Below are 57,671 nucleotides of genomic sequence, written 5' to 3'. Positions count from 1 at the left end.
CTATTCTTTATCAATTACAAAGTTCAGTGTTAGCGATAAAACCTAAAGGCTTTGTATCTCCGGTTTCGTAAGCATTAAAACGGTTATTTAAATGGTGGCTGTTGTTACTAATCTCCTTTACTAAAAATAGCTCTTATTAGTGCAGGAGATTAGATGAGTCAGTAGTTTAGATAATCGTTGAGTTAGTTGCTATTTTTTACTTTTGTAAACGCTAAGCGTAGCTGTTTTTCAATTTCAATAATGGTAAATAGTGCAACCCCAACAGCGACAATTATCAGACCATCCCAAAAAGGAATTGCCACAGTATCAAATACAGCTTGTAGTGGTTTTAAGTAAGTGATGGCAAATTGAGCCAGTGTAATGGCTAAAATTACTGACCACACAAATTTCGTGCCGCGAATCGCCTTCCAGGTTAACGATGTGCCATAAATATTACGGATGAAGAAAAGGTGAAAAATTTCCATAACAACCAGCGTATTTAACGCGATAGTGCGAGCCAGTTCAATTGAATAACCTTTTTCAATTGCATATTGATAAATACCGAATACACCGCATAAAAATAACAGCGAAACCAACACCACATGCCAAATTAATCCAGCGTTCAATAGCGGCTCATTGCGGCTTCTTGGCGGTCGCTGCATAGTATCTTCTTCTGTTGGTTCAAAGGCCAATACCACCCCGAGTGTGATTGCCGTAACTAAATTTATCCATAAAATTTGTATTGGGGTGACAGGCAATGTCATTCCCATTAATAAAGCCACAATGATTGTCATGGCTTCACCGGCATTAGTGGGTAACGTCCAGCTAATTACCTTTTTCAAATTATCGTAAACGGTCCGTCCTTCCGCAACAGCTGCGACAATGGAAGAAAAGTTGTCATCAGCTAATACTAGGTCAGCTGCTTCTTTAGCTGCTTCGCTGCCTTTTTGTCCCATCGCAATACCGGCATCCGCGCGCTTAAGGGCAGGGGCATCATTCACCCCATCCCCCGTCATGGCAACTGTCATTCCATGGGATTGTAGGGCCATAACGAGTCGTAGTTTGTGTTCAGGACTTGTACGCGCGAAAATATCATAATCGAGGACGATTTGGCGTAACTGAGTATCATCCAGTTGGTCTAAATCTGCACCAGTAAGGACCTTTTCAAGGTTGTGCAAACCGATTTGTTTGCCAATAGCCGCCGCAGTTTTAGTATGGTCGCCCGTTATCATTTTGACTTGTATACCTGCGCGGTGACATTCAGCTACCGCCTCAATTGCCTCTTGCCTAGGGGGATCGATCATGCCAACTAAACCTAATAAGGTTATACTGCCAGTTATATCCTGATGTTCCAGAACGGAATGCTCTGGCGGCATTGATTTTACCGCGAAAGCTAAAACCCGCTGACCTAAAGCAGCGATAGATTCTGATTGTTGATTCCAGTAGTTTTTATCAAGTGATTCTGTTGAACCATCCGCGCCTCGTTGATTTTCACACATCGCTAATATTTGTTCAGGCGCTCCTTTGATAAATGCAAAAGCGTGTTGTTCGTGATCATGGTTTAGGGTAGCCATAAATCGATGTTTAGCGTCAAACGGAATAGCGTCTGTGCGTGTCCATAGGGCTTTTTCTTGGCGAATATCTAAATCCATTTTCCCAGCGAATGCTAATAAAGCGCCTTCCATAGGATCACCTTCTACCGTCCAGTTATCCCCAACCTCGCGAAGCGCCGCATCGTTACACAGCGTTGATGCTCGAGCTATTTCTTCGAGCATAGAATGTTCATCCAGAGTGACTGTATTGTCGCCTAATTTTAGTGCGCCCTTAGGCTCGTAGCCGTTTCCGGTTAGGGTAAATAAGTGCTTGTGGGTAAGAACAGACGAAACCATCATTTCATTGCGGGTCAGAGTTCCAGTTTTATCGGTACAAATGACAGACACAGAACCCAATGTTTCAATCGCTGGTAGTCGTCGGACGATGGCATTTCGACGAGCCATAGCTTGTACGCCAATAGCAAGTGTAATCGTTAGTACCGCTGGTAAACCTTCAGGAATTGCCGCAACGGATAGGCCAACTACAGCCATAAACATTTCAGTAAAATCGTAGTTCGCTACAAAAGTACCAAATACAATTAATAAAGCTGCGATCACCAAAATGAACACCGTTAACCATTTTGCAAATATTCCCATTTGCGTAACTAGGGGAGTGGTTAGCGTTTCAACTTTATTCAATAACCCACTGATGCGTCCTATTTCAGTATCCGGCCCAGTAGCAACGACCACGCCTTTGCATTGTCCACTAGTAACTAATGTTCCTGAAAACGCCATACATGAACGATCGCCTAAGGATGAATTTACATCTACCAGTTGAATGTTTTTTTCTACAGGAACCGATTCACCGGTTAAAATGGCTTCTTGGATGTATGCGTTATGCGCGCTGAATAATCTCAAATCGGCAGGGACTTTATCTCCAGCCTCTAAAAGCACGATATCACCAGGCACTAAATTTTCGCCATCAATGGTAATTCGTTCACCGTCGCGAATAACATTCGCCTTAGGTGCTAGCATGTGACGAATAGCATTCATTGCTTGTTCGGCTTTGCCTTCTTGGATATAACCAATAATGGCATTAGCAATCACAACCGTTAATATTACGCCGCTATCTATCCAATGCTCAAGCAACGCAGTAATGATTGCAGAGCCGATTAATACATATATTAATATGTTGTGAAAGTGTGAAAAGAACCGTAGTAAAGGATTTCGCCCTGAAGTTTGCGGAAGTCGGTTAGGTCCATGATTTTTAAGCCTTTTGGCGGCATCACTTTGGGTTACGCCTAACTCGTTTGAGTTTAATTTAGCAATAGATTCTTGTGCAGAAATAGTATGCCACAACAACTGAGTCCCAGCGGTTTTTACTTTTTCCATTCTAACCGTCCTTTCCTATTACAAACATCCACACTCTAAGTACAAATCGCTTTTAGGCAATTTGCTTTTAAAATTAGATAGGTGATTTAATGGGGTTAATTTCAGAATGGGGAAGTATAAAGGTTCGAAAAATCAGTCGATATAGGTAATAGTACGTATTATTTTCGTGGTTTCGATCGGAACCTTAAATGTCGAAGTGAGTTGTCTATATAGTTAGGTTTTTTTGCGTTTTCGCTTTCTAACTTGATGCGCAATGAATCTTGGGAGTAAAACAAAATTTAGAAAAATAGAAATAACTAAAATCGTTGCACTGAGAACGATTGTTCCTACCGCAATTATTTCTAATATAAATGGAGGATGATTAAAACCGAACCTCAAAAATTTTGCTAGTGCATAACGGTTAGCCGTGATCAAATCATCAAGCCAAATACCAAGGTAAATTAACCCTAAGCCAGGTAGTAATAGCTACAGGGCGTTGGAGATTACTACCATATAGTTTAATCTAGCATTTACTCTTTGAGCAACGGTTTCCGCGTAAAGAGTCGAGGTATAACTCTTAATTACCAACATTGACCCTAAGCCGACAGTAAAGATCATACACAGTAACCATAAGTGCCGCGTCATCTCTGGTAGTCGATCAGGCTCCCTTGAACTGATTAAATCCGCAACGTACCAAATAGTAGCTAGATAAATCAGAAAAGCCAAAATAGCGAGTAAAAATATTGGAAAGATCCGTTTATTTTGCTTTTTTCAATAATTGCTGATGTTGTTTATTTTTTTCATCGAGACGTTTTAATGCATCCATGCATAAATCTCTGTCAGTTTGCTCATTGACCATATTGCGGTCGTGCAAGCTGAGGCTTTTGACAATCAAATGATGATATTTAGATAGTCAAAAACCCCCTGACCATTATTTTTTCACCCAATCACCATCATATTTGATGTAGTGGCCCTTAGCGGTTTTTTCGAAAGCTTTTTTAGCGGCTAATTTTTCAACTTGTGCTAAAGATATATTATTTTTATTTGCCAACTCAATGTATTTCGCTTTGCGTTTAACATTGATCTCACCAACTAATTCCATCACATCAGAGCGGTTTACTACCGCGCCTAAATAGCCGTTGTCTTGTTCGCCGACTAAACCGCTTTGTTTAGCATCATCTAACTCTAGAGCAAATACAGCGCTACAAAAGAGTAGGGTACTTAACATTGTTATACGTAAAAATTTCATCATAACTCCTTAAAATAATTCACTGTCATCACTGAAGATATCATCTAATTCTTTGTCAACTTTAACCCTAATTTCATGGTCAACTTTAACGTTAATATTAATTGTAATCGGTTCTTTGGTTTCAACTTGCACTGTGTGCGTACAAGCAATGATAAACATTGCAGGAACCAATATGAGCAGTTTTTTCACAGATTCTTATCCTTATTTGATAATCTTTGTTGAATGCGTTTTTCAATGGAATTTTGAACTGAGTTAGTTATTCGCATTGACTTAAATAACGTGAAAATGTTTTCTTTATGGCTGTAATTAAAGTTTATTTCTTGGTTTTTTTCAGGGTTAATTCCATTTATTCCGATTTTCAAATCTAACCAGCCATCATCCGACAGAGATACTTCACTTGAAAGCTTGCTAAATTCGACATTTTCTAAAAAGGCCAATTGATCTTGCTGTTGTTTGATGGCGTTAAAGGCTTCGTTATTGCTTATTTTTAACTTACCAGGCCCATCGTTTAATAATATACCTTTGTCAATTGTGCTGAATCCGGAGTCCCAATAAATGGGTAGATCTCCAGATACTTCACCGCTAACTTCGATACCTTCTTGATTTTGTAAATCTACCAGTTGCTTTAAATCAATATCATTAATATCCAGCATAAGTATTTGTTTTCGGTTGTCTAGCCAAAAGTCAGAAAGTGTCACTTGTCCGCCAATAATGTGGGCTTGGGCAAAATCTAACTTAGGCACACTATCGTGCATACTTAAACTTGCGTCAATCTGAGTCATGGGGACGCCTACATTAATCTCTTCTATGTTAATTTTGCCATTGTTAAGCTGAATTCCAGATGAATCAAGTATAAATGGAGCGTCAATTTGTGCATTTATTATCTGATAATCTTGGTATTCGGCGCTCAAATTATTCAGCATAGCCTTACCGTTGAAGTCACTTTCGTCATTTGCCTTTGTTAAACTCACCGCTAGTTTTCCGGTTAACAAATTCAGCTCTGGCGCTAACTGTTTCACAATGGAATTAAGATAGGTTACTGACTGTTCAGGCACTAAAACCGATATATTTTGCTCATCGTGAAATAGATTCCCTAATAAACCAGAAGGCAAAGTAAACTCATGGTTCCCAGCTAACTTGTAGGGTTGAATCTGGCCGTTAACTTGATGGTTAAAATCGATACTACTTATATTGACAGTATTTGCAGTAATGCCTTGTAATTTTGATTTCCCGTTGCCACTGATTTGTTGAAATTCAGCGAAACTAAGGCTGAGATCGTTACTAACCGTTTTCACCGCAAATTTATCATTTTGAATCCCTTGCAGCTTAGTTTTAAGATTAACGGTTAACAGAGCGATTGTGTCTTGCTCAATGTTAAAATCAGTGACCAGAGAACGAATAGTTAAAGCTTTATTTGTTAACTCGTTAGCCTGAATCTGACCATTACCACGTGTTTTCCAAGGGCCATCAGCGCTTTTTAATAAAGCGAAATCGAAGCGAGTATTAACGGATTTAATTGTGCCTAAATCGGTTGTTACATCGCTAATCTGAAAAAGGTTCTTAGTACCGCTAATTCGAGTTTCTTCAGCCTCTTTTAAAATACTCCCAGAGGCCGTGATATTTAGTTTTGCGTCAATAGATTGAGCACTATCAGCACTTAAAATAGCTGTTGCATTGGAATTTAGTGTCATCTGATAATTTAATTTCACATCGTTTTGACTACTTATTTGAATATCATTCAACTTAATTTTTACTGGATTTTCCACTGCATTAGACATGAGGTTAATTTCTGGCAGCGTAATACCCGATTGAGATACAGTATTAAGTGCAGGGATGTCTATTAACCAAGAATCTAGATTGACTGCAGTGGTAACCGCTGTCGCCGAACTACATTGACTCGTTGTTACTTGAGTGTGTAAAGAGCTGAGGTCTATTTGCAGTTGCAACGATGTCAAAATTAACTGGGTATCTATGACCCCATCAACTTGCAGTGGGATCGCACAATTATCAAATGTAATAACATTGCTGAGGTTAAACTCATGTTGGCTTTGAAGCATTGACCCTGAGTATTGAAAATGGCTTTGAATTGGCATTTCCATCAAACCTTGCCAATCTTTAATATAGCCTTGATAAGGCTGACTCATTATTTCAAGTTGCTGGCTTTGCGATAAAATTAACTTTCCAGACCAATTAAAATCGCCGCTAACATTGCCTTTAGCTATCACCAGATTTGCCTCTATGTCACCTCTAATGGCCAGTTCCGAGCGACTGGGTTGAAAAATGCGAATACTTAAAACGTGTTCAAAAAGATAAGAATCTATATTGATTTGGTCAATTTTAATCAGCGGCAAAAGCTCTGGCAGTGACCATAACTCATTGTTAGCTACTGTTTGCTCAAATGCGACAGGGCTTGCTTCAGGATCAGCGTCTGATGAGTAGGGGATTTGTTGATGGAGTACATCTATGCGTTCGATATTGACATTGGCTTGAGTAATAAAATTGCGTTTAGAAAACTCGCTTGAGGCAATAGTATATTCTGCGTTATTGATTTGAATCTCTATACCTTCGGCCTTGAGACATAATGTTTTGATGACTAATAAAGGATCCATACCAACGTCGAAGTCTAAACATTCTATGGAAACATCCTCTGTTAGCCAAAAGGAACTTACCCATTTTACCAACGAGTTTCTAGACACAAACGAAAACAGCAGCGCTAAAATAAGCACCAAACACAAAACGACGAAAGTTCGTATTACTTTACTGATGGTTGATTTCTTTTGTGTCACTTAGGTTATCTTCCTGATTTCTAATGCACTTTGTTAAGTCATTGTGTTAAATCATTATACTCAGTATTTAGATACGAATTTAAACTGAGTTTAGATAATTGAATATTAACATGGACATTACGCAACATAATTAATTCCTTAAGGTTTTTTTATATCTCCTAGATAGGCGCTTTGTAGGTAAGATATTCATTATTTATCGTCGAAGATGAGTTGCCCAAACAGGTGAACTTGATTTACGGTGTACTTCCTAAAACTTTCTAAATAGAGGTACCTAGTGGATAGGCCAACAAAGGATGAAATAAATCAATTACCGATATTTGTCGGCTTACCTGTAGATAAAGTAGAAGTTGTGACTACTGACAAACGAGCAAAACAAGTTTTACAAATACTAGAAGAGCATGTTGCACTTGGTTTTGATACTGAATCTAAACCTGTATTTGTTAAAGGGGAGGTTTCTGATGGCCCTCATTTAATTCAGTTATCCACGCTTAATAATTCATATTTATTTCAAACGCATTTTTTGGACGCGTTAACTGTAATTTTGCCTATTTTGCAAAATCCAGAGATTAAGAAAGTAGGGTTCGGCTTAACCGTTGATCGAAAGTTGTTGCGTAAAAAATTTGCTGTTGAATTGGTCAATACAGAAGAGTTGTCTAGTTCAGTGATGCAACATCTTAATCTAAAGGACAAGGTTGGGGCGAGATTAGCGGTTGCCATGGTACTGCATCAAAAACTCTCGAAATCTGCACAGAAAAGTAATTGGTCAAATATAACGTTAACAACAAAACAAATACTTTATGCATCCAACGATGCTTACGCGAGTTTATGTGTGTATAACAGGCTACAGCAGCATTAAATAAAAAATAGGGAAGGGTTATGGTTGTTGCATAACGCTAAATGAAAATCCACTAAAGTGCTGTTCTGAGGCGATACCTATGTGCTTTTTAAGACCTCAAGCACAGTATTCTTGAAAATATAACAGCAGCGGGATAACCGCGATACCGAAAGTGATAACCATACCAATAACGCCTGGTTTTAATAAATAGCTTTTAGCGGGTGCTTTAGGGTTATAAATTACATTTACGCTGCCATCTTCATTTTTTTTGATCTTATTTAACTGGGTTTTAAGGATGAATTTAGCATTGTGCGAGGCAATTATAATCCATGGAGACACTCGTTTTCCTTGATACACTTTACCTGAGACCTGATACGCATATAACGAGTTCACTTTATATTCTTGGTCGGATAAAAGAATTTGCGGTACTCCCGATTGTTCAACAGAGGCTGTTAATAAAGTACCTTTTGCTACAGGCCACTGTCGTATTAAAATTTGTTTGATAAAAGAATATAAGCACACTATCAACAGGTAGAAGACGACAAAAAAGAGTACACCTTGCTTTTCTCCTTCAGAGGCTAGCCCCCACATTTCTTTTGTATACTCAATCATCTGTTTAATTACCTCAATTGTTGTTTTATATCAGAAACAACAGTTTGATAGTTTCCAAAAATAGTAATACATGCGTCAGCGTTACATATTGAAGTGTAGATACGAAATGCCGAATTGCTGTCCTTTTTAGACAACTCCGATACTTTAAACTGGTTCAATCTATACGAGTTACTGTCTAAACTTAAATCCGCTACCAAGTTTGAAATAATGCTTTGATTAAAATCATTAGCAGTAACAATCACTTCACAAATGTCAGACTTAATATTATTTGCTGAACAATAATAAGATATTTGCGTTTGATTACTTCGTTTTATATTTCGGACACAATTGCTGGGCAATTCAATTTTCCGATCAAAAAAATAGCTATAACGGGTTTTGAATCAGACGCTTCAACACAAAACCCTAAAAGTACCAATAAGCTGAGGTACCGTTGTTTCATAAATACTTTTTCACTACAAAAAACTAAATTATTTAGCTATAGCTAACAATAACTAAATAATTTAGCTAAAGGTTAATAAATTCGCAAAATATAACCATGATTCACTTACCACATTGAGAAAAAGTATTTATTTGCAGCTATTTAAACCCATGTAACACTCTAAACAATCACTTCATTTTAGCTATTGCTAGGCTGTCAATTTTCAAATACCAATAAAATGACACTCAATTATTCTTTTAAAATACTAATGTTTGAAATGCTAATCACAAAGTACTGAGATCACAGAGATAAACTAGAATAGGTAATCGAGAAATTTTTAAACAAGGCTCGATTAACCACTAACTAGTAAGATTTACTAACTGGGCCTTGGTAGCGTTCAATAATTGAAACGTCAGTCGATGCTTGTAAGTTTCCGAGAAAGAAAAACACTTTCAATTATTAACCAAAGAGTAATTTCTAGCTGTTTGTAGAAACAAAAGCAAAACATTCAATCAGATCATATTTCAACGATCAGTGTTTAAAAGTATCTAGGGCTTTATAAGAAGTGAACCTATTAAATCATAGTATTCAATAATTGCCATTCAACAAGCCAACTCCAATCAAATTAAACGCAAGAGTTCCTACAAAAATAATTTAATTATTAAATTCAAAGAGGGGTGAAAAAATCTCATTTAGCCTCAATACGTCAATTCTAGTGGTGTCGGGCAGCGAGAGTAAGCACTTATTAATAAAACTATATTTAATTTAACATAATATACATTATACGAATATTAGTATTAATGTGGATGAGAGGGCTTCTCGGGCGTTTTTGATAAAATATGGGCTTATTTAACGAGTCTGTGTGCTTCTGCTTTTTGAATTTAACGTACCTAAGTTGTCAGAATTTACGTACGGTGCTTTTACGCTTATTTTTGTTTTGAGCAATGTATATTCAATTAGAAGATTTGTTTTAGAGGAATTTATTTTCTGTGGCCATTTAATCTTTGTTGGATCTTCACTTTAACTTAATAAGCACTCATCCGTTTCAATTGAGTGTTTAGAGGTTCGAACATACTCTTATAAGATTCAGAGTTTTAAGATTTTGGGAATTAAGATTTAGGGTTTACTCAGGAATGATTCAGGAAGTTATTACATGAAGCTTTTGAAATATGGTTAATGATCGTTTCTTAGAACGGTATAAAAAGTGGTCGGTATTTACCGACCACTAGTTTTTTTAGAAGTAACGAGAAATTAACTATTAAGGAATTGATCGACTTGTTTTTCCGCTTCTTCTTTGGATTTTCCATAGGACTGCTGGACCTTACCAACTAACTCTTTACGAGTACCTTCCATTTTATCAAGGTCATCATTGGTAATCTTTCCCCAGTTCTTCTGTACTTTACCTTTTAACTCTTTCCAGTTGCCTTTAATTTGATCATCATTCATAAAATTCTCCGTTTAGTGTTGAAGTTAAATAAGACGTTTGTTGACTGCACTAGGTATGGAGCAAAGACTGGACCATGTGGACGTGGCAACTCGTTTGGTATGCTCAAATTGGCTAAATGCATTGATTTAAAAGAATTATTTTCTTACCTATCTTTTTTATTGGTTCAAAATTGTGTTTTCTAGACTAATCTAATATCTGCATCTGTGAAAATATTACAGTGTCAGGGTTACAAAATTGCATGATTAGAAGAGTTTCAAGCTGGACACATTGTGTCTCAGTAGCATGGATAACTTATGGGCAAATTGAATGACAGATAAATGGACACTATTTGCAGAGATTTTAGGCGGCGTCGGACTTTTCTTGCTTGGCATGATAGTTATGACTGACGGTTTAAAAGATCTCGCAGGTAAATTAATTAGAGTTCGTTTAATGGAATACACTCGCAGCCCCTACTCTGGCGCACTTTGTGGCGCGTTGAGTACAGCCATTTTACAATCCTCTAGTGCAGTAACTGTGGCAACGGTCGGCTTTGTAAGAGCTGGTTTAATGACTTTTAGTCATTCGCTAGGCGTTATATTTGGCGCTAACATAGGAACAACCATTACCGGATGGTTGGTTTTATTGTTTGGGTTTAAACTTAAACTCGGTGTAATTGCGTTTCCGCTTATTTTTAGTGGCGCTCTTCTTCGTCTGTTTGCTAAAACGAACTTAGCCGCATTAGGGCTAACTATTGCGGGTTTTGGACTTATTTTTGTAGGAATAACTGAACTCCAACAAAGTATGTCTAGCCTGCGAGATTTTTTCTCATTCGAAGGTTTGTCGGTTTCCACCTTATTGCAAAAATTAACGGTTTTAGGTTTTGCTATCCTTTTTACCCTCGTTACCCAATCATCAAGCGCCGGTGTCGCCGCTGCATTAACTGCGCTTTATTCCGATTTAATTGATTTTGAAGTAGCAGCAACCCTGGTGATAGGAATGGACATTGGCACTACTGTAACCGCACTAATGGCAACAACGGGGGCATCTATAGCCGCTAAGCGTACTGGCTATTCTCATGTGATTAATAATCTATTTACAGGTGTAACCGCTTTAATGTTTGTTACGCCTTTTGTAGTGGCATGGGAATATCTTACGGCAGAGCCTATCGTTGAACATGCAGAAATAGCGCTAATTACTTTTCATTCGGCGTTTAACTTACTCGGGATCATTATTGTTTTACCCTTTAGCAACGTTTTTGCAAAAGTGATAGAACGCTTAATTCGATCTAATCAAAAAACAAATTCAGATCAGTTAGACGACAGCATTCTTAATCAACCTTCAATTGCACTAGATTTAGCGCTGGATTCGTTAAGAAAACAAATGATTTCGTTATTAAAAACCACGTCAGAAATATTGCAAAAAGACACTTCAATGGCCACTAAACTGGTTGAACTACAGACCGATATTGATGTTTCTCGTGAATTTATAGATTCCATCCCGGTTGAAAACAGCGCGCAACAAGAACGCCTATTAAATATGATCCACACTTTGGATCATATGCAAAGGTTACATGAACGATGCGAAGAATTACCCAGTCAAAGGTTTTCTAATTCCCTACCCACTGAACTCAATGATTGGTCTATTAAACTAAACGAGGCAATAACAACATTAGTCAGCGGAATTGAGCAAAACCAATGGTCAACACCAATGAAAAAAGTGACTGAAATATACAAAAAACTCAATTCTGAACATCGGGAATTTAGGCATAATATACTTACAAGAGTAACCAACGATGAGTTTAACATAGTAGATGCAACTAACATGCTGGATGCTTTTCGCTGGTTAGTCCATGTCGCCCAACACATTGAAAGGTGTGCAAACCACTTGTCAGAGTCAAGGGCTTTGACAAATGGTTAACTCCATTAGATTTATAATTTCTTTCTACGTCTACCTTCGGCATCTGCGGCTTTAATGCAATGCATGACTTTTCTATGGGTTACTTCATAAGGCTCATTATGGATAGTTTCACCCTCAGCACATGCTCGTTTAGCAACTTTCATTAGATCATCTTCCGTGGGATCAATCATTCCAATATCCTCAAGACAAATAGGTAAACCGATTGATTGACAAAAATCGAATACTAAATCAATGGTTTTACTGGGCCTATCAGTGAGAAACATCATTGCTTGAAGTCCAATTGCGACTTTTTCACCATGATAATAATTGTGAGTAGCTGCGATAGTCGTTAATCCGTTGTGGATTGCATGTGCTGCTGCCAAACCGCCACTTTCAAAGCCTAATCCACTTAATAACGTATTGGCCTCAACCACATGTTCAAGTGCGGGCGTTACTATGCTGCTTTCACAAGCGCGTTTTGCATATAGACCATATTCAATCAAGATTTCATGACATAACTTAGCTAAGGCATAAGCACTTAATGGCCCTACTCTGCCGGTCATGTTTGTGCCGCGTTTTACTCTGCAATCTTCAGCTTCAAACCAAGTGGCAAATGCATCTCCCATGCCTGCCACTAAAAATCTTACCGGAGCGTGGGTTATGACATTAGTGTCGACTAAAACCACCTCAGGGTTATGTGGCAGTACTTCATATCGATTAAATGAACCATCGGAATTGTATATTACGGATAACGCGCTACATGGTGCGTCAGTAGAGGCAATGGTTGGAATTAAGATGATCGGACAATTTTGTTTGTAGCCGACAACTTTAGCTGTATCAAGTGTTTTACCACCGCCAATACCAATAATCACATCACTGGTGTCACCGGAAAACCGTTCACATAGCTTGGTTATTTCTTGGTCGCAACATTCACCACCAAAAAGCTGTAGTTTAGAATCATTTAATTGACCCAAAGCCTCTTTAAACATTCCATTATTACTATCAGTAACAAATTTATCAGCTATGATAAAAGCTCTCTTGCCGTGTCTTGCTACTTCTTCAGGCAGAATGCTTAGTGCTTGGTCACCTTGAACATAACGACCTGGGAATATCGAAGTGGAAATCATCTGAAAGTCCTCGCTGTTGTTTGAAGATGTATATTAATTTAAAGCAATAGCCACGTTTTATGTTGATCTACATCAACAACATTTGCTTCTTAGGGATACAAACTAGTAATACCATTTATATCGCGATCATGAAGGAACTATAATCAGACTGATACATACAAAATATGTATGAGGTCAAAGAAATATTACGCCGAACGATGTAAACATTATGTCGCTCTAACTATCGGGTAAGGAACATGTATGGATTTTAAAGATTACTATCAAGTTTTAGGTGTCAAAGATGACGCTGATTTAAAAGAGATTAAAAAGGCCTATCGTAAACTTGCACTCAAACTTCATCCCGATATGAATGCTGCTCCAGACGCAGAAGAAAAGTTCAGAGAAGTGGCTGAAGCCTACGAAGTATTGAAAAATGAAAACAAACGAGCCGAGTATGATCAATTAAAACGTTACGGTGCTCAAGGAGGACAAGGGTTTGATGTCCCGCCCGATTGGCAGCCTAGTGGAAACTATGAACATTCACCCGGTTCTGGAAGTGCTGATTTTTCCGACTTTTTTAATTCAATTTTTGGTGGTGCAAATCGTCAACATCGACAATCACGTCAAACAGAGTCTGACTTATTTAAGGGCCAAGATGTTGAATTAGAAGTACCACTGTTTTTGGAAGAATCTGTTAAAGGCATAGTGAAAAGAGTGGAATATACGGTTCCTAATTTAACCGGTAATAGAGTCGAACAGCTGAAGAAGTCACTTGAAGTTAAGATTCCTGAAGGGACCTCTGATGGCGAGCGAATTAGAGTTAAAGGTCAAGGTGTACCAGGAAGTGAAAGCAAATTAAATGGCGATTTATATTTACATATTCGTTTAATACCCCACCCTTTATTTGATGTTCAGGGCCATAACCTGTTACTTACCTTACCCTTAGCTCCTTGGGAAGCTGCACTTGGTACTAAGCTCGAGGTGCCGACGTTGTACGGGAAAATTAGTCTTAATATTCCAGCTAATAGCCGCTCAGGACAAAAGTTACGTGTGAAAGGTAAAGGGCTTAAGCATAAACAGCAGCAAGGTGATCTTTTTGCCGTGATTAAAATAGATATTCCAAGCAAAACAACTCCTGAAACAGAAAAATTGTGGGCTCAATTAGCTGAAGCCGCTAATTTTGATCCTAGAGCAGATTGGAGCAATTAAGATGTCAGAAATTACACTTCACCTTTCAATTCATGAGTTATGTGAATACGACGAAATTACCCAAGACTCGATTTACGCAGTTGTAGAATACGGGATAGCCATACCAATTGAAGGAAATACTATTTCTGAATGGATTTTTGATTTAGACAGCGCTCACTGGATAAAAAAAGCCGTTCGACTTAATCAGCAATTTCAGATTGATTGGGTTGCTACTGCAATGGTCATTGAGTTAATGCGTCAAAAAGAACAATTAGAGAGAGAAAACGACCAACTAAAAACTAGAATAGAGCGTTTGCTTTAGTGTAAATATTTACGGTTTTAATAAGATAAAGGTCAACTATATTTGTAGTTGACCTTGTCTATTTCAATTAAATTGTATCCTCAAAAACGGCCAGTAAATAGAACAAAAAAGCGTTTTTCTGAAGGCGAATTTGCATCAAAGTCATTTAAATAATGCCACTTTTTAAGCACGTCTACTTGACACAAACGGCCCATTTTTATTTATAACTACTCGTTAAAAACAGCACGATAAAACACACTAACAATACGATTTTGAACAATTTGAATTCGAAAACCTATAATCCTTAAGGTCGAAGCAACTTCGCTTTGAATTGTTAGAAATTTCCATGGAAAGAATATTCAATCTATACTGCTGTTGGCCTGCAAGAGTTACGCATAACCTTGCGTAACTTCACATTATCATCAAAATCAAAATAAGACTGTCTAATTTAGTTAAAAAACACACTGTATAGCCTGATATTTGAACAATTTATTAGGCTTTTTTTAAGGTGTATTTTTTAATTCTCTAAGCCAAATATTTCTGAAACTGACTTTATTTCCGTGGTCTTGTAATTGAATTGGTGCGCAGCCATGAGCCTCATAACTTGGTGCTCCAATCCATTCTGTTTTACCTTTTATTTCGGTGTGGTTTTGTACAACAACTCCGTTATGTAAAACCGTAATAAAAGCAGGAGAAGTTAATCTATCCCCATTAAATTTTGGGGCCTTATAAATGATGTCATACACCTGCCATTGACCTGCAGGTCGCATTGCATTAACCAATGGTATACTTTGTTTATAGACGCTAGCTGCTTGTCCATTTACATAAGTTTGATTGTTGTATGAATCTAATATTTGAATTTCATATCTTTGCTGCAAAAAAACACCACTGTTGTGGCGTTGTTGTCCCTCAAGCCCCGCTACTTCTGTTGGCGTTTTCCACTCTAAATGCAATTGAATATCGCAAAATTCTTTTACAGTTTTAATGTCTCCTGCTCCAGGATTAACAGTCAAGCTGCCATTTTCAACTATCCATTTAGCATCTTCATTAGATAAAGATCGCCATCTAGACAAATCAGTCCCGTCAAATAATACAATTGCATCGGAAGGTGGACGATTCTCTGATGCCGAAATAACCTTAGGGACAGGCTTCCAAACCTCGGTTTTTTCAGCTTGTTGCCAAGGTTCAATAGGCGCTTCACCAGCAATACTTTGGCCCCCAGAAAGAGCAAAGCCTATCGCAAGCATTAGGGGGATTTTTGAAAAACAGGAAATGAATAAATATTCTGTTTTTGGGGTTATCTGGCCCATGCTCTATCTCCTTTTTTATAATCCAAATCGCCGTTATAAGATCCTGGGATCGCTACATGGCGTAAGACTTTTGTTGCTCCCAATTCAGAGCTAAAAAAACTAAACAAAACTAATTGTTTGAGCATCGTAAAATAGTGAATAGGAACGGATTTATTCGCTATTTGTTGTTTGTTTTGATGAATATATTGTTTAGCTTCGGTGTCGAGTTTAGTGAGTAACTGCGTTCTCTGGTTTTCACTAAGAAGAAGGAAGGCTTGATTAAATTCATCACTAGCTTGTTTTTCAATCTCTATAAGCCCTTTTTTAAATATCTGTTGTTCTTCGGCCGTATAACAATCTGTAATTATTATGGCTATGGTTAGACCTACATTGGCTTGCTTCGCGCCAGGAGTATCAGTTTGCGGAATAATGGTTTCTCCCAATTGGTTGAACAAGATAACGTCTTCTTGATTAAAGCTCGTATCAGTTAAAGATACCTTTGGCCGTAAGTCATAAGCCAGAGATTGACCACCAATAAATGCAGTGCCGGTGGCTGCAGCAATCATTTTTAGTAATTCTCGTCTTTGCATTACAAATTCCCTTTTTTAAGTTCTTCCACTGCAAAAGCGGCAGCCCTAGCGGTCAATGCCATATAGGTTAATGACGGATTGACGCAAGATGCAGAAGTCATACATGCTCCATCAGTTACAAACACGTTTAGTGCGTCCCAAACCTGATTATTTCCATTTAACACCGAGGTTTTGGGATCTCTGCCCATACGCGCAGTTCCCATTTCATGAATTCCCATTCCTGGGTAATAGCCTGCATCAAAGCCTTCAATATTCTTTAACTTTGCAGCATCAAAAAAATCGATTGCATCTTGTTGCATGTCTTTGCGCATTCGATACTCATTTTCCTTAATTTCAACGTCCATGGCTAAAACCGGTAACCCCCATTTGTCTGTTAGTTTATGGTTTAAATAGATCCGATTTTTATGGTCAGGTAACATTTCTCCGAACGCAGTCATACCGATCCGCCAAGCTCCAGGTTCACTGATTTGTTCTTTTAAATTCGCTCCAATACCCATTTCCGCAACATCCCGCCCCCAGCCTTGACGGCTAGCACCGCCTTGATAACCAAAGCCTCTTAAGTAGTCTCTGCTATCACTCCCCCAATTTCGGTAGCGAGGAACATAAAAGCCACTGGGTCGGCGTCCGTAATAATATTTATCATCGAAACCTTCAACCTCAGCCGAGGCCCCTGCGCGAAAATGATGGTCCATAACATTGTGACCTAATTCACCACTACTGCTGCCAAGTCCTCCCTGCCAAATGTCAGTAGCAGAATTCATTAATAACCAGGCAGAGTTTAGTGCAGATGCATTAACAAACACGATTTTACTGTTGTATTCGATTGTTTGATTAGTCTGGGCATCTATGATCATTACGCCTGTGGCACGTTTTTTATCTTTGTCGTAGATTATTTCTTTTACAATGGAAAATGGGCGCAAAGTTAAATTGCCGGTTTTAACGGCGGCCGGCAATGTTGAAGACTGAGTACTAAAATAGGCACCAAATGGACACCCGTACCAACATTTATTGCGATATTGGCAGCCTGTCCTACCTTCACTGGGTTTCGCTTCTGTCATATTGGCCGTTCTACCGGGAATTAGATGACGAGTTCCTTTAAAAGCTTTTTTAATTCGCTTGGCGACTTCTTTTTCAACACAATTTAACGCCATGGCAGGTTGATATATCCCGTCAGGTAAAACATCTAAACCGTCACGATTTCCGCTAATTCCTGCAAATCTTTCCACATAGTCATACCAGTCAGAGAGATCTTCATAACGAATCGGCCAATCCACTGCTACGCCCTCTTTTTGATTGGCTTCGAAGTCTTCTGCATTTAATCGATAACTTTGACGTCCCCACAATAAAGAACGCCCTCCCACATGGTATCCACGAAACCAATCAAACCTTTTATCTTCGGTATAGGGGGCATCTTTCTCATTCGCCCACATACCAAAAGTTGACTCATTTAATGGATAATCACGACTAAGCACCGGGTAGTCTTGTTTCATGTCTTGGGTTGCTAAATCTCTATGGGGGAAGTCCCATACTTCTTTGTGAGCGTTTTTATAGTCTTTGATGTGTTCTACGTTTTTACCTCGTTCTAACATCAAAACCTTTAAACCTTTTTCACACAGTTCTTTGGCCGCCCAACCACCACTAATTCCGGAGCCCACGACTATTGCATCATATTCGTTTGTCTTCATAGTTCGTCCTTTTAAGCTGTAGCTTCTTAGAAGGTAAATTTTTACTGCTTCGACGTGACGAATGCACGATTACAAAGCATTTACGTATCATTTACTTATTTGTAATGTTAAACGTTTAAGAAAAGTTTGACTAGGGGGGCAATTCAGAAAATAAACAAGATAGTAAAATTAGTAATATTCTTAGTGGTTTTACTAGTTTTGTTGAAGCAAAAATCGTTTAAGCCAAGCTCCTAATTTAAGAAGCTTGGCCTATTCTTTTTGGGTTTTACAACAGTTTTCTGATCACGAACTGCAGGATTCCGCCATGTTTGAAATATTCAAACTCGTTGGGAGTATCGATGCGAATATCAGCATCAAAACTAAAGGGTTGTTTATTGGCGCGGTGAACATTGACCACGACACTCTTCTGATCACTGGATATAGCATCAATGTCGTAGGTTTCAGTGCCATCTAGCTTGTAAGTTTCTGCACTTTGTCCTGATTTAAATTGTAATGGTAATATGCCCATTCCAATTAAATTTGATCTATGGATCCGCTCATAACTTTGGGCAATAACGGCTTTGATTCCTAGCATTAAAGGTCCTTTTGCAGCCCAATCTCTAGAGCTTCCAGTTCCATATTCCTTGCCTGCAATAACGATAGTTGGCGTTCCACGACTTTTATAAACTTCAGCGGCTTCAAATACGGTCATTTCCTCAGACTCTGGCTGCAAACGAGTCCATCCACCTTCGGTTCCAGGTGCAAGTTGATTTTTTAAACGCACATTTGCAAAGGTGCCTCGCATCATGACCTCATGATTACCACGTCGTGAACCATAGGAATTAAAATCCGTTTTATTGACGTTTTGTCGCTGTAGATATTTTGCTGCTGGAGTATCTAATCCAATAGTGCCAGCTGGTGAAATATGATCAGTAGTTACACTATCACCTAATTTTAGAAGACACTTAGCACCTTCAATGGGGTCAATATCGGTAGCCGTCGCTGTCATTTTTTCAAAAAATGGCGGGCGTTTTACATAGGTTGATTCTGGCCAATCATAAATATCGGAATCAACCGCTTCGAGGTCATTCCAAATCTCTCCACCGTCATAGATAGAGCCATACTTTTCAGTAAACATGCTTTTATCCACTACTTTTTCGACAATCTCGGCTATTTCCTCATTACTCGGCCATATATCTCTTAAGTAAATAGGTTTTCCATCTTTGCTGGTGCCTAGGGGTTCTGAGGTCAGATCTATATTCATGTTACCTGCAAGCGCATAAGCAACAACAAGAGGTGGAGATGCTAGATAGTTTGTTTTGACTTCTGGGTGAATGCGACCTTCAAAATTACGGTTGCCTGAAAGAACCGAAGAGACTGTGAGATCCCCTGAATTGATCGCTTTCGATATAGGATTCGGAAGAGGACCTGAATTGCCGATACAGGTTGTGCAACCATATCCCACAAGGTTAAAGCCTAGTTGATTCAGCTCTTCAGTTAACTCAGCCTTATCTAAATACTCTGTCACAACTTGTGAACCTGGGGCAAAGCTGGTTTTTACCCAAGGATGAACATGCAAGCCCAATTTATTGGCATTTTTAGCCAATAATCCTGCGGCGACTAACACAGATGGATTCGAGGTATTAGTGCAGCTTGTTATTGCTGCGATGACGATAGCACCATCTTCGATGTCAAAGCTTTCACCATTGTATTGGCATTCGACCTTTTTACTAATGGGCTCTTGCCCCTGCCCGCCTTCATTTTCATAGCGGCCTTCGATGGTATCCTTTGGCGCTATTTTCAGATCAGATTGATCCGACACCCATTTTTTAAAGCTACTGGCAGCATCATTAAGGGCAATTCTATCTTGGGGTCTTTTGGGTCCAGCAATAGATGGAACTATGCTGGATAAGTCTAATTGTAATTTATCATGGTATTGGGCTTCACTTAGGCTATCTGAGCCCCACATTTTTTGCGCTTTGTTATATTGCGTAATGTACTCTATCTGTTCTTCGCTGCGACCGGTTAACCTTAAATAGGTTACCGTTTGTTCATCGATTGGAAACAAACCGCATGTGGCTCCGTATTCGGGCGACATATTTGCAATAGTTGCTCTGTCTGCGACCGTCAAATGTTGAATACCTTCACCGATAAACTCAACAAACTTCCCTACCACCCCAAACTCACGCAACTGCTGAGTAACCGCCAGGACCATATCGGTAGCGGTGACCCCAGGTGCAAGCTTGCCGGTCAATTCCATTGCAACAACTTCAGGAATTAGCATTGTCACTGGCTGTCCTAACATGGCAGCCTCTGCTTCTATGCCGCCTACGCCCCAGCCCATGACGCCAAGTCCATTTATCATAGTGGTATGTGAATCGGTGCCAACTAAAGTGTCTGGAAACAGAACTTTATTACTATCATCGGGATTTTCACTATCTTGTGCAAAGGTGACACGAGCCAAATATTCTAGATTGACTTGGTGAACAATGCCTTTTCCTGGCGGCACAACTTTGAAATTGTTAAAAGCTTTTTGTCCCCATTTTAAAAATTGATAGCGCTCTTTGTTTCTTTTTACTTCAATTGCAGTGTTATGTTTAAACGCATCTTTACTGCCGTACTCATCCACCATAATTGAGTGATCGATCACCAAGTCGACCGGCTTTAACGGATTGATTTTTTTAGGATCCCCTCCTAAATCATTCATAGCATCTCGCATTGCAGCTAAATCTACAACAGCTGGAACACCGGTAAAGTCTTGTAAAATCACTCGGGAAGGGACAAAGGCAATCTCGGTGGATGAGGCGGCGTTATTATCCCATTTTATTAAGGCATCAATATCTTCTGTTTGTACAAAATCGTTTTGACTATGCCGGAGTAGATTCTCCAGAAGCAACTTTGCAGTTAATGGAAGGCGTTGAAGTTGTTCAGCTGAACCAGCTTTATTAATGTCGTAAAAAAGGTAATTTTTACCGTCAACAGAAAGAGTAGATTGATACTTTGAAGATGAATCCATGGTGCTTCCTTTTGTGTGCATTTAAAAATGGTACTTTGAAAGACTGAGAATTAAATCTAATAGCTTTTAGAGCGGGTTCCCATCAAAATCGTTCCATTAAATAAAATATTCTTTGTTTATGTTCTTTGAGTAATTCAAAGCAATTTGTTAGCCAATTCGGCAATGGCCATTTGAAGGGGAAGATAGAAAGGAAGAGTGTTTAAAGTGTATAAAAATTTTTCACCCATTGTAAAAATTACATTTTCCACAAAGGGTATATAAGTTGAAGTTAATCAGCGTAATATTGTTCTCTGATTCTTTTAAAATCTCCGTTTTGTTTAGCTGTTCTAATTATTTGTTCAATCTCTGCTTGTCTTTCGGTAAATTTAGAAGATTTACTTAGCCCAAAAAAGTAATTGCGCTGAGCTTCTGGCTGATAGAGTGCAGGTACAATAGTTACTTCACTTTTTACGGTTTCCAATAACTTATTGGTACTATGAGCAAAATGCACAAAACCGTCTACCCTCCCTTTTTCTAGTAAACCTATTTTTTGTTTTAATGTAGATACTTTTACTGTTTGCGGCCTTTCAGTTAAGCTCAGTTCAGGAAAATAATTCCCGCGAATAGTAACCGCAAAAGTGGATTGTTTAAATTCCTCAAAAGAAGATAATCGATATTTATCTTCTAACTTCACGAATAAGGTGTTTTGAATTGATTCGTAACTCGGTTGCAAAATAATGAAGCCCTGATCCGGCGCAGCATAATGGTGGACTCCAACCACTAAATCTAAATGACCATTCCTGAGTTCAACTAATCGACGACCAAAAGATAATGGTGTTATGACAAGATCGGCATTCAATTTATCCGCCATATAATGTAAATACTGTGCATGCAATCCGTTGGGAAATTCTGGCGAAACGGAAGAGTGTAATATATCTTTCGCTGTGCTCTTTGTTGCCATCGTTAAACAGCTAAGCAGGATAAAACAAAACAATTGAAACTTTTTAATAACGAAATCCTTAGTACTCGAAACTACTTTGACTAATTTAAATTTTATTATCCGTTAACTATGCACAGATTTTTAAGTAATTTATGGCTATTTCTGATTAACGCTTATGATCTTTTAGCCATTCATTTAATAATTTAATTTGACCGCATTTATAAGCAGCATAAGTTATCCGCAATGCATTAGACAAAACCTCATTGTCGGTCCATTTGGTTTTATCGCGGATTTCATTGTAACAGCTCATGGCATCTTTGGTTACGTAACCACGAACTTGTTTATGACCCAGCTCTTTTTGACGTTGTCGATAGCGTTTTTGCTTCTCTGCGTTTGCGACTTTTTTCTGGTTTTTTTGCATTTAATATAATATCAATAAAATTTAACGTTAGAATAGCTACAAAATAACAGTTTGTTTGGAAAATTTCACTGTTCAGAGTTGTTTAGCTTACAAGTGTTCGCTAAATTAGACACTTTATAAACTAGAAGAAGCCTAAATGAGTAATTTTAAATCAAGTTTTAGCCGTGAAGATCTCTTAGCATGTAGTCAAGGGGAGCTTTTCGGGCCAGGTAATAGTCAATTACCCGCTCCGAATATGCTTATGATGGACCGTATTGTAACGATAAGCGAAACAGGCGGAAAATACGATAAAGGGTATATTTTAGCCGAGTTAGATATTTCTCCTGATCTTTGGTTTTTCGATTGTCACTTTCCTGGTGATCCAGTTATGCCTGGTTGCTTAGGACTCGATGCAATGTGGCAGTTAGTTGGATTTTTCTTAGGATGGTGTGGCGGACCAGGTAAAGGACGTGCCTTAGGAGTTGGTGAAGTCAAATTTACTGGGCAAATTCTTCCTACAGCCAAAAAAGTTACCTATAAAATTAATATGAAGCGGGTAATAAAACGTAAATTGTATATGGGAATGGCTGACGGTGTTGTTGAGGTGGATGGCAGAGAAATCTACGCTGCTGAAAACCTAAAAGTTGGTTTATTTCAAGACACTAGTAGTTTCTAGTATTTTAAGAACCCACTAAAATACAAAAGCCCCTTTCGGGGCTCATTTTCCTAACGGCTGTTTAAACCAATATTACGGTCTTCGATAGCCTCTCGCCATCCTCCTAACCACTCGGAACGAGATTCAGTTGTTTGAAATGGACAGATTTCTTTAGAACGTCCTGAAATACCTGCTTGATAGCCTTTTGAATGAGCACGGGAAAGTTTGTCGCGTTTTTGTCTTTTCATTGAGTGACCTCTTGTTTAAACAAATACATGTGATTATCTGAACCACAATACTGAGACTATCTGAAACACAAAAGGGTTCAATATGCTACTGCATAAAAATTCCCAATTTATTAATAAATATATGATTAGTTTAGGTTTTTATCTTTACACCAATTTTGAATATAGGTTTGTTTTTTAAGACCAAATTAATATTTCAATTTTGTGACGTCAACGAATGCGCGGTCTAGATTGAAGTTAATCAAAAATCATAAAAAAGCCCCGAAACAAATGTCGGGGCTCAAAGTTAATTTTTGTTTAGCTCTAAAAGATGATTAGGCTTTAAATTTTTGTCTTAATCGACCACCGAAGACGAATAAAACAAGTCCCAATAAATAGTATAAACTACCACCTTTACGCTCAACAGTCTCTTTAACTAAATGACAATCATCGATACTCCCGCCAGGAATAGGCACTAATTTAACTGCCACAGACATATTCTGGAAAATCGTATTACCACGAGCATCTAGTGCTAACTCGCCATTAATGGCGGTGCGCTCGCGATATATCACTGCTGTTGCGGTAATTTCATCGTTATCGTTAATATCAATGCCTTGCACGATGGTATAAGGGGTATCACAGCTTAATAAATCGTTTATATTGGTAAACTCTTCAGTATTGATATCGTAAAGAAAAGCTTCTTTTCGACGGCTACCGATCAAATCTGTGTCTACCTCACCTTCCCCAACAACTAAACCGTTGTTGTTGATGCCTCTGGCAATACTTGATGAGCTTTCAAAGAAGTCGTCCGGGAAACTAAGAACGTCACCACGATAATCATAAACAAAAAATTTATTACGAGTCGCTGAGGTGATAATTTTATTGGCATAACCAACGACAACGTCATTATCATTTATATCTAAAGCGGTACTTTCTAAATATTCTTCATCACTGATGAATCCATGCACATCGTCTCCATCAAAAACAGCGGCTTTGTTTATCACTACCGTCTGTGAATCCTGATAAAAGTCATTAGAAACGCCTACTGCGATGCCATTATTATTGATGGCATTAGCGCGGCTTTCATAGAACCTAGTATCACCAGGTGCAGGTTCTAATATTGTGCCCAGCTCTCTACTATTTAGAAGTTCTCCGCTTGAACTAAACTCCCAAATGATCGCCCTACGCAAAAATGTTTCGTCAACTGGATCGCGATTACCCAAGGAATTAGCGAGTTTTGACCGCACTCTGCCTTGATATTCATCACGGAGTTGCCTTAAACAGTATTCTTGAGGAATGTCGCCTCTAGCTTCTTTGTCGTCACATAAATCCACAACGTCATCAAAGCCGTCGATAACATCCACAGATCCATATCCAGCGACTTCAAAACTATCATTGATATCATTTGCAACACTTATCCCTCCCAACAGATCTTCAATGGGAGGAACTTCGATTGTGACACCGTTGATATCCATAAAACCACGAACGAGGAAATCTTGAACGTGGTATTTTAGGTTCAAGCCGTTTTCATTTCGGTAGTTGATTTTTTGGAATGGAGCTTCTCCAAAACCTACGATAGCAGAAAAGTTATTAATTCCGGTGGCCAAAGTATCAGCACTTTTTGTTAAACCTTGAAGATCTTGTTCGATGACATCGAAGCCAATTTTTTCTTCTACTTCAGTATTTTCCAATACATAACTTTGCACAGTTGCAATTTGTTGTAGAAAGGGATTGGTTGAATCATTACTTTGTGGGTAAAAGATGTTAGTCGTTGTAGCGTCGGAAGTGATGAAACTATATAAAATCAGTAAGTCATCATCATTAATATTGCCCACAGATGCGCCATCTGCATCTGTTAACGTATTAATTAATGCTTCGCTTTCAAAGTTAATTAAATCAACATCTATTGGCGGATTAAAAGGGTTAGCAATCGATGCTGCGACTTCCCCTCGATCATTAATTGCTCTAGCATAGCTGTTAATCCCTTTATCTCTTAAAGGTAATTCCACAACTGTATATTTTGCTGCTTGCGCTGAACAAATGGTTAGCGCACAAAGGGTTAGCCCAGAGGCCAGCCGATTCATTTTCATTACGTATCCTGTAAATTACTACTTAATTAGCTAATTTCGGTATTTTGATATAGCAAATACATTTGGGTATCTACATACCTTCTAGCTCATCCCATCGTGCATACGCTTTTTCCAGCGAACTTTCACAATCTGCTAGTTCATTGATTGCGGTATTAAATTCATCTTGGGACTGCTTAAAAAATTCCGGATCATTTATTTTACTTTGTAAAGCTTGGACTTCATTTTCCAGCTTTTCTATTTCTAGTGGTAAAGAATCTAGCTCTAATTGATGTTTATAAGACAACTTTTTTGTCTTTTTTATTACCGGTTGAGACTTAGGACTCGCTGATTTTACAGAAGTTTCGTCTTCTGTGGGTTTTTTTTCTGTTTGATACCAAGTTTCGATATCAGTATAACCACCAACAAACTCTTTAAGCTCACCATTGCCCTCAAAAAACAGGCTAGATGTTACGACATTATCAACAAATTCTCTATCATGACTTACTAAAATAACGGTACCTTGGTAACCGGAAATTAAATCTTCAAGTAACTCCAAAGTTTCCACATCTAAATCATTTGTTGGTTCATCTAGAATTAGTATATTTGAGGGCTTTAACAATAGCTTAGCCAACAATAATCTATTTTTTTCTCCGCCAGAAAGTGACCTAACCGGTGCGTTAACTCTATCTGGCGTAAACAAATAGTCCTGTAAATAACTCATAACATGCTTGTATTGGCCATTAACCAACAAATCACGCTTTCCGTCACCCACTACATCAATAACACTTTTATCTAAATCTAAGGCTAATCGGTGTTGGTCAAAATAGGCAACTTCTAGATTAGCTCCTTGTTTTACAGAACCCGACTGGGGTTGCAAACTACCTAATAACAAACGTATCAGGGTACTTTTACCACAGCCGTTGGGGCCGATTAAGGCAAGTTTATCGCCTCTAAATACATTTAATTCTAAATTATTAACAATAACTTTATTGTCAATTTCATAGTGCAAGTCGACGGCTTCAAACACAATCTTGCCGGAAGAGTTACTGGTACTAACGGTAGCTTTCGCTCTGCCTTGCAATTTATTCCTTTGCGAATGCTCTTGGCGCAGTGCTTTAAGTGCTCTTACCCGACCTTCATTACGAGTACGACGTGCTTTTATACCTTGTCTAATCCATTGCTCTTCTTGGGATAATTTTTTATCAAACTCAGCGTTAGCATTTTCTTCGTTTTTAAGATCTTCGGCTTTTTTATCTAAATAGGTTTGATAGTTACCAGGATAACTGGTGAGGTTACCGCGGTCTAAATCGATAATTCTGGATGCCACAGCGCGGATAAATGCTCGGTCGTGACTGACAAAAACTACCGCGCCTTTGTATTCCTTAACAATTCCTTCAAGCCACTTAATCATGTGAATGTCTAAATGGTTAGTTGGCTCATCTAGCAATAATATGTCTGGGTTCCCCACCAAGGCTCTAGCTAGCGCGGCTTTTCGACGCCAACCACCAGATAAAGAAGATAATTGCTGATTACCATCCAAATCCAATAAAGTCAGTACCTGACTAATTTGTTGCTCAAATTGCCAAGCATCTTGATGCTCTAACTTATGTTGAAGCTGCTCTAAAACTTGTAGATTTTTATCAGATGGATCGGTAGTCACTAAATTTATTTGGTGGAAATAGGCCTTTAATAACTCACCTGTTTCAGCCATACCTTCAGCGACATAATCAAATAGTGTTGACTCAACACTTTCCGGCGGATCTTGCGGAAGACGAGATATTTTAACGTTAGGTGAAATAATTCGTTGGCCATCATCTAATGGCTGGTCACCTTCTAAGACTTTTAGTAACGTGGACTTACCACAACCATTACGGCCTACTAAACAAATACGTTCGCCAGGGTGAACCACTAATTCGCCTTTGTTTAAAATGGCAGGATGTCCAAACGACAGTTGAGCATTTTTTAATTGTAATAAGCTCAAGCTAAAAACCCCTTCAGTTGCATTAAATCAAATGGCCAGCCTAATTCTTTCTGGTTGTCTTGGCGTTGGATAACCGGAATTCGTGCGCCATATAAATGGTATAACTGATGGTCTGATTTCACGTCAACAGTGGTAACTTCCAAGTCATAACTTGTCGCTACTTCTGCTAACAAAGCATGAGCTAAGTCACACAAATGGCACTGTTTTCCAGAATAGAATTTTAACTGCATGTATCAATTATCTCGTTTATCTAGTCTTGCTTGGTAAATATCCAGCAGTGGTGAATTTTAGGATTACGTTTGAAGTCTTCAGGCAATGTTTTTTGACTTATATTTTCCACCGATAGCCCCAGTAACTTAACGGCACTTTCATCCAATTTAAAACTGCGTAGATTATTAGAAAAAATAATCTCACCCTTTGGATTTAAGCGCTGGTAGGCATGTTCAAGCAGTTGCATATAATCACGCTGAACATCCCAAGTTGAATCCATTCTTTTAGAATTAGAAAATGACGGAGGATCGATAAATATTAAGTCATAAGTTTGCTGATGGTCGGTTAGCCAATTAATACAATCCGCTTGAATAAATTGATTTGCGCAATTGATGTTGTTCAACTGAACGTTTTGTTTCGCCCAGCTAATATAGGTTTTCGACATATCAACTGTGGTCACTGATTTTGCACCACCTAATCCAGCGTGCACAGAGACACTTCCGGTATAGGCAAAAAGATTCAACACATCTTTTTTGCTTGATCGTTGTTGCACAATTTGGCGGGTAATTCGATGATCTAAGAACAGTCCCGTATCAAGGTAATCAGACAGGTTAACTAAAAACTTAGCCCCATTTTCGTAAACCTCTAAGGTAACTTTCTTTTCAGCTACCTTTTGATACTGTTCACTGCCTTTTTGCTTTTGGCGTGTTTTCACTACAATTTGCGTTGAATTCACCCCAGTCACTTCGGGCAATGCCAAGAGTACGTCATGCAAGCGTTTACGGGTCTTTTGCTCTGGAATATCTTTTGGCGCAGCGTACTCTTGCACAACTAACCAATCAGCGTAACGATCTATTGCTACGTTGTATTCGGGCAAATCGGCATCATACAAACGATAACAGTTAGTATTTTGTTTGTTGAGCCAACGAGATAGGGACTTAATATTTTTAGCTAAGCGGTTGGCAAAATCTGATTGCGGCTTCACCGACTCTTTAACAATGACATTCTTTTCATCTAAAACGTAATTAACCAACTGACACTCAATAGCCCCGTTCATTAATTTGTAATCTTTATTGGCAACCAATTTCAGCTGTTTAAACAGGTCTCTATTAGCAGTGAGTAAACTTACTCGCCAACCTTGAAAGTGTTGTTTTAAATGTTCGCCCCATGATTGGAACACTGGTAATAGTTCAGTCAGCTCATTTAATCTTTCCCCGTAAGGTGGGTTAGACACTATGTAACCGGCTTCGCAATCAACTTGTAATTTAGTCGCATCAGAATTGAAAAAAGTAATGTGCTCAAGCATTCGGGCTGAATCGGCATTTTGTTTTGCAGTGTTTAAAACTCTTCTATCCAGATCATTAGCATATATTTTTGCCTCAGGCTGTACTTGAGCATCCAGTGCCTCATCAACTAATACTTGCCAAAGTTCAGCTTGATGTAATTTCCAATTGCTGAAGCCCCAGTGCTGTCTACCTAAGCCAGGAGCAATATTACATGCCATCAATGCCGCTTCGATGGCAATGGTTCCTGAACCACACATTGGATCAAATAATGGCTTAGAGCGATCATTATTCCATCCACTACGTAATAACATCGCACAGGCTAAATGTTCTTTTAATGGAGCTTGTCCCGTTTGCTGACGATAGTGACGTTGGTGTAAGCTGCGGCCCGAAATATCCACGTATACCGCAAAATTTTCTCTGCGTACTCGAGCATGAATTCTTATATCTGGCTGAACTTTACTGATCGAAGGTCTTTCGCCAAAATGATGGCTAAAGGTATCAACAATTGCGTCTTTAACCTTTAAAGCACCAAACTGGGTGTTATTAATCGTTCTATTGGTACCCACAAAATCAACCACAAAGGTATTTGAAACGCTAAAGTGATCCTGCCACGGCACAGTTGCAACAATATCATACAGCTCTTCGGCAGTATCTATTTTGCCTTCGGCCAATTGCACAAGAACACGATTCGCTAACCGAGACCACAGACAAACTTGGTATACGTCTTTTAGCTCACCACTAAAATACACCTGACCAGGTCGCATTTTTAAACTGCTATTCGGTAATAAAGTCGTTAACTCGTCAAGCAATAGCCCATCGAGTCCCCTTGAGGTTGTAACTAGAATTTCAAACATGTATGTACCAGAAAATAAAATCTCGGCGATTATACGGGATAAAGGCAGAGGGTATAAGGGTTATTATTGAATAGCGGATTATATTTGTATAAAAAATGAAGATTAAAAATAAGAAAAATTGTCTGATTGTTCGTCGCTGTCATCTTCAAGTTGCTCTAAGCTCAACAATCTATCGGACAGCACATTTATTAACGAAAACTGACTATGTACTTTATTATCGGAGGTTGTAAACTCTTCAGATAAATTTAAACACAATACTGAACTACCCTGTTGTTGCAGAGTAAGCATCAGGTAACTTTCACCATTGCAGCTTAACCAAGCCAGTTGCTGCTCCTCACTATGCAAACAACAACTATTTTTTTGGTATAACCAGCTTTTGTTTAAAACCGGTTTATGAAAGCACTTCGCAGCAGTTGCGTTTAATGCAATTTGAGTCTTCACACTATCTTCGAAGGGTACATTGGAGTTATTTACCGCTTCAAGTGATTCAATGAAACATTGAGAATGCTGAATTTCAAAGTACAAATTCTCTGGAATCAGCTTTAACTGAGAATCCAAATAAGCAGTTTGAAACGATAATCCAGCATTTAACTCAATCATCAAAAAATGTGACTGTTTATCTATAAACCATTTCCAATGACCTGATGGCAACAACATAGAATATAAACTTCAGTAAAGGCTATTTTATCTAGTGTGAATTTATCACAATTACAGCCTTATACTAATCCTTTCACTATTTGTTTTATCAGTGGAGGTCCCTGATAAATAAAGCTGGAATATATTTGCACTAAACTGGCTCCCGCACTTAGTCTCTCATTTGCAGTAGCACTAGAATGAATCCCACCTACGCCAATGATAGGCATTGCACCATCTAAGTATTGCGCTAGTTTCTTAGTTATATGCAGGCTCTTATCAGTTAGCACTTCTCCACTTAACCCGCCAGCTTCTTTTGCATAGCGCAAGCCTTCTACAGCAGAACGTTCTAGCGTGGTATTGGTGGCTATGACCCCATCAATTCCGGTTTTAACTAAAGATGCAGCAATGCCCTGCACTTCCTCATCGGTTAAATCAGGCGCTATTTTGACCACAAGTGGCACATATTTACCGTGAAATTGGGATAATTGCTGTTGTTCATTTTTTAGGCCCAACAGTAAGTGATCTAATGCTTCACCATATTGCAACGATCTTAACCCTGGCGTATTGGGAGAAGAAATATTAACTGTGACATAATCTGCATAGGCGTAAACTTTTTTCAAACAGATTAAATAATCATCTAGGGCGTTCTTTTCTTCTGTTTGTTTATTTTTACCAATATTAATACCTAAAACCCCATCATATTGGGACTGTTTCACCTGCTCAACTAGATAATCAACACCTTTATTGTTAAATCCCATGCGATTAATGATAGCTTTCGCATCAGGCAATCTGAACATGCGTGGTTTTTCGTTACCAGGCTGTGCTAGAGGGGTTACGGTGCCAACTTCGATAAAGCCAAATCCCATGGCAGAAAATGCATCAATACATTCGCCATTCTTATCTAAGCCTGCGGCAAGGCCTAATGGATTTTTGAAGGTTAATCCTAAACATTTAACTGGATGGTCTTCTACCGTCTGCTGATAGGTTAGCTTTAATAAATTATGTTGAGAACGTTTCAAATAGTTTAACGTGAAGTCATGACTCCATTCTGGGTCACATTGAAATAGTGCTTTTTGCACAAGTGGATACATAAAAAGACCTCAACAAAAAGCCCTGATTAGCAGGGCTTTATTATTAAAAACAACTGGATATTAGTATACCAATACCCCATTAACTGCTCGCGTTTATGCTAAGCAACATCAATTCTCTTAGTGCCACAGAGAATTTAGCAAATTCATGAGAATTACTGGTTTTGAATTCTGACATCATATGATACCAGCGTTCCAACAATATGGTATTGTTCTCCATCCATTTATTCAAAATTTCTTCAGGATCATTGTTATCTGGTGCACCAGATAACAATACAGTAGTAAGCGATCGTTGCTGCCAATCTAACTCTTCACGATAAGAGGCTCTGGCGAGTGCTTGCCAATGGTTGCTTACTGTTTGGTTGTTAATTTGATCAAGGAACCAATGTAACTGCAATTTTGAACCTAAATTGAAGTATAAGCTTGCTGCCACATCCAATTTTCGGTTTTCTGATTGGGTCATTTGGGCCAAATCTAAACTGCAGAACATATTGCTCAAACTAGCGACTTTGTAGGCAATATTTTTAGGAACACCTTGCGCCACATAATCTGAAGTGGATTTTTCCAATTGGCTATATTCTGTATCAACTAAGTAGTTTTCTAAGTTTTCACTTAACGCGCTAAAAGTAGAAACGTACAAGTTAACTGACTCGGTGATAGACAGATTTTTTTCACCGTGGCGCAAGAACCAACGTGATGCTCTGCGCATTGTTCTACGCATTAAATCGAGCATTCCCAATTGGGTTTTTGCTGAAACCTTGTTGTCTAAACTTTCTATTTCTTGCCACAATGCATCGATACCAAATACAGCTTTAACAACCGAGTATGCCGTCGCCACTTCTTCCACTGCAGCACCGGTTTCTTCTTGCATCCTAAACACAAAATTAAGCCCCATATCATTAACCATATTGTTGGTTAATTTAGTGGCGATAATCTCAGCTCGCAGCGGATGGAATTCCATCTGCGGTACAAACCTGTCTTGCAGTTTCTGCGGGAAGGCACTAACCAGTAATTGCTCATGGAAAGGATTGTTAGTGATCTGTTCGATATTTAACTTCTGTTTTAAAACCATTTTGCCGTAAGCTATCAATACCGATAGTTCTGGTCGTGTTAAGCCTTTACCCAAAGCTTGTCTATCCGATAATTCATCGTCAGATGGAATAAATTCGAGTTCTCGATTTAACGCCCCTTCTCGTTCTAAACCATGTATGAATCGCAGTTGCTCTTTAAGTAGCGTAGGACCGCCATATTCAGTAATGGATATTGATTGAGTTTGACGATAGCAATCTTGTATCACTAACTCGGCAACATCATCGGTCATAGAGTAAAGTAACTCATTGCGTTGTTTACTGGTTAAATCACCGGCGCGAACCAAAGCATTCAGTAAGATTTTTATGTTCACTTCGTTATCTGAACAATCAACCCCACCTACGTTATCGATAAAGTCGGTATTTACCCTACCGCCTTGAGATGCATATTCGATGCGGCCCATTTGGGTTAACCCTAAGTTACCCCCTTCACCAATAATTTTGGCGCGGACATCTTTACCATTTACGCGAGTATCATCATTGGCGCGATCCCCAACTTCACTGTGGGTTTCTTTGCTACCTTTGACGTAGGTGCCAATCCCGCCGTTCCAAATCAAATCAACCTGCATTTTTAATGCATTGTGAATAAGTTCATTAGGAGTCATAGCTGCCTGAGTCGTACCTAACCATTTTTTCATTTCATTGGTTAATTTGATCGACTTCGAGGCGCGACTAAAGATACCGCCGCCTTTAGAGATTAGCGATTTATCGTAGTCATCCCAGGTCAGAGATGGATTTTCAAACAAACGTTTTCGTTCTGCATAACTGTTTGCGGTGTTTGGATCAGGATCAAAGAATATGTGTAAGTGGTTAAACGCACAGATTAAACGTGTGTGTTTTGATAACAACATTCCGTTACCAAACACGTCACCTGCCATATCGCCGATGGCAACACAGGTAAAATCAGTGGTTTGACAATCAATATCAATTTCACGGAAGTGACGTTTTACTGATTCCCATGCACCTCTAGCGGTAATACCCATCTTCTTGTGGTCGTAACCGATACTGCCACCTGAAGCAAAGGCGTCACCAAGCCAAAAATTGTATTCATCGGAAATGCTGTTCGCAATGTCAGAGAAGGTCGCCGTTCCTTTATCTGCCGCCACAACCAAATAAGGGTCATCTTCATCAAGTCTAACCACATTTTTAGGCGGTACGACTTCACCATCAATAATGTTGTCAGTGATATCTAATAGGCTGCGGATAAATATACGATAGCAAGCCTGCCCTTCTTTTTGAATCGCGTCTCTACCTTGATCCATGGGTAAGTTTTTACAAACAAATCCACCTTTAGCGCCCACGGGTACTATTACCGTATTCTTAACTTGTTGGGCTTTAACCAATCCAAGTACTTCGGTTCTAAAGTCTTCTCTTCTGTCAGACCAGCGCAAACCGCCTCGTGCTACTTTGCCACCGCGTAAATGCACACCTTCAATTCGAGGGGAATACACAAATATTTCATATTTTGGCAAAGGAAGAGGCATGTCTGGAATTAATTCAGGCAGCAACTTAAATGACATATAAGGTTTTTCGTTGCCATCTTCATCAGGTTGATAGAAGTTGGTTCGCAAAGTGGCCAAAATCATGTCTAAATAACGGCGAATAATTCGATCATCATCTAGATTAGATACTTGGTCTAGGCGCTCTTTAATATCACTTAAAATACTGTCGTTTTTCTTTTCACTGCGTTTTTTATTTGGATTGAATCTATTGGCAAATAATTCAATTAGTTTTTTTGCAATACTTGGGTAATTAGCCAGTGTGTTTGCCATGTAAGTCAAACTAAACGAACTTCCGGTTTGACGCATATATTTTGCGTAGGCCCGCAATATAGTGACGTTCCGTCCGGTTAAACCGGCACCTAAAACCAACCTATTAAATGGGTCGTCTTCTAAGGTGTTGTGCCATACTTTGGCAAACGCATCTTGAAACAATGCTTGCGCTGCTTCCATGTCTAAGTTTTGACTATTACTGTGCAGCATTGAAAAGTCCATAATCCAATGCACATCGCCATTTTGGCATTTTATTTTATAGGGACTTTCATCAATTACCCGCAAACCAAAGTGTTCAAGCATTGGCAATACAGCAGACAAATGAATGGGTTCCTTACGGTGAAACAGTTTTAGTTTAACCGCTTTAGAGTCGTGACCTTCTTCTTGAGGTCGATAAAACAACATATCCAGGGTATGAGATTCGGTAAGTTGTTCAAGCTTACTGATATCGACTAATGCAACGCTTGGTAAGTTTTGTTCTGTATAACTGCGAGAAAATGCATTACCGTACATTTGTTCTATGGCTTTACCAGCTGCTTCACCATAGGTTGCGCTAATAGAAGCTGCCAACCTGTCATTCCAACTTTTGGTTAGCTCGATAATATTCTTTTCAATTTCCTTCACATTAAATTCCGCATTGTTATCTTTCACTCGTGCAATGTAGTGAGTACGCGCATAAACAGACTCAGAAAAATAAGTAGTAAACTCTACTTGTTCTGTACTATTAAAAGACTTTTGTAATAATTCTTGGGTCTCTTTACGTAACTGCGTGTTGTAGCGTTCCCGCGGAACATAAACCATACAACTAATAAAACGACCAAATGCATCTTTACGTACGAATAATTTAGATATTCCACGTTCCTGCATTTGAAAAATGCCCAATATTATTTTGCCTAACTCTTCATCATCACCTTGTAGCAACTCATCACGAGGATAAGTTTCGATAATATTGACGAATGCTTTGTACGCGTGTGAGTTTTTATCAAAACCGGAATGTCCACAAATGCGTTCAATTTTGCGTTGTAAAACAGGCAACTGTGTAGCGCTGCTATTGTAGAATGAAGCTGCATACAATCCTAAGAAGCGGTGTTCGCCAATTACATTACCGGCCTTGTCGAAACATTTAATACCTACATAGTCCATATACGCGGGACGACTTACTCGCGCCCTGCTGTTGGTTTTAGTTAAAATAAGCGGGTTTTTACTTAATGCTTCTTTTTGCGCCGATTGTGGCATATTAGATAAAATTCTATCGCGGTCGCTTATTGAATTTTTCATCAAACCGAGACTGGTTTCGTTTTTAGGCGTCCAACGATGATCACCTTCGATAGCGTTTACGTCATAGTAGCGATAGCCCATTAACGTAAAGTTATGATCATTTAACCAAGTTAAAAACTCCATGGCCTGATTTTTTTCGTCTTTGCTGACGGGGCAATTTGATGAAGGAAATTCATCAATTATGCTGTTTAATTTGTCGCGCATTGACTCCCAATCTGAAACCGCTAATGATACTTCACCGACCACAGACAGTAGTTCACTGGTTAGTTTATTCAGCGCTTCTCTAGTGACTTGCCTATCAACTTCAATTAAAAATACAGTTTCACGTATTTTTTGCTTAACTCGGCTTTTGCTAGATAAAAATGTATCTACTTCACCTTTATCATTTCGCTTTAGACTAATAGGACTATGTAACAATAAATGTGAGGTTATATTCAGGCGATTTAGAGTCATCCTGACAGAATCAACTAAAAACGGCATGTCCCTAACAATGATCTCAACGATAGTGTGAGAGGATTGCCAACCGTGTTTAGATATTTCTGGATTAAACACACGAATTTTTGGCTGTTGACCGTCATATTTAACAAACTCATTCCACAGACTTAATGTCGCACCATATAAATCGCTGTCATTGCGATTTTCTAAGTCGTCTATCGAAATGTTCTTAAATAGTAAACGAGAAAATTGTTCCACTAATTCGGCATTGGATTTATCGATTTTTTTATTAATCAGTTTAAATACGTTTTCTAGCAGTACTGAATGTTGGCTATTGGCAACCGTCATTTTATTACCTTGTAATGATAAAAGTGCTAATTTTTCTTAACACAATAAATAGGTTCTTTTTAGATTAGTCAAAATGCTGAGATATATACAGTTTTTGATAATTTAGTTGCTCTATTTTCGCTAAAAATTGAAGCCTTTAAAAGGATTAAATTAACTATAAATTTACAATAAATATAAATATGCAAGGAATCTAATTAAAAAAGGGCCGAATGGCCCTTTCATTGAAGTTTAAGCAAATAATTATGCAAAAATTATTTTTGTTTTCGCCAGAAAACAGCGGCTAAAGCCGGTAAAACTACGATAGCACCCAACATATTTACGACAAACATGAAGGTTAATAGTATACCCATATCCATTTGGAACTTGAGAGAAGAGAATACCCAAGTACTCACACCTACCGCAAGCGTAATACCAGTAAAGAGAACGGCACTACCTCTTTCTTTCAATGCTTCAAAATAAGCCTGTCTAACCGGCATGCCTGATTTGAGCTTAATGTTCATGGTCGATAATATGTAAATACCGTAATCCACACCAATACCTACACCTAAAGCAATGACTGGTAATGTAGACACAGTAAGTCCAATTTCTAAAAATGTCATCAATGCCTGAGCTAATACTGAAACAACATACAGAGGAATAACCACTGACATTGTAGCCCGTAAAGAACGGAAGCTCAGTAGACATAAAATAATCACTGCACCAAACACATACATCATCATTGGATTCTGCGCATCATCGACAGCTTCGTTTTTAGCCGCCATTACGCCAACAGGGCCAGATGCCAAACTAAATTTAAGCTCATCTGTTTCGTAATCCTGTCTGAAGACTTTAACCGCATCAACCACGCGTTTAATGGTTTCTGCTTTGTGATCTTCCATAAACAAGATGATCGGCATAACTGAACAATTAGTATTGAGCAAACCAGAAGACGTTGGGATTTGTGCAATTGCCTGCACCAAGGTTTGCTGATTACGCGGAATAACACGCCATTTAGGATTACCTTCGTTGTAACCTGCGTTGACTAATTTCGCCACCGATGGGAGGCTAACAGTTGATTGTACTCCTTCAATGTTGCCCATTTTCCACTGCAATTCATCAATCGCATTCATTACTTCATAGGAAGTACATGCCTCAGGCGTTGTTTCTACTAAAATGGAGATGTAATCGACACTGATGGCGTACTTATCGGTTATCAAAAATGTATCTTGATTGTAGCGACTACTTTCGTGTAGCGCAGGCGCACCTGCATGCAAGTCACCAATTTTCATTTTTGACGATTGAAGCCAACCAAATACAAACAAAACGGCGGTCACAATTAAGATTAAATATGCCACTTTAGGAGTCGAACAATGAGCAATCGTATTCCAAAATTTATCGGAACGATTTTCTTTGTTCTTAAATTTGTTTTTATATGAATCACTAAATTTCACATAAGACATCAGCACCGGCAATAGGATCAGGTTGGTCAATATAATGACTGCAACACCCAAACTAGCGGTTATTGCTAACTCTCTGATGATACCAATATCGATCACTAACAGGGTCATAAAACCGACGGTATCAGATAGCAACGCAATTCCACCAGGAATCAGTAAAGTTCTAAACGCACTTTCAGCTGCAAATAGCGCAGTTCCGCCTTCAACAACACGTTTGCCTACTGCATTAATCATTTGCACACCGTGGCTTACGCCTATGGCAAAGACTAAGAATGGTACTAAAATCGACATAGGATCTAAGCCAAACCCTAGAATGGTTAGCAAACCTAATTGCCAGACAACGGCTATCACTGAACACAGTAAAGGCAATATGGTGAGCATGATTGATTTGGAAAAGAAATAAACCATTACGGCAGTAATTGCTAATGCAATGGCAAAAAACAACAGTACGTCTTTGGCACCATTGGCAACATCGCCAATCATTTTGGCAAAACCAATTATATGAATAGTGGTATTTTCGTTTTCGAATTTACCCCGTAATTGCTCTTCTAATTGATCAGCCAGTACTAGGGTATCTAATTTTTCGCCCGTTGCTGGGTCAATATTAAGCAACTGCGCAGAAACCATGGCACATTTGAAATCATCTGAGACCAATTGCCCAACTATGCCGGCCTTATCGATGTTTTGAGAAACTAAGGCTAACGCGTCTGGGTTTGTTGAATCAAAGTCTGCAGGGATCACTGGACCACCAGAAAACCCACCTTCAACAATTTCAGTAAAACGAGTGGAGGACGAAAATAATGATTTAACTAAAGAACGTTCAACGCCGTTAATGAAAAACAACTGGTCATGTACGTTTTTCAGCGTATCGAAGAATTCGGTGTTAAAAATATCACTATCTTTATCACATACTGATACCAATATACTGTTAGCACCGCCAAAATCTTTAGCATGCTTCATATAGTTGACCATGTATTCATGATTCAACGGTATATTTTTAGTGAAGCCTGCGTCTAATTTAAGTTGCGAAGATTGGTAACCTAAAAACGCAGTGGTTAACGCAAACAGTATTATTACAATAATCCGATTTCGAAAAATTGTGTTTACACAAAAATCTATCAATTTAGTCATAGGTCTTTACTAATTCCTTCGCAAACTGACTCTCCTTCGTTATACAAAACACTTTTAATTCCTTCAGCTGTGGCCAAAAGAATATGGTTTTGAAAAGAAACAGCAGCATTTATCGCTTTGCCATCATCAAAATGTGCATTTGAAACATTTGTATCATCAACACACACAACGTTACCGCTATTACCCATCGCCACAAACTGGGATTGAGAAATAGGCATAATCACATTTAATGAGGAAGTTATCCCTGAGTGGATGGTCATCCAGTTTCCATCATTAGCAGTCATTCTGAAAATGTTGCCACGCAAACCAACTGCAACAATATCGCCATTATTCAACTGCTGTATATCGAAGAACGAACCATAATAGTTAACGTCCATACGCTGCCAAGTGTGTCCTTTGTCTTCGCTTTTAGCCAATAACCCAGACTCCCCAGCAATATAAATGACATCATCAACCACTAATATTTTATTTAGGTGAGGTAAAATAGAGACCAATTCAGATTGATAAAACTCTTCATCTTCTAAGCGAATTTCTTCTAAATAGTCAATATCATCTGGATGGAGGAAACCCTGGTGAACTTCTTTTTTCCAAGTAACTCCGCCATCAACGGTGCGCATGAAAGTGCCGTATGCACCAATGGCTAAACCTTCTTTAACATCTAAAAATGTTACATCTAAAAGTGGTTTCTCCAACTCCGGGGCAAACATTTGAATTTCCCAAGGTTGGCCTTTTTCCGACTGATGTAAAATGACCGCATCATGTCCCACTGCCCATAATTTATTCTCAATGGCAGTCACCGCGGTAAGAGTAGATAAGGTTGGAATTGCTTGCTGTTGCCATTTTTCACCATCCTCTGAAATCAGAACATGGCCACGCTCGCCAACAGCGACAATGCGTTGCGCGGTTTTAGTGACATCTAATAATAGCGATTCTTTTGCTAAAGGAGCCATATAAGACTCTTCAGAAGACGCTGAGAATGCACTTAAAGAACTCACAAACAAAATTGTTAAAATTTTACTTCGATTCATTTTCTTCTTTTCATCTTCAGTTACAAAAACGGCTGGCAGAGCCAACCGTTTTTTTTTGCTAGTTAGCGTATCCCTTCTCGCCTAAGGGCTTGGGCGGTAAACTCTTTCTCACTAGGTCTAACAGAGAAATCGTAGACTTTATCTTCATTATCAAGTCCTAATGCCAAATAACGTCTTGAATTAAGATCATGATATACATCTAGCGTAGACCAATGTGTGGGAACATCGTAGTAATTTAATCCATGAGCAACTGCTACCTTGTACAAATCGCCACGGTTGTCATACATATCCGCGACTTGTACTTGCCAACTATCTTCGTCAATGAAAAATACTCGTTTTGAATATACGTGACGGAAACCTTCTTTTAAAGTAGCTTCAACAACCCACACTCGGTGTTTTTCATAACGAGTCAAATCAGGATTGATATGTCCAGGTGTTAAAATTTCATCGTACTTCACTTTATCACTATGCAGTGCATAGCTATTATACGCGACGTACATTTCTTTTTTACCTTTTAATTCCCAGTTATAGCGATCAGGCGCTCCGTTAAACATATCGAAATCGTCGGTTGTTCGCAATCCATCTGACGCAGTTCCTGGCGCATCATAAGCAATATTAGGTGCCCGTCTAACTCGACGTTGTCCTGTATTGTACGTCCAAGCTTGTCGCGGCTCACGCACTTGGTCCATGGTTTCATGTACTAATAATGCTGTTCCAGCTAAACGTGCTGGTGAAGTGATCGACTGTTTGAACTTCATTAACATGTTGTTTTCTAACAGTACTTCAGGTGTTGCATCACGTTTTGCGTATTCAACTAATAGTATTTCATCAAATCCTATAACCGTGTAATCACCAGATGCTGTCGGTGCTGCTTGCCCACCATTACGTTCAATGCCTTCGCCACGAAAACGTAAAATATGGTTCCAGATTGCTTCTACGCCATTTTGCGGAATCGGAAAAGGTACGCCAATAGCAGCGTTCTTTATTCCGTTTCCGCCTTGCACTAGTTCCGCCCGCGATGCGTTTGCTTTAGCTGCATCGTATACGTACTGTGGATTGGAGGCAGTACGACGGGTTTGGTATACTGGCATTTCATACGTATCTGGGTAAGTTTCAAAAAGTTTGATTTGTCCAGCACTTAAAAAATCAGCATGTTCTTTGTAATTTTTACCTGTAATGGTAAATAAAACCTTATCTCCCGGGAATGGGTCAGGGTGAAAGTCTCCCGGTTTATAGCCTGCAGGAGGGGTGGTAATTCCACCATCCCAAGCTGGAATGCTGCCATCAGCATTACCCGCTTTTTCCCCGCCAAGTGGCGTGAGTTCGTTGCCAAGTTTCGCTGCTTGCTCTTGAGTTACTTTCGCATGAGCAAACGAAACACTTAGAGCCAATGCTAAAGCAGAGGTTGTTACTACTATATTCTTAATCATTTCGTTTTTCTCTTAAATCGAGTATTTAAAGTTGACTGAAACAAAGTCACGGTCTGATAAGGCATTCGTTGTGCCTATACCACCCCAGAAACTGCTGTACCCAACCGCTGCTGAGAATTTACTCAAATAATCAAACTCGAAAGTTAAATTAGCTGATTTCACATCCTCGGTAAATAGAAACAATGGATCAGGTGTTGTACCCTCTACGTCATGAGAGAATGTCGCCCGTGTTTTGAGGTTTACTCCGGAAAACACGTTATTGAAGTCGGCTACCGCTAAGATCCGATATCCCCAAGCATAATCAGTTGGAAATGGATTGGTTTCAGGACCATTTGACAACCCAATATGTAGACCTTCTCGGGTGGAAATAATATTACCACTTTCATCCCGTAAAGGCTCTAAAGAAGCGGTTCTTGATGTGCCAGGTCCATTTAATCGTATAATGTTAGGATCAGGCATATCTTCAATGCTCACATAGCCTACTTCACCAAGTAATATTAAATTATCGGTTCCCAAGGCTGGCCCAAATACATGGGTTGTTGTTAATTGCATCTGAATAGTGTCAGATAACACAAAACCTTCTGCTGTTTCGCCAGGCCCTACATCGCGACCTATATTGCCTAACTGAGAAATACCGGCTAAATCCGGTCTAATTCCAGCGTTTGCCAACTGTTCAGCAAACCCAACATATAAAAGTTCAATATCATCAATTTGTAATGGTTCGTCAACTCGATATGCGATTTCACCAGCAAGTGCCGTCTCCCCAACGTTAGTATTGAAACTAAAACCGTATAATTTAATGTCTTCTGGATAGGTAAACTCTGCTTTTGTAAAAGCACCTAATGAAGTGATGTTATCACGTGTAATTTCATTAGCGGCTAAGTAAGCAATATCTTGTGCAATTCCCGCAGCAGTAAAATCAGATGTTGTACCGGAAATTAGCGGACGTTGACTATGGTAATTTATATGATAAATACTGAATTCCGTATCATTTAAATCAGCAGCATAGTAGGACATTTTAAAACCGTATTGACCTTGGTCATCCGCGTCGGTGTGAGCTGCATCGCTATAACCACGAACAGCCACGGATGTTGGATACGCTAGATATGCAGCAGAGATTTGCGCAGGATCTGCGCCGGCCAATAAAGAAGCGCGTAATCCATTTAAATTGGAAAGTAAAACATCTAAGTTTAATTCAGGTTTACTTCCGAACCCATACTGAATATTTTGCGCTTGACCGCCCTCACCTGCAAAATCATTAGTGGCAAAGTAACTTCCAGCTTGCGGAAGTCTGCTGCGCTCCCATTCATATTGATAATATGCTGATAAACTGAGGTTTTCGGTTAAACCAAAAGACGCAAATACCATCCCTACAGGAATAAAAACTTCTTTTAGTTCCGCGCCCGGTGCTTGTGCACGAGTCACATCCACAGGATTAGTGGTGTTTATGCCGTGTTGGATGAAAGTACTTTCCCCCCAACTAACTACCTGGTTACCGATACGCAAGGTAACTGGCACATTACCAATATCAAAATCGGCATAAAAGAAAGCATCTAACAGTCTGACATCAGAACAAAGTTCCTCTGATGCTTGCGAGGCAGCACAGGGATCTTGGGTTTGACCGGTAATTGGATTTGTCCAATCTCTACTGCCATCTTTTAAAGCAAAATCATAAAAATAGAGTCCGCGAGCAAAAAATCCCATATTGTCATAACGGATGTCTAATTCATGGGTGCCTTTGAAAACCGTCGAAAAGGCTTCGCCTTTGTCAAAATTTAAGTTTCCAAGATCGCCGTTAGTTGAATATGCACCATCGGCATTGGCCCACACTTCAGCTTGGGTATAAATAGGATTTGTAGCCGCATTGTATCCACTCCAATCAAAATTGGGATGGTTACTTTTACCAATCAAAGAAAAGTCTCGCTCTTCAACTCGAATACTAGTTCCTAGCGAAAAGTTTGAGTCAAAGTTTACAGACCAATCTCCACTCTCCCATGACGCGGCGTATAGATTTGCGGAAGTCATAACAGACACGGCGGCTATGCTAAGTGCAAGCGGTGACTTTTTAAACTTCAAAGGTCCACACTTCATATTTTAGTTCTCCCTAGTCGTCAAAAAATGCAGACGACATTTATTTAGTAGCAAATTATTCACAAAATCATTACATCATTTCGACTTGATAGCAAGAAGAAATCGTACCAGTTAACAAATTGTAAAAATCCACCACTTTCAATAGGTTAAAAATCAATCAAGCATACACCAGGGCGAATTAGCTTACTTTTTCAAATGAAAAGACTTTGTTTTCAGGAGTAATTATAAGACGAAAACGACCATTTAACCCTAACCGAGTTACAAATGGTCGTAAATTAAAGGTAGGAAGTTGAACACTCTCACCGTTCTCAGAATAAAGAATAACCGCATTATTAGACGATAGATAAAGCTTTTCACACATTTCGTAAGAAGCTTTTAAATTAAAATAATATGTTCGCATAGTGTCATTGATAGCTAAGGCTTTTACTCACTTTTTCAAATACATCTTTACTTAAATTGGGAAGCGCCATTATTCGCGTCAATTGGTACTTCATTAAATCCGCCCTTATATCATCCATTTTACGCCAATGGGTTAAAGGCGTAACAATTCTGGCAGCTACCTGCGGATTTCGTGCATCTAATTTAAGTAAATAATCAGTAATATATTTATAGCCTGAACCGTCAATCGCGTGAAAACCAGTAGCGTTGTAAAATGCAAAAGTACCGATAACGGAACGAACTCGGTTTGGATTATCATGATTAAACTGTTTGTGACTCAATAATAAATCTAGACGCGCTAAAATATCTGGAACTTCACAACTTGCGTGCAATGCAAACCATTTATCCAGAACTAAGGGATCTTCAGACCATTTTTGTTCAAATTTACCCATCAGAACTTCAAAAGAAGGAAGCACCGCAGATTGAGCGGCTTTTAATGCGCCTAAAGTGTCAGTCATATTATCTGACGATTCAAACTGTTTAGCTACTAGGCTATTACCTTGCTCAGTTTTGGCTAAATAATATAAACACAAGTTATGTAACTTACGCTTATTAACTTGTTCAGATTCATAGTCATAACCAGATTGCTGGGTCGTTTGATAAACCGTTGCAAAATATTCTGAAAACGTTTTGGCGATATAAATTTCCAGTTCTTTTCTAGCCTGATTTAACTCCACCACATAATAACGTGGGACTTGCTGGGCTAAGGTTTCGATACTCGGTAGGGTTAACATTTCAGCAATCAACGCTAAGTCAGAGGATGCTTTTATGTCCCTCAGCAATCCATCGATGAGTTTATCGATGGCCTTAAAGTTAACACTCAATGTAGAACTTGCTGGCGTTTTGCCGTGTAAATATTCACTAAAAAGAGTTTGAGCGGCATCCCAACGAGAAAACCCATCTTGGCTAGATAAGGCGATTTGCAACAAAGCGTCGACTGAATAATTAAATTCGAGTTTAACTGGGGCTGAGAAATCAGCTAATAAGGCAACTGTCGGTTTTTGTTCAAACCCAGACTTAACTAGTGACTGTTGATTGAGTTTAAGATTGAACAGTTCAACCGTTGTCTCGCCGCCTTTAGCAATCAACTCTAAACGGATAGGTATGTGTAAATCTTGTTTATCTTTTTGATCGGCGGTTGGATTATTGATTTGTTTGAATTCAAGAGCATACTCTCCTTTTTCAGCATCAAAACTTTCAGTAACATTCACAATAGGCGTGCCTGACTGTCCGTACCAACGTTTGAATTGTGACAAATCAACTTGATTAGCGTCTTGCATTGCGCTCACAAAATCATCGCAAGTAACAGCTTGTCCATCATGTCGTTTAAAATACAAGTCAATGCCATTTTTAAACCCTTCCTGACCCAACAAAGTGTGCATCATGCGGATTACTTCAGCACCTTTGTCGTAGACAGTGACAGTATAGAAATTATTCATTTCAATAACTTCGTCAGGTCGAATAGGATGAGACATGGCGCTGGCATCTTCGGCAAATTGATGTTCTCTCATCACTTTGACATTTTTTATCCGATTCACCACTGGAGAACTCATGTCTGCACTAAACTGTTGATCGCGAAAAACCGTTAACCCTTCTTTTAAACTGAGTTGGAACCAATCTCTACAGGTCACACGATTACCTGTCCAATTATGGAAGTATTCGTGGGCTATCACAGACTCAATATTGAAAAAATCTTCATCTGTTGCCGAGGCACTATCGGCTAAAACATATTTACTATTGAATACATTTAAGCCTTTATTTTCCATCGCTCCCATGTTGAAAAAGTCCACGGCAACGATCATATAGATATCAAGATCGTATTCTAAATCAAAAACTTGTTCATCCCATGCCATCGCTTTCTTAAGGGAAGCCAATGCATGATGACCACGACTCGATTTACCTTTATCAACAAAAAGCTGTAATAAAATTTTTCTACCAGAAGCCGTTTTATAGTGATCCTCGAGGAGGTCAAAGTCTCCAGCAACCAAAGCAAATAAATAGCAAGGTTTCTTGAATGGGTCATGCCATTTAACCCAATGACGGCCATCTTCAAGCTTACCGCTGTCAACTTTATTACCGTTAGATAATAAGAATGGATAATTCTTCTGATCAGCATAGATAGTAACTGTATATTCAGCCAAAACGTCAGGTCTATCGATAAAATAGGTTATTTTGCGGAAACCTTCAGCTTCACACTGAGTGCAATAGGCGTTAGCAGTTTTGTACAACCCTTCTAACGAACTATTCGCAGCCGGATTAAGTTCTGTAAATATTTCTAAATAGAAGTCTTCAGGGACATTTTCAATTATTAACGACGTTGATGTTTGCTGATACTTTTCAACGCTTTTACCATTTAATTTAACATCGATCAGTTCTAACTCTTCACCATCCAAAACAAGTGGATGTTGATGTTCACCGTTACGCTTAATACGCAACTGACTCTTAACTTGGGTTTTTGGCTCTTCAAGTTTTACCGATAAATCTACCGTGCTAATGAAAAAATGGGGAGCTTGATAATCTAAACGGCGTTTTGCTTTGATAACACTATTGTCGGACATACTTTGACCTAATTGAAAATATAAAAATACCGAATTGCGCCCAGCAAAAGCTAACTTTTACTGGCAACCGGCTCTGCGTATGCAGGAATTGGTACTCTGAGAATTTTAATCCCTAAATAGGCATACACGATAGCTAAAATAGGATTAATCAGATTAAAAAAGGCATAAATAGCGTAATCTAGCGCACCTACCCCTAAAACACCGCCCATGTAGGCACCACACGTATTCCAAGGTATTAGAGGCGAGGTTAAGGTTCCGCCATCTTCTAAACTACGAGATAGGTTTAATTGATGCAAACCACGCTTTTCATACTCATTCTTATACATGCGCCCAGGCATCACTATAGCCATATACTGATCCGCCGTAATCACGTTAGTAGCAAAGCAGGTCAATATAGTTCTGGAGATCATGTCACCAGCCGATGTAGCACCTTTTAAGATAGCGCTGACAATTCGTTTTAATAGCCCGACTTTCTCCAGTACAGCACCAAAGGTAAGTGCGCACATAATTAGCCATATAGTATTGAGCATGCTAGACATTCCGCCACGACTTAACAAGTCATTCAACACATCACTATCGGTACTAAAATTAACCCCTGCATAAAGCGCTGTCCAAACAACAGTGATACTGGCAACGATTCCTTCGCGTTCATCTGTAGCAAAGCTTTGAACGACTTCCGGTTGAAAGGCAGCAGCCCAAATCCCCCCTAAAATGGCGCCAATAGATACCGCAGGGAAAGCTGGCACTTTTTTCAGTGCTAAAACAAGCAGCACGGCTAACGGGATAAGTAAATGTAATCCCAAGTTAAATTCAGACTCCAGCAGATTTTGCATATCCACAATACCTTGTGCTGATGCCTCTTGACTTGAGTTAAAGCCTAAAACCGTAAATATTATTAAAGTGATTATTATGCTTGGAACAACTGTCCACAGCATATATTGAATGTGTTCAAATAAATTTGTCCCGGCAATTGCTGGCGCTAAGTTAGTGGTTTCCGACAAAGGAGAAATTTTATCGCCAAAATAAGCGCCAGATACCACAGCACCAGCAGTAACAGCTTCCGACATCCCCATGCCATTGGCGACTCCCATCAAGGCAACACCAACAGTAGCGGCAGTTGTCCAACTACTGCCAATACTCATGGCTACAACAGAACAAATCAAACATGTTGCTGCATAGAACAGTGATGGGTTGAGTAGTTCTAATCCATAGTAGATTAAGGTTGGAACTGTACCAGATAACATCCATGAACCAATTAAAGCACCCACGGCCAATAAGATTAAGATCGCACCAAGGGATAATGAAATTCCACTGACAATACCCTTTTCTATTTCCTTCCAGGTATAGCCATTTTTAATCCCTATCATGGAAGCAATGAACATCGCGAATATCAAAGCGATTTGATTGGGACCGAAAGAAGAATCACTGCCGTACCAATAAACCGACGAAAATAACAAACAAATTAAGATTACGATCGGTATTAATGCATCGAGAATTGTCGCTTCTTTTATGACTTTTTTATTATTATTGTTGTCCATTGGATTGATTTCCTTATCCTGTCACTGAACGATAAAACATGATGAAAATGACCACAGGACATACAAATTTCACATACCAAGGCCAAATTTTCCAAAATAACGAATGTTCGACCTCTTCATCCCCTTTGCGAAGCTCAGTTAATATATGATCCCGACGCCATACCCAACCTGCAAATATACATAAAGCGAGACCTAATAGAGGTTGGCTATATTTAGTTGTTAGGCTGATCACCAGACCAAACAAACTTGAGAAATTAAAGATGATAATCGAACTTGCGACAAAAACGCATATCGCTAACAACCAAACCGCTTTGGTGCGCTTAACGCCTTTACTCTCCACGACATAGGCGACGGGCACTTCAAGCATTGAAATGGATGAGGTTAATGCGGCAATTACCATCAATGCAAAAAATGCGAAAGCCACAAAAATGCCCACTGATCCCATAGTATCAAATAGTGCAGGCAACACGGTAAAGATGAGGCTATCACCTTCAATTAACGCACCGCTTTCAGAAAATATTTGTACACCGTTATGCAAGGCGACATACATAGAAGGGATAATTAGCATCCCAGCAAGTACTGCCACGCCAATGTCGACTAACGCAACTGAGGCGCCAAGTGACGGTAAACGTTCATTTTTACTCACATATGAACCGTAAACTAGCATAGTACCAACACCAAGAGACATAGAGAAAAACGCCTGTCCCATCGCATTAATAAGTAACCCTGGATCCATAATTCGGCTGAAATCAGGAACTAAATAAGCCTTCCAGCCCTCAATCGCACCATCTTGCAATGAAACGTAACCAATGAGTAATACAATAATAATCATTAGCGTTGGCATAAGTCTCACTGACCAACGTTCAATTCCTTTGCTAACACCTCCGGTTACAATAGCGGCAGTGAGAATAAGAAATGCACCAGAAAAGACTAAATTTCGGAAAATGGATTGGCTCGTCAACCAATTTGATAACGTATCTAGAGCGAAGAAATGGGTGACTGTTTCTAGGAAAAAAGCCAACATCCATCCGGCCACAATGGCGTAGAATGCCAGAATTAATGAAACCGTTATAAACCCCCAGACGCCAGTAGCTCGACCTAGTTTACTACCAGATATTTGCCCAAGGGCATCTACCATATTAGCTCTGGTAGCACGACCGATGATTAATTCAGCCATTAAAACCGGATAAGCCAAAAGGAAAGCTAATACTATGTAAACCAATACAAAAGCGGCTCCCCCATTACTGGCTACTTGGGTAGGAAACCCCCAAATATTACCTAATCCAACAGCTGAACCAGCTGCAGCGAGTATAAATCCAAGTCGAGAAGAAAACTCTCCACGTGCGTTCATTCCGTACCCTTTTATTATTATTGTGTTTAGCTAACTTTTTTAGCCATTTTGGGAATACTATACTATACCGCTATGACCTCAAAATACCCATATTTTGCAATTGATTATCCTACTTAAAAATAGCATTAAATGTCGTGAGTGACGATTTGCATAAATTTAAGTTCAGCTTGCAAGGTCTAATATTTTTTCGTATCGAAAAATAATTTATTGATGTTATAAAAAAAGGGCTATTAAAAATAGCCCTTTAATAGTAACTAAAAATTACTTTTTTGCTGAATGAGAAGCGTACATCCCAGATGATACTAAATCGAATGTGATATTAGCTGCTTCATCTAGGAATGGATCAATTTCATCCATGTCTTCTGGTAAATCATCAAGTTTTTCAACTTTTTCTTTGCCTGCTCTGACCAAGCGTTCATTCGCTCTTTTAAGACGCATAGCTTCTTGTTCGTCTTTTTCTTTTATCCGTTCAGATTCAACCAAAGAAATCGTCTTTTTATCTTTTTCTTTTTGATATCGTTGAATGTCTTCAAATATATAAGCAAATTCAGGATCATTTTGAATACGCTTCAAATGATTCTGTTCCATCACCGTGAGTACATTAGAAGTGTCACCGAAGGTGGAATAATTCACCCGCTCAATACTATCCCAAGGAAGCGCATTTTCTTCTTGGCTTTCGCCCCAATCTTCAGGATTAATTGCTGACGGAAATTTGATATCTGGAACAACACCCATGTTTTGAGTACTGCCACCGTTTATCCGATAAAACTTCGCAATTGTGTATTGAATACTCCCCAATGGATTGCTGTACAAATCGTAAATACGACCAAGTGGACGATGACGTTGCACCGTTCCTTTACCAAAGGTCTGTTCGCCTAGTACGACTGCACGACCGTAATCTTGCATAGCTGCAGCAAATATTTCTGAAGCCGATGCACTGTAGCGATCGACAAGTACGGTTAAAGGACCTTCATAATAGGTAATCCCATCGGTATCTTTCTCAGTTCTTGTGCGCCCTGAAGCATCATGTATCTGAACTACTGGACCTTGATCAAAAAACAATCCAGAAAGTAAGGTTGCCTCAGTTAACGAACCGCCACCATTACCGCGTAAATCGACAACAACTCCTCGTACCCCTTTTTCTTTTAAATCTGCCAACTCTTTCTTAACGTCGGTATGCAGATTGTTGTAGAACGAAGGTATGGTAATGACGCCAAGTTTTTCACCAGCGTGATTACCTGTTTCTGGTACATAAACCTCTGATTTAGCAGCTCTATCTTCTAGCTTAATTTTATCACGGGTCAAACTAACCACTTCTGGCACATTAGACTCAGATGCACCTTTTAACACTTGCAGCTTAACCACACTTCCTTTTGGACCTTTGATTAATTCCACGACTTCATCTAAACGCCAGCCAATAATGTCAACAAAATCATCTTCGTCTTGGGCTACACCGACAATTTTATCTTCTGGCTTTATTTTTTTGGATAATTCAGCTGGACCACCAGGAACAACACTGCGAATAACAGTGTAATCGTCTTCGCTTTGCAGCACGGCACCTATCCCTTCAAAAGATAGATTCATTTCCATATCAAAACGATCTGTACTTTGCGGAGATAAATAACTTGTATGTGCATCGACACTACGAGCAAAAGAATGCATTACAGTTTGGAATACATCTTCGCTTTTAGTTTGTGATAAACGTTTAATTGCACGTTCATAACGTTTGGTTAAAAGATCTTTAATCTCTTCAGCTGTTTTACCTGCTAATTTTAAGTTTAAAGCATCATATTTAACTCTTTGACGCCATAACTCATTCAATTCTGCGGTAGATGCAGCCCAAGGCGCGTCTTCACGATCGAACTCTAATGCATCGCCCTTTTTCTCAAAGTCGAAAGGCTTATCAAGTAGCGTGATCGCATATTTAAAACGCTCTAAGCGGCGGTTTAAATTTATCGAATATACTTTGTACGCGTCATTTAAATTGCCTTGGGCGATAGCCTCATCGAAATTTAAACGATACTTTTCCATCTCTTCAATATCCGACTTCAAAAAGAAATTACGATTGAAGTCTAATGTTCTGATGTATCGATCAAAGGTTTTCGCTGACAAGCTATCATCAATTTTAATTGGCTTATAATGCGAGCGTAACAAGTGGGAGCTTATTCGTTTAGCTGAAGCTGAGTGCTGAGATTCCTGCTCTAGACTAGGAATATTGATCGCTTCACTCGAAGAATTAACCGCGATTGCACCAGCACTCAAACAAAACAATGCGCTACATACAGAAACGCGTACAAATTTATTCATATTACTACCTCTTTGGTCGAGCTAGGCGCAAATTATCTGCTTGCACTTTCACTATCATACCTGTTTGCAGTTGGACGTGAACTTCATCTTTTGAAATATCGGTAATGGTCGCAGGAAGTGGACTCTTTCCAACCTTAACGGTAACTTCGGTCCCTACCACTAAATTTGATTCAGTCAATTTTTCCGGTGGTGGTTGCTTTATTGGTTTATTTTTTGGAACTTTAGTTCCCTTAAATTGCGTTTGATTTGATTTTTCACGCTTTTCTTTGTGATTTTTCTTATCAGCGGCAGTCTTAGACGGATTATTTAGTTTGCGTTTTTCCGCTACCTTGGCCTTACTTTCAGCTAATTGTTTTATCGCATGATCAGCATGCTCTTTTTCAATTGCATCGCCTTGATTGCCATCTAAGTCAATTCGAAAGCTCCCCTCTTTGACACTGTGCAAATAACGCCAGCTATTTGTGTAATGTCTAAGTGATGCGCGTAATAATGTTTTACTAACCCTTTCATCGTCTTTCAAACGCTCGGAAAGCTCTTGAAAAATACCTATTTTTAAAGGTTTCGCTTCACCTTCTAAGGAAAAACATTTTGGGAAAGTTTGTGCCAAAAAAGTAATGACTTCTTTGCTGTTTGAAAATTTTTGTTGGTTTTCCATTCAATCTACTAATTAATAATTTTGTTCATAATCTTCATCGTGTTCTGCATCATCCCAAGTTGCCAACAGTTGGTCAACCCAGTCGTGCAAATCCGCGTCGTCGATTTCCAAGAGATAACTGTCTTCGTGCCAGTTTACCCATATATGATGTAGTATTTTTTCCAAGCGACTCGTGTCTATGTCTTCATCAGCAAGATCATAAGCCAAATGCAAAATCGTATTTAATCGTTCCGCTGCTTCTTCAGCGTCTTCATCCCAGTTTTCGAGATCCGCTGGCGTAGCCAACACAACATGAACATCTACAAGACTTTTCAAATGATAGTCTCTTGTAAAATATCAACGATCTGTTGTAAACCTAGCCCATCTACAGAATCGAAACGAGCTAATGAGGGACTATCTATATCTAACACACCAACTAAGCGCCTTCCTGATAAAATAGGTATGACTATTTCAGAATTACTCGCTGCATCACAGGCAATATGCCCTTCAAACTGATGCACATCGGTAATGATTTGCGTGGTTCTATTCATAGCTGCCGTTCCACAGACACCGACTCCCATAGGAATTCGTATACAAGCAGGTTTGCCCTGAAACGGCCCTAACACTAATTCATCGTCTTCAAAAAGATAGAATCCTGCCCAATTAATGTCTTCTAAACTCATAAATAATAGCGCACTCAAATTTGCTAAATTTGCAATTAAGTTACGCTCATCACCTATCAAGGCTTGTGCTTGCTTTGCAAGGCTTTGATAAAAATCAGTTTTTTCTATATCTTTTGACATCTTTACCTTCAGGCTATCGGCTTATTTTTACAACGAGTCGTTATTTAAAGGGATTTTAACCTTCAATCACCAGAATTTCAGCGATTTTTTTAAGCTTTGTGATTTATAAACCATAGATAGCGGCTTGTTGAGAGATTAATTTGCTTAATCTCTCAACAAGCGCGGCGATAAATGTTAGTTAAAATGACGTGGGGATAAGGAGGCTATTTGGCAATACTAAATGACAGTGTCACACTCGCATTTATTTCATTTAATCCTGGTAAATATTGCGCCGCCTCATTAAAAACTGACAGTGAACGAGCAGATGGTTGTGGCGCAGGTTGATAACTCGATGTTTCCTCAACATTCACCACTGATCCCAATCTGATCTGCAAATTCTTAGCTAAATGTTTGGCGCGCTCGTGACCGTCAGCGATCGCCGCTTCTAACGCATTCAGATAAGCTTGTTGTTGATCTTCTACTTCATAACGAAAGCCATCAATTCTGCTAACTTTCAAGGCAAATAGATCATCTAAAATTGCGGGGTAGTTTTTAAAATTTCGCAACGTAACATTAATATTACGATTGAACACATAGCCTTTTTGAATGTTTGATTGTCTCTCACGCTCATACCAAGGGTATAGACTCAAAGACATTGCTTGGATATCTTGTTCAGCAATTTTGTGTTTAGTTAACACCGACAATATCTTTTGCGTTTTTGAACTGACTAAATCATTTAAAGCCGCAGAATTATCACCTTTCTCCTCTACCGCAATCGTAAATTTTAGAATGTCTGGAGCTTGAAATATGCTGCCCTGCCCTCTAACTGTAATAATGTCACTGCGTGACTCATGGGCGGATATGGCAAAACTAGTTAATAATAAAAAACAAACAACAAATATACGCATTTTATTTTAATCCTTTTTGTGTAATCACAGCGGCTCTATCCATAATGAAGCTGACCTTGATATATTTGTCCTCTTCATTTCCCCATATACATGAGTGTGTGCCAATAACAGCCTCACAGTTATCGGCTTTTCCTAAAATCATTTCTACATCCGATTTTATCATGCCCATTTCAACTCTATCGTAATTTGCATATGTGACTTTTGAGCAACCCGCCAAAAAAACACAGACAATTGAAAACATGATTAGTTTACGTAACATACCTTTACCTTCTATAAAAATGTCTAATACCTAACCGTTAGTTTAACCAAAAAACCAATAGGCCACCAAAATTGCAGTAACAATACCTGCAAAATCAGCAGCAAGGCAGCAAGCAACGGCATAGCGACTATGCTTAATGCCTACAGCCCCTAAATACACGGCTAGAATATAAAACGTGGTTTCTGTTGAACCTTGCAACACCGAAGCAAGTCGCCCCGCAAAAGAGTCAGCTCCATGGTGTTGCATTGTTTCAATCATTAAAGCTCTGGCACCAGAACCGCTTAAAGGTTTCATCAATGCATTAGGTATTGCATCAACAAAACGATTATCGATACCGATGAAGTTTACACCATTGGCAATTATTCCCATCAAGATGTCTAACAAGCCGCTCGCTCTGAGCATTCCTATCGCAAATAACATAGCGATTAAATAAGGAATTAGTGAAATAGCTAATTCAAATCCTTTTTTAGCCCCCTCGACAAACAACTCATAGCAATTGAGCTTTTTATGCGCACCAACACTTAATACTATGACAATAAAAGTTAATAGCAATCCATTTGCAACTATAGAAGATTGCGCAGCCATTTGCTGAGCACCTAAAGAGGAGAAGTACAGAATTACGGCCGCAATTACGGAAATAATAGCAGCGCCATAAAAGAAGATTACACGGTTAAATAAATTAATTTTTTGTACCCAAGATGTGACCAATAAGCCAATCAATGTGGAAGCAAAAGTAGCCAATAAAATAGGGATAAATACATCCGTAGGGTTAAGCGCTCCTTGTTCTGCTCGGTATAGAAACACAGCGATTGGAAACAACGTCACCGAAGAGGTGTTCATCACTAAAAATATTATTTGCGCGTTGGTCAGACGTGATTGCTGAGTATTAAGGCTTTGCATATCTTGCATTGCTTTTATACCAAAAGGCGTCGCAGCGTTATCTAATCCCAAAACGTTAGCGGATATGTTCATAGTAATACTGCCGATGGCAGGATGACCTTTAGGGATTTCGGGCATTAAGCGGCACAGCAAGGGCTCCAACACAACCGACAACTTAGTGACTAAACCAGAGCGTTCGGCTACTTGAAAAATCCCTAACCAGAAAGCAAGTACACCTATTAACCCAATGGAAATATCAACGCTCAATTTCGCCATCGAATAAACGGCGTCCATCACGTCTTTAAAACTGCCAATGTGATCATTAAAAATAACTTGCCAGAGTGTGGCGATGAATGCTGACAAAATGAACGCTAGCCAAATTCTATGTAACATAAGTAAGTATCGTATTTAGTAATACCAAGTAAATTACCATAGAATCAATAGGCTGTGAGCAAATCCTGTTTATTAGCTTTTAATAAACAGGACTTTTTATTGAGTTTGGGACTGAGAGTTGCGTCTTTTAGCGATTAATCGCTAGCATTAAGAACTGCTCTTAAACTATCGATGCAATAGTTCACGTTTTGTATATTTGAACCATATCCCATCAGACCAATTCGCCAAACTTTTCCAGCCAATGAGCCTAATCCTGCACCAATTTCTAAGTTGTATTCGTTAAGTAAGGTTTCTCTTACTTTGGCGTCATCAACACCATCGGGAATACTCACGGTATTGAGTTGCGGTAAACGATACTTTTCTTCAACAATGAACTTTAAGCCTAACGCTTGCAGTCCATCTCTTAGTTTAATGTGCATTTCTTGATGACGCTTCCAAGCGGCTTCGAGCCCCTCTTGTTGCAATATCAAAAGCGCTTCATGCAATGCATATAAACTGTTTACCGGTGCAGTATGGTGGTAGGCCCGTTTAGCACCTTTACCCCAATACCCCATAACCAACTCCATGTCGAGGAACCAGCTTTGAATCGGCGTTTTTCTAGCTTTAATGGCGTCGATCGCTAGCTGACTGAACGAAACGGGAGACAAGCCTGGCACGCATGACAAGCATTTTTGTGTACCTGAATAAATCGCATCGATTTGCCAATCATCCACTCTAAGTTCACAGCCACCTAGGGAAGTAACGGCATCCACTAAGGTTAAACAATTATACTGTTTCGCAAGTTTACACAACGCTTGGGCATCATTCTTAACCCCTGTTGAGGTCTCAGCATGTACAAATGCGACAATTTTAGTGTCTTTATTTTCTTCCAATGCTTGTTCTAGTTTTTTTATGTCCGTTGGTTTACCCCATTCGTCTTCAACCATTACGGCGATACCACCACAACGAATCACGTTTTCTTTCATACGCCCACCAAAAACCCCATTTTGGCAGACGATCACTTTGTCACCTGGCTCAACTAAATTAGCAAAGCAGGCTTCCATACCAGCAGAACCTGGCGCTGAAACTGGCATAGTTAATTGATTCTTTGTTTGAAATGCATATTGTAGGAGAGATTTAATCTCATCCATTAGATCAATAAATTGCGGATCTAAATGCCCAATAGTCGGTCTAGATAGCGCCGTCAGTATTCTTGGGTCAACATCTGAAGGTCCAGGCCCCATGAGAGTACGAACCGTTGGTATAAATGATGTAGCTAGTGAAGTCATAAATTACATTCTCAAAAGGTTAAAACTGCCTTAGTGTTACAGGTGACTGACTAAACGACAAGATCAGCATATCCACTATTCATAAAAAGAATGTATTTAGCCAACTGTATTCCCCATATTTCTTTTAATTAGCCAAAATATTGTTCAGTTCACACCAATGATCTGTGGATAAGCTGTAGACAAGGACTGTATAAAGTGTGGTTTAGGTGTTGATAAAGGATGGAAGTCATTTGTTTTTGTGATGCAGGACACTGATTTTAAGACGTTTTTAAATTTAGTTTCAAATTTGTTTAATTTTTGTGCAAAGTTGTTCTAAAATAAATATTCGAATCAATAATTTTGATTTTGAAGACTTCTCCCTGAAGAAGTTGAGTTAGCGCAAGGCTCTTTCCAAGAGCCATTCCCCTAAGCCCGGAACTAGTGATAGTACCGGGCCTTTTTTATAAGGGGGAAAAAAACCGCCAAAAAAGCAGTGTAAAATGTCTATACTATTCTTCGATCAGCTCACTCATGTAGCGTTTCGCATTATTCACGTAATGTTCGGCAGAGCCTTTTAACATTGCTTGCTGTTGCTCATTTAGGGTCTTAATAATTTTGGCTGGGCTTCCCATTACAAGGGAACCATCTGGTATTTCCATGTTTTCAGTAACCAAGCTATTTGCGCCAATTAAGCAATAACGACCAATCTTCGCCCCATTTAACACAACAGCATTGATGCCAATTAGGCTGTAGTCACCTA

General features: G+C 39.0%; 44 protein-coding genes (2 of these 44 cut by a window edge). 6 read left to right on the top strand and 38 right to left on the bottom strand.

From position 1 onward, the window contains the following. Nucleotides 1–71 carry the 3' end of a universal stress protein gene (locus tag ABWV72_RS03085; protein ID WP_216046618.1) on the top strand. 883 nt of this gene lie to the left of the window's left edge, so only the last 71 of its 954 coding nucleotides appear in the window; the start codon falls outside the window, past its left edge; its stop codon occupies nt 69–71. Nucleotides 72–182: 111 nt separating this feature from the next. Here the strand turns inward: ABWV72_RS03085 and ABWV72_RS03080 are convergent, their stop codons facing one another. The 4 genes from ABWV72_RS03080 to ABWV72_RS03065 all read right to left on the bottom strand — a co-directional run bounded on the left by ABWV72_RS03080 (nt 183) and on the right by ABWV72_RS03065 (nt 6,917). Continuing rightward, the gene (locus ABWV72_RS03080) at nt 183–2,903 is read right to left on the bottom strand and encodes a cation-transporting P-type ATPase (protein WP_353368640.1); all 2,721 of its coding nucleotides are present in this window, start codon (nt 2,901–2,903) and stop codon (nt 183–185) included. A 910-nt stretch (nt 2,904–3,813) separates the two neighbouring features. Next, nucleotides 3,814–4,134: a YdbL family probable chaperone protein gene (locus tag ABWV72_RS03075; RefSeq protein WP_216046615.1), complete on the bottom strand. Its 321-nt coding sequence runs from the start codon at nt 4,132–4,134 to the stop codon at nt 3,814–3,816. A gap of 6 nt (nt 4,135–4,140) precedes the next feature. Then, nucleotides 4,141–4,290: a YnbE family lipoprotein gene (locus ABWV72_RS03070; RefSeq protein ID WP_216046757.1), complete on the bottom strand. Its 150-nt coding sequence runs from the start codon at nt 4,288–4,290 to the stop codon at nt 4,141–4,143. A gap of 26 nt (nt 4,291–4,316) precedes the next feature. Continuing rightward, nucleotides 4,317–6,917 (bottom strand): intermembrane phospholipid transport YdbH family protein, encoded by a 2,601-nt coding sequence (locus tag ABWV72_RS03065; protein WP_353368638.1) that lies wholly within the window; start codon nt 6,915–6,917, stop codon nt 4,317–4,319. 274 nt (nt 6,918–7,191) lie between these two features. Here ABWV72_RS03065 and ABWV72_RS03060 point away from each other — a divergent pair, with 274 nt between their 5' ends. Next, nucleotides 7,192–7,773, top strand: coding sequence for a 3'-5' exonuclease (locus ABWV72_RS03060; protein ID WP_303499941.1), 582 nt, complete (start codon nt 7,192–7,194; stop codon nt 7,771–7,773). 96 nt (nt 7,774–7,869) lie between these two features. On the opposite strand, the gene ABWV72_RS03055 is transcribed toward ABWV72_RS03060, so the two are convergent. Continuing rightward, entirely contained in the window at nt 7,870–8,364 is a 495-nt protein-coding gene (locus tag ABWV72_RS03055) for a DUF3592 domain-containing protein (protein WP_342808212.1), read from the bottom strand. A gap of 1,669 nt (nt 8,365–10,033) precedes the next feature. Further along, a complete protein-coding gene (locus ABWV72_RS03050) occupies nt 10,034–10,228 on the bottom strand; it encodes a CsbD family protein (RefSeq protein ID WP_216046610.1) in 195 nt (64 codons plus the stop codon). 307 nt (nt 10,229–10,535) lie between these two features. On the opposite strand from ABWV72_RS03050, the gene ABWV72_RS03045 reads away from it, so the two are divergent. Further along, a complete protein-coding gene (locus ABWV72_RS03045) occupies nt 10,536–12,125 on the top strand; it encodes a Na/Pi cotransporter family protein (RefSeq protein WP_353368635.1) in 1,590 nt (529 codons plus the stop codon). A gap of 11 nt (nt 12,126–12,136) precedes the next feature. Here ABWV72_RS03045 and ABWV72_RS03040 read toward each other — a convergent pair whose 3' ends face one another. Then, entirely contained in the window at nt 12,137–13,231 is a 1,095-nt protein-coding gene (locus tag ABWV72_RS03040) for a glycerol dehydrogenase (protein WP_216046608.1), read from the bottom strand. Between the two features lie 240 nt (nt 13,232–13,471). On the opposite strand from ABWV72_RS03040, the gene ABWV72_RS03035 reads away from it, so the two are divergent. Further along, on the top strand, nt 13,472–14,419 hold the full coding sequence (locus ABWV72_RS03035; protein WP_303499937.1) for a DnaJ C-terminal domain-containing protein: 948 nt from the start codon (nt 13,472–13,474) through the stop codon (nt 14,417–14,419). Between the two features lies 1 nt (nt 14,420). Continuing rightward, entirely contained in the window at nt 14,421–14,720 is a 300-nt protein-coding gene (locus ABWV72_RS03030) for a chaperone modulator CbpM (protein ID WP_216046606.1), read from the top strand. A 482-nt stretch (nt 14,721–15,202) separates the two neighbouring features. Here ABWV72_RS03030 and ABWV72_RS03025 read toward each other — a convergent pair whose 3' ends face one another. From ABWV72_RS03025 to ABWV72_RS03000, 6 genes are all read right to left on the bottom strand, one after another. Then, complete coding sequence (locus ABWV72_RS03025; RefSeq protein ID WP_216046756.1) at nt 15,203–15,946, bottom strand: 3-keto-disaccharide hydrolase; 744 nt, start codon at nt 15,944–15,946, stop codon at nt 15,203–15,205. Between the two features lie 50 nt (nt 15,947–15,996). Next, nucleotides 15,997–16,578: a gluconate 2-dehydrogenase subunit 3 family protein gene (locus ABWV72_RS03020; protein WP_353368631.1), complete on the bottom strand. Its 582-nt coding sequence runs from the start codon at nt 16,576–16,578 to the stop codon at nt 15,997–15,999. Beyond that, entirely contained in the window at nt 16,578–18,263 is a 1,686-nt protein-coding gene (locus ABWV72_RS03015) for a GMC oxidoreductase (RefSeq protein ID WP_353368629.1), read from the bottom strand. Before ABWV72_RS03015 ends, ABWV72_RS03020 begins: the two co-directional genes overlap by 1 nt. A 265-nt stretch (nt 18,264–18,528) precedes the next feature. Continuing rightward, the gene (gene acnA / locus ABWV72_RS03010) at nt 18,529–21,258 is read right to left on the bottom strand and encodes an aconitate hydratase AcnA (protein ID WP_353368627.1); all 2,730 of its coding nucleotides are present in this window, start codon (nt 21,256–21,258) and stop codon (nt 18,529–18,531) included. Between the two features lie 268 nt (nt 21,259–21,526). After that, nucleotides 21,527–22,198, bottom strand: a complete 672-nt coding sequence (locus ABWV72_RS03005; RefSeq protein WP_303499929.1) for a substrate-binding periplasmic protein — start codon at nt 22,196–22,198, stop codon at nt 21,527–21,529. 145 nt (nt 22,199–22,343) lie between these two features. Next, the gene (locus ABWV72_RS03000) at nt 22,344–22,598 is read right to left on the bottom strand and encodes a hypothetical protein (protein WP_216046601.1); all 255 of its coding nucleotides are present in this window, start codon (nt 22,596–22,598) and stop codon (nt 22,344–22,346) included. 136 nt (nt 22,599–22,734) lie between these two features. Between ABWV72_RS03000 and fabA the strand changes: the two genes are divergently transcribed. Next, on the top strand, nt 22,735–23,253 hold the full coding sequence (gene fabA / locus ABWV72_RS02995; protein ID WP_216046600.1) for a 3-hydroxyacyl-[acyl-carrier-protein] dehydratase FabA: 519 nt from the start codon (nt 22,735–22,737) through the stop codon (nt 23,251–23,253). A 50-nt stretch (nt 23,254–23,303) separates the two neighbouring features. Here the strand turns inward: fabA and rmf are convergent, their stop codons facing one another. From rmf to ABWV72_RS02870, 25 genes are all read right to left on the bottom strand, one after another. Next, on the bottom strand, nt 23,304–23,480 hold the full coding sequence (gene rmf / locus ABWV72_RS02990; RefSeq protein ID WP_216046599.1) for a ribosome modulation factor: 177 nt from the start codon (nt 23,478–23,480) through the stop codon (nt 23,304–23,306). A gap of 311 nt (nt 23,481–23,791) precedes the next feature. Further along, nucleotides 23,792–25,546 carry a DUF3466 family protein gene (locus ABWV72_RS02985; protein WP_353368623.1) on the bottom strand — a complete coding sequence of 585 codons (1,755 nt, stop codon included), beginning with the start codon at nt 25,544–25,546 and terminating at the stop codon, nt 23,792–23,794. A 70-nt stretch (nt 25,547–25,616) separates the two neighbouring features. Continuing rightward, a complete protein-coding gene (gene uup / locus ABWV72_RS02980; protein ID WP_353368621.1) occupies nt 25,617–27,506 on the bottom strand; it encodes an ATP-binding cassette ATPase Uup in 1,890 nt (629 codons plus the stop codon). Beyond that, nucleotides 27,503–27,736 (bottom strand): glutaredoxin family protein, encoded by a 234-nt coding sequence (locus tag ABWV72_RS02975; protein ID WP_353368619.1) that lies wholly within the window; start codon nt 27,734–27,736, stop codon nt 27,503–27,505. The genes uup and ABWV72_RS02975 overlap by 4 nt, the downstream gene beginning before the upstream one ends. A gap of 20 nt (nt 27,737–27,756) precedes the next feature. Further along, entirely contained in the window at nt 27,757–29,856 is a 2,100-nt protein-coding gene (gene rlmKL, locus ABWV72_RS02970; protein ID WP_353368617.1) for a bifunctional 23S rRNA (guanine(2069)-N(7))-methyltransferase RlmK/23S rRNA (guanine(2445)-N(2))-methyltransferase RlmL, read from the bottom strand. Nucleotides 29,857–29,958: 102 nt separating this feature from the next. After that, entirely contained in the window at nt 29,959–30,513 is a 555-nt protein-coding gene (locus tag ABWV72_RS02965; RefSeq protein WP_216046594.1) for a cell division protein ZapC domain-containing protein, read from the bottom strand. A gap of 59 nt (nt 30,514–30,572) precedes the next feature. Continuing rightward, nucleotides 30,573–31,583, bottom strand: coding sequence for a quinone-dependent dihydroorotate dehydrogenase (pyrD, locus tag ABWV72_RS02960; RefSeq protein WP_353368615.1), 1,011 nt, complete (start codon nt 31,581–31,583; stop codon nt 30,573–30,575). Between the two features lie 79 nt (nt 31,584–31,662). Beyond that, nucleotides 31,663–36,501: an NAD-glutamate dehydrogenase gene (locus tag ABWV72_RS02955; protein ID WP_353368613.1), complete on the bottom strand. Its 4,839-nt coding sequence runs from the start codon at nt 36,499–36,501 to the stop codon at nt 31,663–31,665. A gap of 251 nt (nt 36,502–36,752) precedes the next feature. Further along, entirely contained in the window at nt 36,753–39,068 is a 2,316-nt protein-coding gene (locus ABWV72_RS02950; protein WP_216046591.1) for an efflux RND transporter permease subunit, read from the bottom strand. After that, on the bottom strand, nt 39,065–40,096 hold the full coding sequence (locus ABWV72_RS02945) for a YCF48-related protein (protein WP_216046590.1): 1,032 nt from the start codon (nt 40,094–40,096) through the stop codon (nt 39,065–39,067). The genes ABWV72_RS02950 and ABWV72_RS02945 overlap by 4 nt, the downstream gene beginning before the upstream one ends. A gap of 62 nt (nt 40,097–40,158) precedes the next feature. After that, on the bottom strand, nt 40,159–41,526 hold the full coding sequence (locus tag ABWV72_RS02940) for a DUF1329 domain-containing protein (protein WP_353368610.1): 1,368 nt from the start codon (nt 41,524–41,526) through the stop codon (nt 40,159–40,161). 12 nt (nt 41,527–41,538) lie between these two features. Further along, nucleotides 41,539–43,617 carry a DUF1302 domain-containing protein gene (locus ABWV72_RS02935; protein ID WP_353368608.1) on the bottom strand — a complete coding sequence of 693 codons (2,079 nt, stop codon included), beginning with the start codon at nt 43,615–43,617 and terminating at the stop codon, nt 41,539–41,541. A 178-nt stretch (nt 43,618–43,795) separates the two neighbouring features. Continuing rightward, nucleotides 43,796–44,017: a DUF2835 family protein gene (locus ABWV72_RS02930; protein WP_216046587.1), complete on the bottom strand. Its 222-nt coding sequence runs from the start codon at nt 44,015–44,017 to the stop codon at nt 43,796–43,798. Between the two features lie 4 nt (nt 44,018–44,021). Further along, nucleotides 44,022–46,613, bottom strand: a complete 2,592-nt coding sequence (gene pepN, locus ABWV72_RS02925; RefSeq protein WP_353368605.1) for an aminopeptidase N — start codon at nt 46,611–46,613, stop codon at nt 44,022–44,024. A gap of 50 nt (nt 46,614–46,663) precedes the next feature. Beyond that, nucleotides 46,664–48,151 (bottom strand): Na+/H+ antiporter NhaC, encoded by a 1,488-nt coding sequence (nhaC, locus tag ABWV72_RS02920; protein ID WP_216046585.1) that lies wholly within the window; start codon nt 48,149–48,151, stop codon nt 46,664–46,666. A 13-nt stretch (nt 48,152–48,164) separates the two neighbouring features. Continuing rightward, a complete protein-coding gene (locus ABWV72_RS02915) occupies nt 48,165–49,502 on the bottom strand; it encodes a sodium-dependent transporter (protein WP_353368603.1) in 1,338 nt (445 codons plus the stop codon). 261 nt (nt 49,503–49,763) lie between these two features. Continuing rightward, complete coding sequence (prc, locus tag ABWV72_RS02910; protein ID WP_353368601.1) at nt 49,764–51,809, bottom strand: carboxy terminal-processing peptidase; 2,046 nt, start codon at nt 51,807–51,809, stop codon at nt 49,764–49,766. Between the two features lie 4 nt (nt 51,810–51,813). Then, complete coding sequence (gene proQ / locus ABWV72_RS02905) at nt 51,814–52,464, bottom strand: RNA chaperone ProQ (protein WP_216046582.1); 651 nt, start codon at nt 52,462–52,464, stop codon at nt 51,814–51,816. A gap of 12 nt (nt 52,465–52,476) precedes the next feature. Then, the gene (locus tag ABWV72_RS02900) at nt 52,477–52,779 is read right to left on the bottom strand and encodes a hypothetical protein (protein ID WP_216046581.1); all 303 of its coding nucleotides are present in this window, start codon (nt 52,777–52,779) and stop codon (nt 52,477–52,479) included. Beyond that, complete coding sequence (gene msrC / locus ABWV72_RS02895) at nt 52,776–53,246, bottom strand: free L-methionine (R)-S-oxide reductase MsrC (protein ID WP_252728702.1); 471 nt, start codon at nt 53,244–53,246, stop codon at nt 52,776–52,778. Before msrC ends, ABWV72_RS02900 begins: the two co-directional genes overlap by 4 nt. 203 nt (nt 53,247–53,449) lie before the next feature. Further along, entirely contained in the window at nt 53,450–54,133 is a 684-nt protein-coding gene (locus tag ABWV72_RS02890) for an SIMPL domain-containing protein (RefSeq protein WP_216046580.1), read from the bottom strand. Between the two features lies 1 nt (nt 54,134). Beyond that, nucleotides 54,135–54,392 carry a DUF3862 domain-containing protein gene (locus tag ABWV72_RS02885; RefSeq protein ID WP_216046579.1) on the bottom strand — a complete coding sequence of 86 codons (258 nt, stop codon included), beginning with the start codon at nt 54,390–54,392 and terminating at the stop codon, nt 54,135–54,137. A gap of 42 nt (nt 54,393–54,434) precedes the next feature. Beyond that, entirely contained in the window at nt 54,435–55,664 is a 1,230-nt protein-coding gene (locus tag ABWV72_RS02880; RefSeq protein ID WP_353368597.1) for a spore maturation protein, read from the bottom strand. Between the two features lie 134 nt (nt 55,665–55,798). Further along, the gene (locus tag ABWV72_RS02875; protein WP_216046577.1) at nt 55,799–56,932 is read right to left on the bottom strand and encodes a pyridoxal-phosphate-dependent aminotransferase family protein; all 1,134 of its coding nucleotides are present in this window, start codon (nt 56,930–56,932) and stop codon (nt 55,799–55,801) included. A gap of 488 nt (nt 56,933–57,420) precedes the next feature. Continuing rightward, on the bottom strand, nt 57,421–57,671 hold the 3' end of the coding sequence (locus ABWV72_RS02870; RefSeq protein ID WP_216046576.1) for a gamma carbonic anhydrase family protein. The gene runs 268 nt beyond the window's last position; only the last 251 of its 519 coding nucleotides appear in the window; its start codon lies beyond the right edge, outside the window; its stop codon occupies nt 57,421–57,423.

Origin of the sequence: Aliiglaciecola sp. NS0011-25, assembly GCF_040370605.1 — a bacterium.
In the GTDB taxonomy this organism is placed as follows: Bacteria; Pseudomonadota; Gammaproteobacteria; order Enterobacterales; family Alteromonadaceae; genus Aliiglaciecola; species Aliiglaciecola lipolytica_A.
This window is presented reverse-complemented; position numbering and strand designations above follow the sequence as displayed.

Excerpts from the sequence above, each read along its gene's own strand:
- prc (WP_353368601.1), bottom strand. The coding sequence starts at position 51,809 with ATGAATAAATTTGTACGCGTTTCTGTATGTAGCGCATTGTTTTGTTTG.
- ABWV72_RS03015 (WP_353368629.1), bottom strand. The coding sequence starts at position 18,263 with ATGAAGACAAACGAATATGATGCAATAGTCGTGGGCTCCGGAATTAGT.
- ABWV72_RS03025 (WP_216046756.1), bottom strand. The coding sequence starts at position 15,946 with ATGCTTGCGATAGGCTTTGCTCTTTCTGGGGGCCAAAGTATTGCTGGT.
- ABWV72_RS02955 (WP_353368613.1), bottom strand. The coding sequence starts at position 36,501 with ATGACGGTTGCCAATAGCCAACATTCAGTACTGCTAGAAAACGTATTT.
- ABWV72_RS03050 (WP_216046610.1), bottom strand. The coding sequence starts at position 10,228 with ATGAATGATGATCAAATTAAAGGCAACTGGAAAGAGTTAAAAGGTAAA.
- ABWV72_RS02885 (WP_216046579.1), bottom strand. The coding sequence starts at position 54,392 with ATGTTACGTAAACTAATCATGTTTTCAATTGTCTGTGTTTTTTTGGCG.
- ABWV72_RS03035 (WP_303499937.1), top strand. The coding sequence starts at position 13,472 with ATGGATTTTAAAGATTACTATCAAGTTTTAGGTGTCAAAGATGACGCT.
- pyrD (WP_353368615.1), bottom strand. The coding sequence starts at position 31,583 with ATGTATCCACTTGTGCAAAAAGCACTATTTCAATGTGACCCAGAATGG.
- ABWV72_RS02875 (WP_216046577.1), bottom strand. The coding sequence starts at position 56,932 with ATGACTTCACTAGCTACATCATTTATACCAACGGTTCGTACTCTCATG.
- msrC (WP_252728702.1), bottom strand. The coding sequence starts at position 53,246 with ATGTCAAAAGATATAGAAAAAACTGATTTTTATCAAAGCCTTGCAAAG.
- ABWV72_RS02945 (WP_216046590.1), bottom strand. The coding sequence starts at position 40,096 with ATGAATCGAAGTAAAATTTTAACAATTTTGTTTGTGAGTTCTTTAAGT.
- acnA (WP_353368627.1), bottom strand. The coding sequence starts at position 21,258 with ATGGATTCATCTTCAAAGTATCAATCTACTCTTTCTGTTGACGGTAAA.
- proQ (WP_216046582.1), bottom strand. The coding sequence starts at position 52,464 with ATGGAAAACCAACAAAAATTTTCAAACAGCAAAGAAGTCATTACTTTT.
- rmf (WP_216046599.1), bottom strand. The coding sequence starts at position 23,480 with ATGAAAAGACAAAAACGCGACAAACTTTCCCGTGCTCATTCAAAAGGC.
- fabA (WP_216046600.1), top strand. The coding sequence starts at position 22,735 with ATGAGTAATTTTAAATCAAGTTTTAGCCGTGAAGATCTCTTAGCATGT.
- ABWV72_RS03075 (WP_216046615.1), bottom strand. The coding sequence starts at position 4,134 with ATGATGAAATTTTTACGTATAACAATGTTAAGTACCCTACTCTTTTGT.
- rlmKL (WP_353368617.1), bottom strand. The coding sequence starts at position 29,856 with ATGTTTGAAATTCTAGTTACAACCTCAAGGGGACTCGATGGGCTATTG.
- ABWV72_RS03005 (WP_303499929.1), bottom strand. The coding sequence starts at position 22,198 with ATGGCAACAAAGAGCACAGCGAAAGATATATTACACTCTTCCGTTTCG.
- ABWV72_RS02985 (WP_353368623.1), bottom strand. The coding sequence starts at position 25,546 with ATGAAAATGAATCGGCTGGCCTCTGGGCTAACCCTTTGTGCGCTAACC.
- ABWV72_RS02940 (WP_353368610.1), bottom strand. The coding sequence starts at position 41,526 with ATGATTAAGAATATAGTAGTAACAACCTCTGCTTTAGCATTGGCTCTA.
- ABWV72_RS02975 (WP_353368619.1), bottom strand. The coding sequence starts at position 27,736 with ATGCAGTTAAAATTCTATTCTGGAAAACAGTGCCATTTGTGTGACTTA.
- ABWV72_RS02890 (WP_216046580.1), bottom strand. The coding sequence starts at position 54,133 with ATGCGTATATTTGTTGTTTGTTTTTTATTATTAACTAGTTTTGCCATA.
- ABWV72_RS03040 (WP_216046608.1), bottom strand. The coding sequence starts at position 13,231 with ATGATTTCCACTTCGATATTCCCAGGTCGTTATGTTCAAGGTGACCAA.
- nhaC (WP_216046585.1), bottom strand. The coding sequence starts at position 48,151 with ATGGACAACAATAATAATAAAAAAGTCATAAAAGAAGCGACAATTCTC.
- ABWV72_RS02935 (WP_353368608.1), bottom strand. The coding sequence starts at position 43,617 with ATGAAGTGTGGACCTTTGAAGTTTAAAAAGTCACCGCTTGCACTTAGC.
- ABWV72_RS02965 (WP_216046594.1), bottom strand. The coding sequence starts at position 30,513 with ATGTTGTTGCCATCAGGTCATTGGAAATGGTTTATAGATAAACAGTCA.
- ABWV72_RS03000 (WP_216046601.1), bottom strand. The coding sequence starts at position 22,598 with ATGCAAAAAAACCAGAAAAAAGTCGCAAACGCAGAGAAGCAAAAACGC.
- ABWV72_RS02930 (WP_216046587.1), bottom strand. The coding sequence starts at position 44,017 with ATGCGAACATATTATTTTAATTTAAAAGCTTCTTACGAAATGTGTGAA.
- ABWV72_RS02880 (WP_353368597.1), bottom strand. The coding sequence starts at position 55,664 with ATGTTACATAGAATTTGGCTAGCGTTCATTTTGTCAGCATTCATCGCC.
- ABWV72_RS03045 (WP_353368635.1), top strand. The coding sequence starts at position 10,536 with ATGACAGATAAATGGACACTATTTGCAGAGATTTTAGGCGGCGTCGGA.
- ABWV72_RS03055 (WP_342808212.1), bottom strand. The coding sequence starts at position 8,364 with ATGATTGAGTATACAAAAGAAATGTGGGGGCTAGCCTCTGAAGGAGAA.
- ABWV72_RS03020 (WP_353368631.1), bottom strand. The coding sequence starts at position 16,578 with ATGCAAAGACGAGAATTACTAAAAATGATTGCTGCAGCCACCGGCACT.
- ABWV72_RS02950 (WP_216046591.1), bottom strand. The coding sequence starts at position 39,068 with ATGACTAAATTGATAGATTTTTGTGTAAACACAATTTTTCGAAATCGG.
- ABWV72_RS03030 (WP_216046606.1), top strand. The coding sequence starts at position 14,421 with ATGTCAGAAATTACACTTCACCTTTCAATTCATGAGTTATGTGAATAC.
- pepN (WP_353368605.1), bottom strand. The coding sequence starts at position 46,613 with ATGTCCGACAATAGTGTTATCAAAGCAAAACGCCGTTTAGATTATCAA.
- ABWV72_RS03080 (WP_353368640.1), bottom strand. The coding sequence starts at position 2,903 with ATGGAAAAAGTAAAAACCGCTGGGACTCAGTTGTTGTGGCATACTATT.
- ABWV72_RS02915 (WP_353368603.1), bottom strand. The coding sequence starts at position 49,502 with ATGAACGCACGTGGAGAGTTTTCTTCTCGACTTGGATTTATACTCGCT.
- ABWV72_RS03070 (WP_216046757.1), bottom strand. The coding sequence starts at position 4,290 with ATGTTTATCATTGCTTGTACGCACACAGTGCAAGTTGAAACCAAAGAA.